At 39.3% G+C, this 57,671-nt stretch carries 55 protein-coding genes, 1 pseudogene and 1 riboswitch (2 of these 57 cut by a window edge); of the genes and pseudogenes, 47 read left to right on the top strand and 9 right to left on the bottom strand.

Translation table 11 applies throughout. The annotated features are described in order from the left end of the window. Nucleotides 1–26, bottom strand: partial view of a small acid-soluble spore protein O gene (gene sspO / locus ACQKL6_RS13645; RefSeq protein ID WP_402872644.1) — the 5' end (the start) only. The gene continues 127 nt to the left of window position 1, outside the view; the window shows 26 of its 153 coding nt (coding positions 1–26); it begins with the start codon at nucleotides 24–26; the stop codon falls past the left edge of the window. A gap of 384 nt (nucleotides 27–410) precedes the next feature. On the opposite strand from sspO, the gene acnA reads away from it, so the two are divergent. From acnA to ACQKL6_RS13615, 6 genes are all read left to right on the top strand, one after another. Continuing rightward, on the top strand, nucleotides 411–3,122 hold the full coding sequence (acnA, locus tag ACQKL6_RS13640; RefSeq protein WP_402959126.1) for an aconitate hydratase AcnA: 2,712 nt from the start codon (nucleotides 411–413) through the stop codon (nucleotides 3,120–3,122). Nucleotides 3,123–3,331: 209 nt separating this feature from the next. Next, the gene (locus ACQKL6_RS13635; protein WP_402872649.1) at nucleotides 3,332–3,865 is read left to right on the top strand and encodes a TlpA disulfide reductase family protein; all 534 of its coding nucleotides are present in this window, start codon (nucleotides 3,332–3,334) and stop codon (nucleotides 3,863–3,865) included. 265 nt (nucleotides 3,866–4,130) lie between these two features. Continuing rightward, entirely contained in the window at nucleotides 4,131–4,259 is a 129-nt protein-coding gene (locus tag ACQKL6_RS13630; RefSeq protein ID WP_402872652.1) for an FbpB family small basic protein, read from the top strand. A 163-nt stretch (nucleotides 4,260–4,422) separates the two neighbouring features. Next, nucleotides 4,423–4,566 carry an acid-soluble spore protein N gene (locus ACQKL6_RS13625; RefSeq protein WP_402872655.1) on the top strand — a complete coding sequence of 48 codons (144 nt, stop codon included), beginning with the start codon at nucleotides 4,423–4,425 and terminating at the stop codon, nucleotides 4,564–4,566. Nucleotides 4,567–4,730: 164 nt separating this feature from the next. Further along, nucleotides 4,731–5,147 carry an acyl-CoA thioesterase gene (locus ACQKL6_RS13620; RefSeq protein WP_402872658.1) on the top strand — a complete coding sequence of 139 codons (417 nt, stop codon included), beginning with the start codon at nucleotides 4,731–4,733 and terminating at the stop codon, nucleotides 5,145–5,147. A 25-nt stretch (nucleotides 5,148–5,172) separates the two neighbouring features. Next, the gene (locus ACQKL6_RS13615; protein WP_402989803.1) at nucleotides 5,173–5,466 is read left to right on the top strand and encodes a hypothetical protein; all 294 of its coding nucleotides are present in this window, start codon (nucleotides 5,173–5,175) and stop codon (nucleotides 5,464–5,466) included. Nucleotides 5,467–5,514: 48 nt separating this feature from the next. On the opposite strand, the gene ACQKL6_RS13610 is transcribed toward ACQKL6_RS13615, so the two are convergent. Continuing rightward, nucleotides 5,515–5,811, bottom strand: a complete 297-nt coding sequence (locus ACQKL6_RS13610) for a HesB/YadR/YfhF family protein (RefSeq protein ID WP_402872660.1) — start codon at nucleotides 5,809–5,811, stop codon at nucleotides 5,515–5,517. Between the two features lie 92 nt (nucleotides 5,812–5,903). Between ACQKL6_RS13610 and ACQKL6_RS13605 the strand changes: the two genes are divergently transcribed. Continuing rightward, nucleotides 5,904–6,389, top strand: coding sequence for an NUDIX hydrolase (locus ACQKL6_RS13605; protein WP_427651274.1), 486 nt, complete (start codon nucleotides 5,904–5,906; stop codon nucleotides 6,387–6,389). A 256-nt stretch (nucleotides 6,390–6,645) separates the two neighbouring features. Here the strand turns inward: ACQKL6_RS13605 and ACQKL6_RS13600 are convergent, their stop codons facing one another. Both ACQKL6_RS13600 and plsY read right to left on the bottom strand, forming a co-directional pair. Beyond that, nucleotides 6,646–6,789 carry a YycC family protein gene (locus tag ACQKL6_RS13600; protein ID WP_402872669.1) on the bottom strand — a complete coding sequence of 48 codons (144 nt, stop codon included), beginning with the start codon at nucleotides 6,787–6,789 and terminating at the stop codon, nucleotides 6,646–6,648. A gap of 84 nt (nucleotides 6,790–6,873) precedes the next feature. Beyond that, nucleotides 6,874–7,461 carry a glycerol-3-phosphate 1-O-acyltransferase PlsY gene (gene plsY, locus ACQKL6_RS13595; RefSeq protein ID WP_402989500.1) on the bottom strand — a complete coding sequence of 196 codons (588 nt, stop codon included), beginning with the start codon at nucleotides 7,459–7,461 and terminating at the stop codon, nucleotides 6,874–6,876. A 468-nt stretch (nucleotides 7,462–7,929) separates the two neighbouring features. On the opposite strand from plsY, the gene ACQKL6_RS13590 reads away from it, so the two are divergent. The 39 genes from ACQKL6_RS13590 to ACQKL6_RS13400 all read left to right on the top strand — a co-directional run bounded on the left by ACQKL6_RS13590 (nucleotide 7,930) and on the right by ACQKL6_RS13400 (nucleotide 52,513). After that, complete coding sequence (locus ACQKL6_RS13590; protein ID WP_402873203.1) at nucleotides 7,930–8,313, top strand: CoA-binding protein; 384 nt, start codon at nucleotides 7,930–7,932, stop codon at nucleotides 8,311–8,313. A gap of 404 nt (nucleotides 8,314–8,717) precedes the next feature. After that, nucleotides 8,718–10,703 (top strand): DNA topoisomerase IV subunit B, encoded by a 1,986-nt coding sequence (gene parE, locus ACQKL6_RS13585; RefSeq protein WP_402872675.1) that lies wholly within the window; start codon nucleotides 8,718–8,720, stop codon nucleotides 10,701–10,703. Then, the gene (gene parC / locus ACQKL6_RS13580) at nucleotides 10,693–13,137 is read left to right on the top strand and encodes a DNA topoisomerase IV subunit A (RefSeq protein ID WP_427651273.1); all 2,445 of its coding nucleotides are present in this window, start codon (nucleotides 10,693–10,695) and stop codon (nucleotides 13,135–13,137) included. The genes parE and parC overlap by 11 nt, the downstream gene beginning before the upstream one ends. Nucleotides 13,138–13,734: 597 nt before the next feature. Next, nucleotides 13,735–14,886: an acyl-CoA dehydrogenase family protein gene (locus ACQKL6_RS13575; protein ID WP_402872681.1), complete on the top strand. Its 1,152-nt coding sequence runs from the start codon at nucleotides 13,735–13,737 to the stop codon at nucleotides 14,884–14,886. Between the two features lie 26 nt (nucleotides 14,887–14,912). Beyond that, entirely contained in the window at nucleotides 14,913–16,088 is a 1,176-nt protein-coding gene (locus ACQKL6_RS13570) for an acyl-CoA dehydrogenase family protein (protein WP_402872684.1), read from the top strand. Between the two features lie 19 nt (nucleotides 16,089–16,107). After that, on the top strand, nucleotides 16,108–16,872 hold the full coding sequence (locus ACQKL6_RS13565) for an SDR family oxidoreductase (RefSeq protein ID WP_402872686.1): 765 nt from the start codon (nucleotides 16,108–16,110) through the stop codon (nucleotides 16,870–16,872). Nucleotides 16,873–16,891: 19 nt separating this feature from the next. Further along, complete coding sequence (locus ACQKL6_RS13560; protein ID WP_402872688.1) at nucleotides 16,892–17,344, top strand: MaoC family dehydratase N-terminal domain-containing protein; 453 nt, start codon at nucleotides 16,892–16,894, stop codon at nucleotides 17,342–17,344. Continuing rightward, on the top strand, nucleotides 17,341–17,742 hold the full coding sequence (locus ACQKL6_RS13555) for a MaoC/PaaZ C-terminal domain-containing protein (RefSeq protein ID WP_427651272.1): 402 nt from the start codon (nucleotides 17,341–17,343) through the stop codon (nucleotides 17,740–17,742). Before ACQKL6_RS13560 ends, ACQKL6_RS13555 begins: the two co-directional genes overlap by 4 nt. Before the next feature lie 122 nt (nucleotides 17,743–17,864). Then, on the top strand, nucleotides 17,865–19,559 hold the full coding sequence (locus ACQKL6_RS13550; RefSeq protein ID WP_402872693.1) for a sigma-54 interaction domain-containing protein: 1,695 nt from the start codon (nucleotides 17,865–17,867) through the stop codon (nucleotides 19,557–19,559). A gap of 601 nt (nucleotides 19,560–20,160) precedes the next feature. Then, entirely contained in the window at nucleotides 20,161–21,024 is an 864-nt protein-coding gene (locus tag ACQKL6_RS13545) for a branched-chain amino acid ABC transporter permease (protein WP_402872696.1), read from the top strand. A gap of 1 nt (nucleotide 21,025) precedes the next feature. After that, nucleotides 21,026–22,021 (top strand): branched-chain amino acid ABC transporter permease, encoded by a 996-nt coding sequence (locus ACQKL6_RS13540; protein ID WP_402872698.1) that lies wholly within the window; start codon nucleotides 21,026–21,028, stop codon nucleotides 22,019–22,021. 2 nt (nucleotides 22,022–22,023) lie between these two features. Next, nucleotides 22,024–22,788: an ABC transporter ATP-binding protein gene (locus ACQKL6_RS13535; protein ID WP_402872701.1), complete on the top strand. Its 765-nt coding sequence runs from the start codon at nucleotides 22,024–22,026 to the stop codon at nucleotides 22,786–22,788. Beyond that, nucleotides 22,781–23,488 carry an ABC transporter ATP-binding protein gene (locus ACQKL6_RS13530; protein WP_402872704.1) on the top strand — a complete coding sequence of 236 codons (708 nt, stop codon included), beginning with the start codon at nucleotides 22,781–22,783 and terminating at the stop codon, nucleotides 23,486–23,488. Before ACQKL6_RS13535 ends, ACQKL6_RS13530 begins: the two co-directional genes overlap by 8 nt. Before the next feature lie 27 nt (nucleotides 23,489–23,515). Beyond that, nucleotides 23,516–24,709: an ABC transporter substrate-binding protein gene (locus tag ACQKL6_RS13525; protein ID WP_402872707.1), complete on the top strand. Its 1,194-nt coding sequence runs from the start codon at nucleotides 23,516–23,518 to the stop codon at nucleotides 24,707–24,709. Between the two features lie 149 nt (nucleotides 24,710–24,858). Further along, nucleotides 24,859–24,963, top strand: a riboswitch (SAM riboswitch). Between the two features lie 204 nt (nucleotides 24,964–25,167). Next, complete coding sequence (locus ACQKL6_RS13520; protein WP_402872711.1) at nucleotides 25,168–26,460, top strand: Na+/H+ antiporter NhaC family protein; 1,293 nt, start codon at nucleotides 25,168–25,170, stop codon at nucleotides 26,458–26,460. 263 nt (nucleotides 26,461–26,723) lie between these two features. Further along, nucleotides 26,724–28,160 (top strand): alanine/glycine:cation symporter family protein, encoded by a 1,437-nt coding sequence (locus tag ACQKL6_RS13515; protein WP_402872716.1) that lies wholly within the window; start codon nucleotides 26,724–26,726, stop codon nucleotides 28,158–28,160. A 339-nt stretch (nucleotides 28,161–28,499) separates the two neighbouring features. After that, on the top strand, nucleotides 28,500–29,153 hold the full coding sequence (gene sigH / locus ACQKL6_RS13510; RefSeq protein ID WP_402872719.1) for an RNA polymerase sporulation sigma factor SigH: 654 nt from the start codon (nucleotides 28,500–28,502) through the stop codon (nucleotides 29,151–29,153). A 99-nt stretch (nucleotides 29,154–29,252) separates the two neighbouring features. Further along, complete coding sequence (locus tag ACQKL6_RS13505) at nucleotides 29,253–29,756, top strand: hypothetical protein (RefSeq protein WP_402872722.1); 504 nt, start codon at nucleotides 29,253–29,255, stop codon at nucleotides 29,754–29,756. Nucleotides 29,757–30,373: 617 nt separating this feature from the next. Next, nucleotides 30,374–31,735, top strand: coding sequence for a cytochrome ubiquinol oxidase subunit I (locus tag ACQKL6_RS13500; protein ID WP_402872725.1), 1,362 nt, complete (start codon nucleotides 30,374–30,376; stop codon nucleotides 31,733–31,735). A gap of 16 nt (nucleotides 31,736–31,751) precedes the next feature. Continuing rightward, nucleotides 31,752–32,798, top strand: coding sequence for a cytochrome d ubiquinol oxidase subunit II (locus ACQKL6_RS13495; protein ID WP_402872728.1), 1,047 nt, complete (start codon nucleotides 31,752–31,754; stop codon nucleotides 32,796–32,798). Nucleotides 32,799–32,826: 28 nt separating this feature from the next. Continuing rightward, on the top strand, nucleotides 32,827–33,579 hold the full coding sequence (locus ACQKL6_RS13490; protein ID WP_427651271.1) for a hypothetical protein: 753 nt from the start codon (nucleotides 32,827–32,829) through the stop codon (nucleotides 33,577–33,579). Nucleotides 33,580–33,649: 70 nt separating this feature from the next. Then, nucleotides 33,650–34,108: a staygreen family protein gene (locus ACQKL6_RS13485; RefSeq protein ID WP_427651270.1), complete on the top strand. Its 459-nt coding sequence runs from the start codon at nucleotides 33,650–33,652 to the stop codon at nucleotides 34,106–34,108. A gap of 150 nt (nucleotides 34,109–34,258) precedes the next feature. Continuing rightward, complete coding sequence (locus tag ACQKL6_RS13480; RefSeq protein WP_427651269.1) at nucleotides 34,259–34,936, top strand: TetR/AcrR family transcriptional regulator; 678 nt, start codon at nucleotides 34,259–34,261, stop codon at nucleotides 34,934–34,936. 65 nt (nucleotides 34,937–35,001) lie between these two features. Next, entirely contained in the window at nucleotides 35,002–36,144 is a 1,143-nt protein-coding gene (locus ACQKL6_RS13475; RefSeq protein WP_402872737.1) for an acyl-CoA dehydrogenase, read from the top strand. 120 nt (nucleotides 36,145–36,264) lie between these two features. Then, the gene (locus ACQKL6_RS13470; protein ID WP_427651268.1) at nucleotides 36,265–37,911 is read left to right on the top strand and encodes an AMP-binding protein; all 1,647 of its coding nucleotides are present in this window, start codon (nucleotides 36,265–36,267) and stop codon (nucleotides 37,909–37,911) included. Between the two features lie 12 nt (nucleotides 37,912–37,923). Continuing rightward, nucleotides 37,924–39,273, top strand: a complete 1,350-nt coding sequence (locus tag ACQKL6_RS13465; RefSeq protein WP_402989471.1) for an acetyl-CoA carboxylase biotin carboxylase subunit — start codon at nucleotides 37,924–37,926, stop codon at nucleotides 39,271–39,273. Nucleotides 39,274–39,330: 57 nt separating this feature from the next. Next, complete coding sequence (locus tag ACQKL6_RS13460; RefSeq protein WP_402872747.1) at nucleotides 39,331–39,543, top strand: acetyl-CoA carboxylase biotin carboxyl carrier protein subunit; 213 nt, start codon at nucleotides 39,331–39,333, stop codon at nucleotides 39,541–39,543. Nucleotides 39,544–39,560: 17 nt separating this feature from the next. Beyond that, on the top strand, nucleotides 39,561–40,460 hold the full coding sequence (locus ACQKL6_RS13455) for a hydroxymethylglutaryl-CoA lyase (protein ID WP_427651267.1): 900 nt from the start codon (nucleotides 39,561–39,563) through the stop codon (nucleotides 40,458–40,460). A gap of 19 nt (nucleotides 40,461–40,479) precedes the next feature. Then, nucleotides 40,480–41,262: an enoyl-CoA hydratase gene (locus tag ACQKL6_RS13450; RefSeq protein WP_402989464.1), complete on the top strand. Its 783-nt coding sequence runs from the start codon at nucleotides 40,480–40,482 to the stop codon at nucleotides 41,260–41,262. A 23-nt stretch (nucleotides 41,263–41,285) separates the two neighbouring features. Further along, complete coding sequence (locus ACQKL6_RS13445; protein ID WP_402989461.1) at nucleotides 41,286–42,815, top strand: acyl-CoA carboxylase subunit beta; 1,530 nt, start codon at nucleotides 41,286–41,288, stop codon at nucleotides 42,813–42,815. A 311-nt stretch (nucleotides 42,816–43,126) separates the two neighbouring features. Next, nucleotides 43,127–44,872 (top strand): methyl-accepting chemotaxis protein, encoded by a 1,746-nt coding sequence (locus ACQKL6_RS13440; RefSeq protein ID WP_427651266.1) that lies wholly within the window; start codon nucleotides 43,127–43,129, stop codon nucleotides 44,870–44,872. 238 nt (nucleotides 44,873–45,110) lie between these two features. Beyond that, the gene (locus ACQKL6_RS13435; protein WP_402989455.1) at nucleotides 45,111–45,875 is read left to right on the top strand and encodes an NUDIX domain-containing protein; all 765 of its coding nucleotides are present in this window, start codon (nucleotides 45,111–45,113) and stop codon (nucleotides 45,873–45,875) included. 13 nt (nucleotides 45,876–45,888) lie between these two features. Further along, the gene (locus tag ACQKL6_RS13430; RefSeq protein WP_402989452.1) at nucleotides 45,889–46,443 is read left to right on the top strand and encodes a cysteine hydrolase family protein; all 555 of its coding nucleotides are present in this window, start codon (nucleotides 45,889–45,891) and stop codon (nucleotides 46,441–46,443) included. Nucleotides 46,444–46,492: 49 nt separating this feature from the next. Then, on the top strand, nucleotides 46,493–47,962 hold the full coding sequence (locus tag ACQKL6_RS13425; RefSeq protein ID WP_402989449.1) for a nicotinate phosphoribosyltransferase: 1,470 nt from the start codon (nucleotides 46,493–46,495) through the stop codon (nucleotides 47,960–47,962). A 29-nt stretch (nucleotides 47,963–47,991) separates the two neighbouring features. Next, nucleotides 47,992–48,822, top strand: coding sequence for an ammonia-dependent NAD(+) synthetase (nadE, locus tag ACQKL6_RS13420; protein WP_427651264.1), 831 nt, complete (start codon nucleotides 47,992–47,994; stop codon nucleotides 48,820–48,822). Nucleotides 48,823–49,556: 734 nt separating this feature from the next. Continuing rightward, entirely contained in the window at nucleotides 49,557–49,694 is a 138-nt protein-coding gene (locus ACQKL6_RS13415) for a hypothetical protein (protein WP_402989443.1), read from the top strand. A gap of 382 nt (nucleotides 49,695–50,076) precedes the next feature. Continuing rightward, nucleotides 50,077–50,928: a methyl-accepting chemotaxis protein gene (locus tag ACQKL6_RS13410; protein WP_402989440.1), complete on the top strand. Its 852-nt coding sequence runs from the start codon at nucleotides 50,077–50,079 to the stop codon at nucleotides 50,926–50,928. A 543-nt stretch (nucleotides 50,929–51,471) separates the two neighbouring features. After that, nucleotides 51,472–52,020 carry a hypothetical protein gene (locus ACQKL6_RS13405; protein ID WP_427591901.1) on the top strand — a complete coding sequence of 183 codons (549 nt, stop codon included), beginning with the start codon at nucleotides 51,472–51,474 and terminating at the stop codon, nucleotides 52,018–52,020. A gap of 205 nt (nucleotides 52,021–52,225) precedes the next feature. Next, nucleotides 52,226–52,513 carry a hypothetical protein gene (locus ACQKL6_RS13400; RefSeq protein ID WP_402872776.1) on the top strand — a complete coding sequence of 96 codons (288 nt, stop codon included), beginning with the start codon at nucleotides 52,226–52,228 and terminating at the stop codon, nucleotides 52,511–52,513. Between the two features lie 709 nt (nucleotides 52,514–53,222). On the opposite strand, the gene ACQKL6_RS13395 is transcribed toward ACQKL6_RS13400, so the two are convergent. Continuing rightward, complete coding sequence (locus tag ACQKL6_RS13395) at nucleotides 53,223–53,633, bottom strand: hypothetical protein (RefSeq protein WP_402959076.1); 411 nt, start codon at nucleotides 53,631–53,633, stop codon at nucleotides 53,223–53,225. Between the two features lie 222 nt (nucleotides 53,634–53,855). Between ACQKL6_RS13395 and ACQKL6_RS13390 the strand changes: the two genes are divergently transcribed. Continuing rightward, complete coding sequence (locus ACQKL6_RS13390; RefSeq protein WP_402959074.1) at nucleotides 53,856–54,104, top strand: hypothetical protein; 249 nt, start codon at nucleotides 53,856–53,858, stop codon at nucleotides 54,102–54,104. A gap of 490 nt (nucleotides 54,105–54,594) precedes the next feature. On the opposite strand, the gene ACQKL6_RS13385 is transcribed toward ACQKL6_RS13390, so the two are convergent. The 4 genes and pseudogenes from ACQKL6_RS13385 to ACQKL6_RS13370 all read right to left on the bottom strand — a co-directional run. After that, nucleotides 54,595–54,840 carry a hypothetical protein gene (locus ACQKL6_RS13385; protein ID WP_427651263.1) on the bottom strand — a complete coding sequence of 82 codons (246 nt, stop codon included), beginning with the start codon at nucleotides 54,838–54,840 and terminating at the stop codon, nucleotides 54,595–54,597. 417 nt (nucleotides 54,841–55,257) lie between these two features. Next, nucleotides 55,258–55,797 (bottom strand): annotated as a pseudogene (locus ACQKL6_RS13380) (DUF3898 domain-containing protein); the annotation flags it as partial. Between the two features lie 56 nt (nucleotides 55,798–55,853). Beyond that, entirely contained in the window at nucleotides 55,854–56,987 is a 1,134-nt protein-coding gene (locus ACQKL6_RS13375; protein ID WP_427651262.1) for a tyrosine-type recombinase/integrase, read from the bottom strand. Between the two features lie 387 nt (nucleotides 56,988–57,374). Beyond that, nucleotides 57,375–57,671, bottom strand: partial view of a hypothetical protein gene (locus tag ACQKL6_RS13370; protein WP_427651261.1) — the 3' end only. It continues 789 nt past the right edge of the window; the window shows 297 of its 1,086 coding nt (coding positions 790–1,086); its start codon lies off the right edge, out of view — the gene reads right to left on this strand; its stop codon occupies nucleotides 57,375–57,377.

Below are 57,671 nucleotides of genomic sequence, written 5' to 3'. Positions count from 1 at the left end.
ACATGATTTGCTTTTTGCTTTGCCATTAGATCACCTCCATTTCATAGAGTGTCATAAGGAACGATGATTATGTATTAACTTCAAATATGTTTTGTTGGAATAATTTATCAGCTTGTTTTTGCGAAAAGCTAAGAATGATGAAGCCTTTAATGGGCGTGCTATGGGCATCTTAATAAGAAGTAAGGGATTTCACATAAGCTAAACTTATCAAAAACAATAACTTTCTTGTTATTTACTTATGCTGAATTCTATATTACTATTAGGTAGAAGGAAGAGTTAGGGTGGGAGAAGAGAGATAAATTTCATCAAACTAACTTTTTTACTTATATCCATTGTAAACATGGTTTTAATGACCAGGTTTTACTTTTATGTGCAGAATTGTTCTGACAGTTTAATAGGGGGTAATATTCATGACAAAGAATGACGTATATCAAGCGCGTAAGTCTTTTGAAGTTGAAGGACAACGCTACAACTACTACAGCTTAGATGCTATTGAAAAAGCAGGGGACGGCAAAGTATCACGCCTACCATATTCCATTAAAGTCCTACTTGAAGCGGTACTTCGCCAAGTGGACGGAAGAGTTATTACAAAAGAACATGTTGCAAACCTTGCTAAATGGGGAACAAGCGAGCAACAAGATATAGATGTTCCATTCAAGCCTTCACGCGTTATCCTACAAGATTTCACTGGTGTACCAGTAGTCGTAGATTTAGCTTCTCTACGTAATGCATTCGCTGCACTTGGTGGAGATCCTGATAAAATTAACCCGGAAATTCCGGTTGACCTTGTAATTGACCACTCAGTACAAGTTGATAAAGCAGGAACTTCTGATTCTCTTGATGCCAATATGGATCTTGAATTTGAACGTAATGCAGAGCGTTACCAGTTCCTAAGCTGGGCTCAAAAATCATTCAACAACTACCGTGCTGTTCCACCAGCAACTGGTATCGTTCACCAAGTAAACCTTGAGTTCCTTGCGAACGTAGTCCATGCTGTTGAAACACCAAACGGAGACTTTGAAGTATTCCCTGACTCTGTATTCGGTACAGATTCACATACTACAATGATTAACGGTATCGGTGTTCTTGGATGGGGTGTCGGTGGTATTGAAGCTGAAGCAGGTATGCTTGGACAACCTTCATACTTCCCAGTTCCAAAAGTAGTTGGAGTAAAACTTACTGGTCAACTTCCTAACGGAACAACTGCTACTGACCTTGCATTGAAAGTTACTCAAGTTCTTCGTGCACACGGCGTAGTTGGTAAATTCGTTGAGTTCTACGGCCCAGGAGTTGGATACCTTCCACTTGCTGACCGTGCAACAATCGCTAACATGGCACCAGAATACGGTGCTACAGTTGGGTTCTTCCCGGTTGATGCTGAAGCAATCGATTACATGCGCTTAACAGGCCGTGATGAAAAACAAATTAAAGTGGTTGAAACATACTGCAAAGAAAATGGATTGTTCTATACTCCTGAAAACGAAGACCCAGCATACAATGATGTTGTGGAAATCGACCTTTCAGCTATTGAGCCAAACCTTGCAGGACCTAAACGTCCACAAGATTTAATTCCACTTTCTCAAATGAAAAAATCTTTCCTTGAAGCAATCAATGCACCTATGGGTAACCAAGGTTTTGGCATGACTGATGCTGAATTGGATAAAGAAGTAACAGTTAAATTTGCTGATGGCAAAGAAACTACTATGAAAACAGGTGCGATCGCTATTGCTGCAATCACAAGCTGTACAAATACTTCTAACCCATACGTAATGCTTGGAGCAGGTCTTATTGCTAAAAAAGCGGTTGAAAAAGGCTTGACTGTTCCTGATTATGTTAAAACATCATTAGCACCAGGTTCTAAAGTTGTTACTGGTTACCTTCGTGATGCAGGTCTTCAACCATACTTGGATCAATTAGGATTCAACATCGTTGGTTACGGATGTACAACTTGTATCGGTAACTCAGGTCCATTAGCAGACGAAATCGAAGCAGCAGTTGCTGAAGCAGATCTTCTTGTAACATCTGTACTTTCTGGTAACCGTAACTTCGAAGGTCGTATTCACCCATTAGTGAAAGCAAACTACCTTGCTTCTCCAACATTGGTTGTTGCCTATGCACTTGCTGGTACTGTGGACTTCGATCTTAATAATGATTCTCTTGGTAAAGACAAAGACGGTAACGATGTTTACCTTGCTGATATCTGGCCATCACAAGAAGAAGTTAACGCAGCTGTTAAATCAACAGTTACACCGGAATTATTCCGTAAAGAATACGAAACTGTATTCAACGATAACAAACGTTGGAATGATATCGAAACAAGCAATGAAGCTATCTATGCTTTCGATTCTAAATCAACATATATTCAAAATCCTCCATTCTTTGAAGGATTATCACCTGAACCAGGTTCAGTTAACCCACTTACTGGATTGCGCGTAGTTGGTAAATTCGGTGATTCAGTTACAACTGACCATATCTCTCCTGCAGGTGCAATCGGTAAAGATACTCCAGCTGGTATCTACTTACGTGAAAACGGAGTGAAACCACGTGACTTTAACTCTTATGGTTCTCGTCGTGGTAACCACGAAGCGATGATGCGTGGAACATTCGCCAACATCCGTATCCGTAACCAAGTTGCTCCAGGTACAGAAGGTGGTTACACTACTTACTGGCCTACAGGCGATGTAATGGCTATCTATGATGCATGTATGAAATACAAAGCTGATGGAACAGGTCTTGCTGTCATTGCTGGTAAAGATTACGGTATGGGAAGTTCTCGTGACTGGGCTGCAAAAGGTACGAACCTTCTAGGCATTAAAACAGTTATCGCTGAAAGCTTCGAGCGTATTCACCGTTCTAACCTTGCATTGATGGGTGTTCTTCCTCTTCAATTCAAAGAAGGAGAAAACGCTGAGACTCTTGGCTTAACTGGTAAAGAAGCGATTGCTGTTAAGATCGACGAAACAGTTAAACCTCGCGATATGGTAACTGTTACAGCTACTGATGAAGCTGGCAACGTAAAAGAATTTGATGTATTGGTTCGTTTCGATTCTGAAATCGAAATCGACTACTACCGTCACGGTGGTATCCTTCAAATGGTATTACGTAACAAACTTAAAGGTTAATTAACTTTTAGAAGACGACAAACCTGCCTGTCAGGTTTGTCGTTTTTTTTGTGTCAAAGTTATGAAATATAACAAGGGACTTCGATTTTACCTTTTCTGAGCATGATTTTATTGGTAAGATGATGTAAGAGGCTGACAGATATGGAATATGTACTATTTCTTTTGGCGAATGAATATTTTTATTGTAACGGAATTAGGGGGACGGGGTCATGTTAAAGAAAATTATTGCCTCGGTTGTCTTACTATCGCTGATAGCGGTGGCAATCGTTCAAGCAATGGATGATAAACCTGATAAAAATGAAGAAGGAAATTCGATGGGGGGGCTGAAAATTGGTGCCAAAGCACCTGATTTCACCTTAGAAACTTTGAATGGGAAACAGGTGAATTTATCTGACTATAAAGGAAAAAAAGTGATGTTGAATTTCTGGGCAACTTGGTGTCCTCCTTGTAAAAAAGAAATGCCAGATATGGAGAAATACTCAAAGCAGGCTGGGGAAGATGTCGTTATATTGGCTGTTAACATTGATCCAGAAAATGATGTGCAGGCATTTATTGATGATAATGGGATAACATTTACCATTCCATTGGACAGTCAAAGCGCTAAACAACCGGTAAACGATCAATATAAGGTTATGGCCATACCTACAACATACTTTATTGACAGTGAGGGCATTATTCGAAATAAAATGGTTAAAGCGATGCAATTTAATGAAATGGAACAAAACATCAATAGTATGAAATGACGGAATCAATAAGATTCCGTTTATTTAGTAGGATTTAAAAAATGTGTCTAATTTGTCACAAGTTTTTAGAAAAATCAAAAAACATTGCAAAAAATAGATTACACTCCGCCAATTTGGGTTAAAGTATAGAAGACGCGTGAAATGAGTTTGGTACGAACTAAAATGACTGATTATTCAGACTTTATATCAGACTGTCTGTATAGTCATAATTTTACGTTAATTTGGAAAAGATGGAATATACACTATATAGTAAGAAGGTGAAAATATGAAGAAAAGAAAACGATCTTTTGAAGAACTGATTAATGAAAATAAAAAGGAATTGTTAATGGATACAAAGCTGATGGAGAGACTTGAAGAACGACTTGAACAAAAACATATGCAAAAGGCTGAATAATAGCATAAGGGTATGAAAAAGAAGGGCTAGCGATGAATATTTCATTGTTGGCTCTTTTTTACATGCAGTGGTAAAAACATTTGAATTCTCGGAAAACCACTCAAAAACTGGAACTCATGAATTTCATTTTTAAAACCATCCTAAAAATAGGAGGCGATTTATAATGAGTAACCCAAAAAAAGATTCACAACACTTTAGACCGAGCCATCTGGGTACACAACCGAGAACAGGTGGAGGAAATAAAGGAAAGCAAATGCAAGATACTTCAGGAAAGCATGCCCAAGTCATTCAAACTAAAGGTGAGTAAGTAAGAATTCATGTCTTTAAAGGCTAGGTGGAGAAGGGAGTTATTCTTTCTCTACCTTTTCTATTTCAATAACCGAATAAGAACGGAGACGCTATTCTTTAAAGGTATTCTGCAATTATGATAAGATGATGACAGTACGATTGAAAAGGAAGTGGGGAAACAAAATGTGGATAGCAGAAAATGAAATAGAGGTTCGGTATGCTGAAACGGACCAAATGGGAGTCGTGTATCATGCTAATTACTTTGTATGGATGGAACTTGGCAGGACGAAATTAATTAATGATTTAGGTTTCCGTTATGCAGATATGGAAGCGGAGAACATCCTTTCCCCCGTGATGGATATACAGGCTACTTACAAAATACCTGTACGTTACGGTGAAAAAGTACTGATCAAGACATGGATTGAAGAATATGATGGGCTCCGTGTCGTTTATGGATATGAAATCATGAACCAGGATAATAAAGTGGCGGCAACCGGCCAATCTGTGCATGTTTGCGTAAAAAAGGAAAACTTTAAACCTGTGTCCATCAGAAGGCTATTTCCAGCGTGGCATGAAGCCTATGAAAAAAATAAAAAGTGATATTTACATAACCGAGGTGAACAGTATGGCGTTCGGGATTAAGCGGGTCGACGTTATTAACTGGAAACGTCAAATCGACCAAGGAAAAATTGCGTTTTTAACTCACTATTGGCTTGATGATCGTTTTCCTGGTTGCAAGACAGTGACCAAAGTCGGCTGTAAGGACATGGATCGTTTAGCGGAGTGGGGAGATAAATATGGTTTGAGAAAAGAATGGATTCATCACAGGAAGGATGGTTATTCCCACTTTGACCTGTTGGGGGATCGGCAAAGAGACATTCTTAAAGCTGAGGATATCAAAGAAAGATTAGTCAAGTAAAAGGCGAAACAAGGGAAACTGACAGCAGCAGGGTTCCCTGCTGCATGGTCAAGCTCCTTTTTTGTATACGAATTCAGGTTCAGCAGATTTCTCATTGAAAGTGATTAATAAATCATGTCCATCGAAAAACCATGTATCTTTTTCTTCTACATAAAAGGTGATTGATCTCATTGTATCTGAAGCTGCTATGGCTTCAGGTTCTTCCTGAATGATACCCAATGAAAATCCGCTTTGGACAGTACTTACCCCTCCGTATCGTGCATGAAAGCGCAGATAAGCCCCTTCAGGCAATTCTAACTCATCGATATACCATTTGGCAGCCCGGTCGGAAATTTGTAGTTTCAAAAAGTGAACCTCCTCCCTTTAATTGAACATGTTCATTATAAGATAAATGCAGTAAAGATGCGAATAAAGTATGTTGTGGAGGAAAATCAAGAATGAATATACCCTATACGATTTGTTTTATTACCCGAGTAAGATCAGGCAGGGTCGAAATTCTTATGCTTTTGCGTAATAATGAACCTAATAAACATAAATGGAATGGCGTTGGTGGAAAAATCGAGGAAGGAGAGACCATCAATGACTCGATAGCTCGAGAAATAATCGAAGAAACAGGGCTGAAAGTGAACAATCTGTGTTTCCGTGGTATCGTAACATGGAACGAGACGAGTGGAATGTACGTTTATCGGGCCGAAGACACAGGTGGAGAACTCATTGCTTGTGATGAAGGTGAACTTGCCTGGAAGCCCTACGAGTGGGTCATGGAGACTGATGAAGCTGTGTCGAATATTAAATATTATTTAAATGAAATTTTATTTGAGCAGTCTTTATACGAATTTGCTTTGACATATGAAAATGAACGACTACTTTCCTTTGAAAAAAAATCCTTACCTGATAATTATCCGCTACTACTTACTAAATAAAAGAGCATTTTTTATTTATGAATCATGCACTAAAATGAATTTTCCTGTACATATGTAGATGAATATAAAAGTAGGGGTAATGAAGAATTCCTAACATCACACATGGGAGTTAAGGGTACGGAGAAGTGAGAGATGAAAAAACGGTGTTTTTATAGGGATGTATTTTTCGGAATCGAATTATGTAATGGATATTGATAAAGATGGCATGCTTTCCATGCAAAAAGAAAACATGCCTAAATCGTACCTGCGGATCATGCTATTTTTTGTTTTCTTTTTCTTCGGCCTCGGCTAGTTTCTTTAACAAGATGGGTGTAGGCATATGCATAATTTGCTCTAAAGGTAGGTTAAGTGTCTCAGATAGCTTTATTGCGGTATCTGATGAGATTTGTAAAGGTTTCACGGTTTCTCTCCTAATCTTCTATTCAATATTTAATGGTGAAAAAGTGATGAAAAGCCCATCTAATGGGCTTTTTCTCTTGCTGAATTATAGCCATTTCACTTTCGGTTCCGTCTTATCGATAATTCGTTTAATATTGGCACGATGACGGTAAAAAATGAAAACGGTCAGTATACCGATCACGATGATAAGAGCCCAGTCGCCGAAATGGAATACTAGGCTGTATATGAGGGCCAGTAGGCAAGCAATCATTGATGATAGTGATACATATTTGGTTATGTATAAGGATATAAAAAATATGAGAACGGCAAAAAGGAAAAATAAAGGTTCATAAGCCAGTATGACACCAGCTGATGTTGCAACTGCTTTTCCACCCCGGAAATTCGCAAAGATGGGGAACATATGACCGATTACTGCACAAATTCCAGCTAGTAATTCAGGCATATCCGCACCTAGGAAGAATGGGAGGAGCGTGGCTAATGTACCTTTAAGTATGTCCATGATCGTTACGGTCAGCCCAGCCTTGACACCAAGCGTTCTGAAGGTGTTCGTGCCACCTAAGTTTTTACTGCCATGCTCCCGAATATCAATGTTGTAAAAGGTTTTTCCGATTATCAAACCTGATGGAATCGATCCGATTAAGTAGGCAGCCAGAATAATGATGATTGTAAGCATTCGATAACCCTTTCTTAAAGAAGAATATTCATATTTTATCGTGCATGAACAGGCTGAAAGTGATAGAAGGACCAAATCAGCCTCAAATACCTGATAAGTTTATCTTATTGTAACATTTTCATGATAAAATGGCATGGCTGTCTGGAAAAATCCTTATGAATTTTTTTGATATATCTTCGAATTCTATGATTTGAATGGTTTATAAGAAGGGTTTATCGTTAATATAAGAAATGTAACATGTACTTCCATCCAAGTATCGGGATAACCATTCCTTTATGTCTGAAATGAAATTAATCGACGAAATATCTGTTCGGTAAGAATGAATTTTTGTATAATGGTTTTCTTAATAATGGTATTAAACTGCTTTTCTTTGTAAAATATTCTTAATGAGGCAAAACTATTCGTTAGTATTGTATTTTATATTAAAGGGGACTGATAAAAGTGATTGAAAATCCTAGTAGGGAAGAAATGGGCAAGATGTTAAAAAAATCGAAACGGATTGCTGTGGTAGGACTATCGAATAATCCTGATCGAACTTCATATATGGTTTCAAAAGCTATGCAGGATAATGGATATGAAATCATTCCGGTCAATCCTGCCGTATCCGAAGTGATGGGGGTTAAGGCGGTTGCATCACTAAAAGATATTGTTGGACATGTCGATATCGTCAATGTTTTTCGCCGCTCTGAATACCTACCGGAGATTGCAAAAGAATTCGCAGAAATTGATGCGGATATCTTTTGGGCACAACTAGGGGTTGAAAACGAAGAGGCATATAATTTTCTAAAAGAAAAAGGCTATACTGTTATTATGAATCGATGTATAAAAGTTGAACACGCTCTTACAAAATAAAGTAAAGAGCGGATTTTTCCGCTCTTTTTTTTATAAGTGGGGAATTAAATTTTTTGAAAAACATAGCTTGAATTGAAAACGAAACATAGTTATCGCAATTAAACTACATATAAAATTTAAGAGAAATAGTAAAACGCTATTTGCCAAATGAAAATTTACGGCTACAATTAGAACGGTGGATCAGATAGATTTTACAATAAAACGAACATGATAAATTCCGATCAAGAATATTAACGTTTAATAAAGGGACGAAAAAAATAGAACACTTGTTCTTTTTGTTCGAAACCATTATACTTTATGTAAAGATAACGAACATATAAATTATTTGGTTTAAGGTTAAGAGTCATTTCATTGCAGTATGATTTGGCCCGGAAATTGTGTTTAGTAAGGAAAGGGGAATTTCTGTGGCAAAGAAAGTAAAGACAATCGAGTACAATGATGATGCAATTCAGGTACTGGAAGGACTCGAAGCGGTCAGAAAACGTCCCGGTATGTATATCGGCAGTACGGATGCACGTGGACTTCATCATTTAGTGTATGAGATTGTGGATAACTCCGTAGATGAGGTTTTGGCCGGTTATGGAGACCACATTAGTGTGAAAATACATAAAGATAATAGTGTAAGTGTAACGGATAAGGGTCGGGGGATGCCTACAGGTATGCATAAAACGGGGAAACCTACACCTGAAGTCATTTTGACGATTCTTCATGCCGGAGGTAAGTTCGGACAAGGTGGATATAAAACAAGTGGCGGTCTGCACGGGGTTGGTGCATCAGTTGTGAATGCATTGTCTGAATGGCTTGTCGTCACGATTAAAAGAGACGGGTTCATTTATGAACAACGTTTCTTCAACGGGGGTAAACCGGAAACCACCTTGGAGAAAATCGGCAAAACCAATCAATCCGGGACAAGAATTCATTTTAAGCCGGATCCTAAAATATTTTCGGTTACCACATTTAATTATGATACGCTCTCTGAAAGACTTCGTGAGTCTGCTTTTCTTTTAAAGGGCATGAAAATAGAGTTGATAGATGAACGGAAAAATGAGCATGAAATATTCCATTATGAAACTGGGATAGAAGCTTTTGTAGAATATTTAAATGAGGAAAAAGAGACGCTCCATAATGTTGTCAGTTTAGAAGGGGAACAGAATGGAATTGAGGTCGACCTGGCTTTTCAATTTAATGATGGATATTCAGAAAACATCCTAAGCTTTGTCAATAATGTCCGCACGAAAGATGGCGGGACCCATGAAATTGGGGCTAAGACAGCGATGACACGTTCATTTAATGATTACGCCAGAAAGATGGGGTTATTAAAGGAAAAAGATAAAAATCTTGAAGGATCGGATATACGAGAAGGATTATCTTCAATTATTTCTGTCCGCATTCCGGAAGAGCTCCTGCAATTTGAAGGTCAGACTAAAAGCAAGCTGGGTACCAGTGAAGCGCGGTCTGCTGTCGATTCAATCGTTTCAGAGCATTTAGCATACTTTTTTGAAGAAGATCCGACGACTACCACACTATTAGTGAAAAAGTCCATCAAAGCTTTCCAAGCTCGTGAAGCGGCCCGAAAAGCTCGGGAAGATGCTAGAAGCGGAAAGAAACGGAAAAAATCCGATGGTAATCTTTCGGGGAAATTGACGCCAGCCCAATCGAAAAATCCCGAGCGAAATGAATTATATCTTGTTGAAGGGGACTCTGCAGGAGGATCTGCCAAGCAAGGTCGGGATCGACGTTTTCAAGCGGTGCTACCGCTAAGGGGTAAAGTCATCAATACCGAAAAGGCTAAGCTTGCCGATATTTTCAAAAATGAAGAAATAAACACGATTATTCATGCCATAGGTGCAGGAGTGGGGGCGGAATTCAATACCCCTGATACCAATTATGATAAAGTCATCATCATGACTGATGCCGATACGGATGGAGCACATATTCAAGTATTACTGCTTACATTCTTTTATCGTTATATGAAGCCATTAATAGAGGCAGGAAAGGTATTTATCGCCTTGCCGCCATTATATAAAGTGAGTAAAGGCACGGGAAAGAAAGAGATTATAGAATATGCCTGGAGCGATGATGAACTTCAGGGTGCAATTGATAAAATAGGCAGAGGCTATATGATCCAGCGCTATAAGGGTCTTGGTGAGATGAATGCCGATCAGCTATGGGATACGACCATGAATCCGGAAACAAGAACATTGATTCGCGTCAAAATCGATGACGGGGCACGTGCTGAAAGACGTGTAACAACGTTAATGGGTGACAAAGTAGAGCCGCGCCGTAAATGGATTGAAGCCAATGTTGCTTTTGGTCTCGAAGAGGAATCGAATATTTTAGATAATGAAAATATGTCGATTGAAGAGGAGGTCAATAACGATGGTATTTGAAGAGTCATTTCGTGATTTACCGCTAGAAGAGGTTATTGGAGATCGCTTCGGGCGTTATAGTAAATATATTATTCAGGATCGTGCATTACCAGATGCAAGAGATGGATTAAAACCGGTTCAGCGCCGGATTTTATATGCCATGTTTGTAGAAGGGAATACCCAGGAAAAAGGGTTTAGAAAATCTGCCAAAACGGTCGGTAATGTTATTGGTAACTATCACCCACACGGTGATTCCTCAGTTTATGAGGCCATGGTACGGATGAGTCAGGATTGGAAGTTGCGGAAGGTCATGGTTCAGATGCATGGAAACAACGGTAGTATCGATGGTGACCCACCAGCTGCAATGCGTTATACGGAAGCAAGGCTTTCAGCCATTGCCTCCGAGATGTTACGTGATATAGACAAGCGGACTGTTGATTTTGTCTCCAATTTTGACGATACATCCGAAGAACCTATCGTATTACCGGCAATGTTCCCGAACCTGCTCGTAAACGGTTCGACAGGTATATCTGCTGGTTATGCAACGGAGATTCCTCCACATCAATTAGGCGAAGTCATTGATGCAGCCATTATGAGGATCGATAACCCGAAAGCGACAGTCGCGGATTTGATGACAGTTATCAAAGGTCCCGATTTCCCAACAGGCGGTATCATTCAGGGAATCGAAGGCATTCGTAAAGCCTATGAAACCGGCAAAGGTAAAATCATCGTCCGTGGCTTGGCTGATGTGGAAACGATACGTGGAGGAAAGCAACAAATTGTCGTTACGGAAATCCCTTATGAAGTCAATAAAGCGAATCTTGTAAAGAAAATAGATGAGTTCCGGCTTGATCGTAAAGTTGAAGGAATTGCGGAGGTTCGTGATGAAACCGACCGTACGGGACTTCGAATCGTAATTGAATTGAGAAAAGAAGCAGATGCAAATGGTGTCTTGCATTATTTATATAAAAATTCCGATCTCCAGGTTTCTTATAATTTTAATATGGTGGCGATTTATAAAAAACGGCCGACATTGATGAGCCTGCCTAAAATGCTTGATGCATATATTGACCATCGTAAAGAGGTTATAATTAACCGATCTCGTTTTGAACTTCAAAAAGCACACGATAGGGCACATATTGTAGACGGCTTAATAAAGGCTCTATCCATTTTAGATGAAGTCATCGCTGTCATCCGAGGTTCTAAGGATAAAAGAGATGCTAAAGATAACCTGATTGCCAAGTTTACCTTTACCGAAGCTCAGTCCGAAGCCATTGTATCTTTACAGCTCTACCGTTTGACCAACACGGACATTACAGCTCTAAAAGCTGAAGCAGCAGAGTTAAACAGTAAGATTGAGGAATTGACTAAAATACTTGGTAGTGAGAAGGTTCTACTTCAAGTCATTAAAAAAGAATTACGATTTATTAAAAAAGGGTTTGATGACGGCCGACGTTCGAAAATCGAGAATGAGATTGAAGAAATCAAGATCAATCTTGAAGTCTTGATAGCAAGTGAGGACGTTATGGTCACTGTAACGAAAGAGGGCTATGTCAAGCGTACATCGCTACGATCTTATTCGGCATCCGGTGGGCTTGATTTTGGCATGAAGGATTCAGACCGCATGCTTCAGAAACTGGAAATGAATACGACAGACGTACTGCTGTTGTTCACTTCCAAAGGTAATTTCCTATATTGTCCAGTCCATCAGCTTCCAGATATTCGTTGGAAAGAAACGGGCCAACATATCGCGAATATCATCCCAATAGATCGGGATGAGCAAATCATTAAGGCCATTCCAATAAAAGATTTCAATCAACCAGAGTTTTTAGTGTTCATAACGAAAAATGGCATGGTCAAAAAGACCGAACTAGCTTCCTATAAAGCACAGCGTCATTCCAAAACCCTAGTAGGCATCAATTTAAAGGGTGATGATGAATTGATTGATGTTCACCACACCGATGGCAAGGCTGATCTATTCATAGTCACCCACAATGGTTATGGCTTATGGTTTGATGAAGAAGAAGTGAGTGTTGTAGGCATCCGTGCTGCTGGTGTGAAGGGAATCAATTTAAAAGAAGATGATTATGTCATTGGCGGTAAGATATTAGCCAAGGATAGTAAGGAATCCATTTTGATCGTCACACAACGCGGGGCCATGAAGAAAATGAAATTGACGGAGTTCGAAAAAACAAGCCGTGCTAAACGTGGGGTTGTCGTATTAAGGGAACTTAAATCAAATCCTCATCGTGTCATTGGATTTGATACAGTCAATAAAACCGATAGTTTGTTCATTCTTTCTGAAAAAGGCAAAATTGAAACCGTTCATGCATCATCATTGAAAAATCATGATCGCTACACAAATGGTTCCTTTATTTTTGACGAAACGGAAAGCGGAAAAGCAAAAGAATTATGGAAAATTTCATTAGAAGATGAATCTGTAAAAGATTCGTAACATCCATTCATTTTATAGTAGGGATGCTGACTTGGTCAGCATCCCTTTTCTTTATTTCTATGGTTGATCTGTGTTCAAATCTAGGCTCATTCGTCCCTTACTGTCCGTGTAGTCAAATAACACCATTTACATTTACCCCGATGCCTTCTTTACTCACTAACTACTTAATATGTTCTTAATTCAAAAGTGAATGATTAAGTCAAAATTAAATCGTTGTAGTGTCCATGAGAAAATCTCAATAATTGGATGATTAATTCAAATTTGAATTTTAATGAAACCAGATTGCTAGCCTGGTAGCGTTTTTAATTTGGCACATTACTTGCATATGATAATTGTATCTTCTTGATTTTTGTGAATTAGGAAAGGGAGCAAAAATGGATAGATCTTATAACAAGAATTCTAATCTTGAAAAAAATTGAAATGACCTTCCTACATGCTCGTCAAAAAGACATATTTTTTAATCTTCGACTCGTATTTCTATTAAACTGCGGTTCATTTAAACAAAAGCCTATACATAGTGCTTTAAGTTAAGAAACAACTCATGTGAAAAAGGTTCGATCGGCAGAAACCAATTTTAAAAAAAGGGGGGCTAACGGCATGGACTTTCGCTTTGATGCAGAGACTCTACTTTTGAAAGAAAATATCCGGCAATTTATTCAAGACGAAATCGAACCATTTGCCATGCAGATTGAAGAGGAAGACCGTATCCCTGATTCTCTCATTCAATTATCTAAAGAAATGGGCTTATTCGGTCTTAGTATCCCTGAGAGGTATGATGGACTAGGTATCGGTATGGTCGAAAAATGTGCCTTATATGAGGAAATAGGAAAAACGCATAATGGGTATACGACGTTGATAGGAGCCCATACCGGTATCGGAACAGTCGGTATTGTGGAGATGGGGAATGAAGAACAAAAGCAAAAGTATCTTTCTGACATGGCAAGTGGAAATCGAATCGGAGCATTTGCTTTAACGGAACCAGCTGCAGGATCACATGCCACAAATTTAAAAATGACCGCGGTAAAATCAGGTGATAGATATATCCTGAATGGAACAAAGCACTATATAACGAATGCGGATGTGGCAGATATTTTCACCGTCATGGCTGTTACGGATAAGGAAAAAGGAGCAAAAGGAATCACTTCATTCATCGTAGAAAAGGGATTCCCAGGATTCCAAGTAGGTAGTATGGAAAGGAAAATGGGGCTACGAGGTTCCCATTCTGCAGAACTGATTTTTGAAAATTGCGAGGTTCCTTTGGAAAATGTACTGGGGGAAGTTGGCCAAGGATACGTCAATGCCCTTAAAATCCTGGCAAACGGTCGAGCAGGACTCGCAGCACGCAATTTAGGTTCATGTCAGTACTTATTGGATTTATCCATTCATTATGCAATGGAACGGGAACAATTTGATGTACCGATTATTGAACACCAGGCTGTATCCCATATGATAGCTGAGATGGCAATGGAAATAGAGGCACTTCGTTCTTTTACCTATAGAGTGGCCTGGATGGTCGATCAGGGAGAGAAAATCATTAAGGAAGCGGCCATGCTGAAGCTTTTCGGTTCGGAAGTATATAATCGGGTGGCGGATAAAGCGGTCCAGATTCATGGAGGACTCGGATATATTAAGGATTTTCCTATCGAACGTTTCTTTCGGGATGCAAGAATTACTAGAATTTATGAAGGTACGTCGGAAATCCAGAAAAACATCATTACAGGGCAATTGAAGAAAGCGCATTCAAAATAATTTTAATGGAAGCTGGAGGGATTGTAATGGATTTACGTTTATCGGATGAACAAAGAATGGTGCAAAAAACGATTCGTAAGTTTGTCGAAAATGAACTGATTCCACTGGAAAATGAAGTGCTCCGGAATGAAATAGCCGGAAAGCCCAGTTTACCTGCAGAGACATTACAGGAATTACAGGAAAAAGCAAAAAAGGCGGGGTTTTGGGGAGTTAATACACCTGAAGAATATGGTGGGGCTGATTTAGGGCAAATGATGATGGCCATCGTGCTGATGGAAGTTTCGAAGACATTCGTTCCTTTCAGTTTCGGTGGATCAGCTGATAATATTCTGTATTATGGAAATGAAGAACAGAAGAAGAAATATCTGATTCCAACGATCAATGGGGAGAAGAAGTCTTGTTTTGCGATGACGGAACCAGGGGCTGGATCCGATACACGCAACATAAAAATGACGGCCATTAAGGATGGAGACGAGTGGGTGCTGAATGGCGAAAAAACGTTCATCACCGGTGGAAATGATGCAGATTTTGTCATGGTCATTGCGGTTACGGACAAAGAACGTCACCAGGCAACGGGGACGGAAGGCGTCACCTGTTTCATCGTGGATCGGGACATGGGATGGAAATCAGAATATATCAATACGATGGGCGAATGGGGACCTGCCGGTTTAGTGTTCGACAATGTACGGGTACCTGAGGAGAATATATTAGGGGAAATACATGGTGGCTACAAATTGGGTCTCGAGTGGATAGGTTTTGCAAGATGGATTGTTGGGGCAAGGGCAGTGGGTTCAGCTGAACGATTACTCCAAATGGCCATCGACTATGCAAAGGAGCGGGTAACTTTCGGGAAGCCTATTGCGGAACGTCAGGCCATTCAATGGCAGATTGCAGACTCTGCTGTTGAAATTGAAGCGGCAAGGTGGTTAGTCTTAAATGCAGCTTTCACACTTGATAATGGAGAAGACAATCGTCATCTAGCCTCGATGGCTAAACTTTATGGCTCGAATATGGGGAATCGAGTCGTCGATCGTGTTTTGCAAATCCATGGTGGCATGGGTTATACAAAAGAACTGCCTATTGAGCGTTGGTACCGTGAAGCAAGGCTCTGGAGAATATACGATGGTACAGATGAAATTCAGCGTATGATCATTTCAAGGAACTTAATTAAAGGACATGTTAAACTAGGACAATTTTTATAATAGATGAGGAGGAACAAACATGACAGGAAGATTTTTAGGAAAAACAGCATTAGTAACTGGTGGAAGCAGGGGGATTGGAAGGGCAATCGTTGAACTACTAGCAAGTGAAGGAGCAAAGGTAGGAATCATCGATATTAATGAAGAGGTCCTGAATGTAGCGGGAAATGAACTACGTGACCAAGGCTATACCATTTATACAAAAGTGGCAAATGTAGTCGAGGCAGAAGAGGTGGAAACTGCTGTCAAGGAAATAGCGGAAACATTCGGTTCACTTGATATCCTTGTCAATAACGCGGGGGTCATTCGCGATAACCTAATATTCAAAATGACCGATTCGGATTGGCAGACAGTCATGGATGTACATTTGAAGGGTACGTTCAATTCAGTCCGTGCTGCTCAGAAATACATGGTTGAAAGAAAATATGGAAGAATCATCAATATTTCGTCCACTTCGGCTCTCGGCAATCGAGGACAATCGAATTATGCAGCTGCAAAGGCGGGGCTGCAAGGGTTAACGAAAACGTTAGCGATTGAGCTCGGTAAATATGGAATCACAGCTAATTCGGTAGCCCCTGGATTCATTGAAACGGAGATGACGAAAGAAACTGCACGTCGTGTGGGGGTCAGTTTTGAGCAGTTCGTTGAGGGAAGTGTGAAGAAGATTCCAGTTGCTAGAAGCGGGAAGCCAAGTGATATCGCAAATGCTGTTGCTTTTTTTGCTGATGAAGCTTCTTCCTTTGTTAATGGTCAAGTTCTTTACGTTGCAGGTGGTCCAAAAAATTAACTGATTAGGTGGGGATGATATGTTTAAAGATTGTATCGAAAAACGTTCCAAACCGGTCAAAAATTCAGTCGAACGTGGGGCCGTGAAAAAATTCGCGGAAGCAATCGGTGACTTGCATCCTATTTTCATTGATGAAGAGATAGGAAAACAATCAAGGTACGGCACGAATATTGCCCCTCCTACATTCCCACGGGTCTTTGATTATGGAGTGATTGAAGGGTTGAACCTCCCTGCTAAAGGGTTAATTCACGGCGAGCAGATTTATCATTATAAGCGGCCCCTTCTGGTAGGGGAAGAAATCACGTGTTATACAGAAGTGAAGGATTATTATGAGAAGAGTGGAAAACAGGGGGATTTGGGGTTTCTAGCATTAAAAAATTATGGAACCGATGCAAATGGTGAGATAGTATTTACTGCCGATCAATTGGTCATCATCAATGATACGGTAAGAAAGTCGGTGGGGAGCCGATGAGTTTGTTAAAAGAATTGAATCCTGGAGATTCTGTACAATCGATAAAGTTGGATCCTGTTTCACGCCTAAATCTCATTAAATACGCTGGTGCTTCCGGTGACTTCAATCCCATTCATACCATTGATGAAGAAGCTAAAAAGGCCGGTCTACCTGGAATCATTGCCCATGGAATGTGGACGATGGGAAACCTTGCAAAGTTATTCAGTGATTCTTATGACATCGGATTTATTGAAGAGTATAAAATACGATTCAAGAGTATGGTTTTTCTAGATGATGTCATCACGCTTCAAGCCTATTTAAAAGAGAAAAAGGAAGATACGTACCATTTTGTTGTAGTTGCCGTCAATCAAGTAGGCAAGGAAACAATCAGTGGGGAGGTCATATTCAAAGTATATTGAATGATAGGTAGTGATGAAGTTATTTCATCACTATTTTTTATTGGAATTTCGACATTATTAAAGGGGATTCGAAAGATATCGAGAATTGAATTAGAAAGAATTCTTTTGCGGTGGTGAATGTATTGAATCAACTGAAACAGGATTCCCAGATCAAATGGATCAAAGAATGGCCATTTCCTGCCATTATCCTTGATGATGAAGGCAAGATTAAAGAATGGAGCCAATATTTTAAGGAACAGATGCAGAATAGAAATACCCTTTCAGATTTATTTGATAGATGGATATTTTTTGATAATAATAGGCTGGCAACAGCATACCATGGCACCAATCGATATGTATTTATCTCAGTGATGCAATTGGAAAAAGGCGAGCATTTATATGTAGGGGGTCAAACTTCATATGTCGATGATGTAATGGAAGAATTCGGGGAAACCAAAAAAATGAACCGCGCATTGGATGCCATCATTGAGAATTCCTATGATGGCATTTATATCACCGATCCTGATGGAGTGACAATATATACAAACCCGGCTATTGAGAGAATTACGGGGATTCCTAAAGAGTATTATATCGGCAAATCAGTAAATCAGTTGATTAAGCGTGGAATACTGAATGCCTCGGTTACACATAAAGTGGTAAAGCAGAGGAGGACTGTATCAGTCGTACAGGATAACTTCGCCGGAAAAGAGACGCTGATCACGGGAAGCCCGGTGTTTAATGGTGAAGGGGAGATTGAACAGATCGTTACGAATATACGTGATTTATCCGATTTGAATGAACTGATGCATGAATTGACGAAAGTGAATGAATTGAACAATCAGTATAAGCAGGAAATCGAAAAGCTAAGAAAGATTACAAATCAAGATGGAGTCGTTTTTGTTAGTGAAAAGATGAGGAAGATTTACGAAATTGCTGAAAGGATTTCAGACATTGACGCGACAGTCCTTATATTAGGGGAAACGGGTGTGGGAAAGGACGTATTGGCCCGCAATATCTTTAACGGGAGCATCCGTTCAAAAAAAGGGGATTTCGTTAAAATAAACTGTGGGGCGATTCCTGCCGATTTATTGGAGTCTGAACTGTTTGGCTATGAGGGGGGAGCGTTTACCGGGGCTAATCACAAGGGGAAACCGGGGATGTTCGAAATAGCTGATAACGGAATATTATTTTTGGATGAAGTCGGTGAACTCCCACTTCAGCTTCAGGTAAAATTACTTCGTGTTCTTCAGGAAAGGGAAATACAAAGAATCGGAGGAACGAAACCGAAGAAAATCGATGTTCGTATTATCGCGGCCACAAATCGAAATCTATTGGATATGGTCAAAGCGGGAGAATTTCGCGAAGATTTATATTATCGCCTGAATGTCATCCCCATTGTGATTCCACCTCTTAGGGAAAGAAGAGAAGATATCCTCGCATTGTCTGATTTATTTTTAACCAAGGCCAACAACCAATATAAATTGACCAAAAAGTTAGATTCAGCGTTAAAAGATTATTTTTTTCATTATGATTGGCCGGGAAATGTCCGAGAACTGATTAATATAGTGGAAAGACTGGTCGTGTTAACGAATGGTTCCGTCATCTCGGTAAGCGACTTGCCTGTAGAATATCAGCAAGAAAACATGAGCCAAACCAACTCTCGTGATTCTCAGTCTCTAAAGGAAGCGGTGGAGGGAGCTGAAAAAGAAATATTGACAAAAGCAGCGCAAACTTATCAGACCACATATGAAATTGCTGAAGCTCTTGATTCAAGCCAGGCTACGATTGTCAGGAAACTAAAAAAATATGGATTGAGAGTCAGTGAAAAGAATAGGTAAGCAAAGGGGGATTTCCGTAAGGGGAATACCCCTTTTCATTTCTTCCCTAGTAGTCATCTGGATAATAATATATCTATGAATCTGAAAGACAATCCATTCTAATTCAAAAGTGGTTCGTTCAGTCAAAAGTGAATGATGGTTATGCCATATGAATTCAATTATTTGAATCAAAAGTGAATCATTCTTATTTCGTAAAGTGACTTAGTATGGCTTTTTCAAGATGGCATAGTACTTGCATTGTTATTAAGGAAATGCTTTACAAATGATTTATGGGGAATGTGAGGTGACTGTGGAACGTTTCCGACGATTGCACAGCGTTATTCAGTTGACAGATATGAAGATAGTATTCATGAAATCATAAAATGGGATGCAGACAACTAAAAAAGTAGATAAAGATTACGGAAAAATGGGTCGAAACGAGGTTACAGAAGAAGCGGGTAGCCTTTCGATGGATTACGCGATGGAATAATGAAAGCGCTAACAAAAAAGGTTGGCATTAACAATTCGATAGGGTCATGGAGAAGAGTTCCTTATGGTTAGGGATGTTGTATTCAAGTAAAGCATTACCTACGAACATTCATTGGGATAAGGGAGGAAGGAAATGGAGATTTTAATTCAGCAATTGTTTAATGGTTTAACAATCGGAAGCGTATATAGCCTAGTTGCCCTTGGGTTGACATTGGTATATGGGATTCTTCATATCCCTAACTTTGCCCATGGTGCTCTCTATATGATAGGAGGGTATGTCACGTTGTCGATGATGACGTTATCTGGGCTGAATTACTGGATTGCTATGTTCGTGTCCGTCATTGTCGTGGGCCTTCTTGGGGTTTTATTGGAACGATTCGTATTCCGTTTGTTAAGGGATGCTCCACCGTTGCATGATAAAATTGCAGCCATTGGAATTTTACTTTTTCTTGAAGCCTTTGCACAATTTGTCTGGGGAGCTGATTTTCAAACCATGCAATCTCCTTATGGACAAGTAGTCAATATCATGGGCTTGACGTTCACGATGCAACGTTTGTTGATTATTGTGGCGGCAATCGTGGTCATGTCGGTTCTCTATCTGTTCTTAAAGAAGACGTATACAGGTTCCACGATCATCGCGATGTCCCAAAGTCGTGAAGGGGCTTCGCTAGTCGGGATTAACATCAATAAAGTTGCCATGCTGACCTTCATGATTTCTGGGGGGCTAGCCGCCATTGCTTCCTCCCTTGCATCTCCCATCAATCTAGTTTTTCCAGGCATGGGTCATTTAGTGATATTAAAGGCTTTCGTGATTATCATCCTAGGAGGGATGGGAAGCGTTCCAGGTGCAATCGTTGGTGGATATATTCTTGGATTCAGTGAAAGCCTTGGCGCAACCTATATATCCAATGATTATAAGGATATCATAGCCTTCTTCCTTTTAGTAGTCATCTTAACGGTCAAACCGACGGGTCTTTTCGCAAAGGGGGAGAGGTAGTTTGAATATCTTATCAAAACGAAATGTCATCTTAATTTTGATCATCCTGGCCTTTTTATTTCCAATCATCGCGCAGAATGACTATTACGTTCATATGTTAACGTTGTCTTTCATCTGGGCAATCGCGGTATATGGAATTAATCTGTTAGCGGGCTATACGGGCTATCTTTCGCTTGCCCATGCTGGATACTTTGCCATTGGGGCGTACTCATTGGGGTTATTGACGGTAAAAGCGGGAATGAACTTTTGGTTGGCACTGGTCTTGTCTTGCCTAATTTCCGGGGCGCTTGGTTTTTTGGTCGGCTTAATAGCATTGAGAACAAAAGAACACTTTTTCGCAATTTATACTTTATGCGTCGGATATATCATCTACCTGGTCATCGATAAATGGGAAGGTCTTACAGAAGGAGTTAGAGGCTTGATTGGGATTCCGGCCCCTGGAAATATCGGACCCATCACTTTCGAGACGGCCGCTTCACAATATTATTTGGTGCTCATTTTCCTACTTGGCGTCATTTTGGTCATGTATCGTATTGTTCATTCGTTGACAGGGAGAACCTATATGGCCATCAGGAATAGTGAGGAACTTGCCCAAACGATAGGCATATCCACGATGAAGAATAAGTTGACCGCATTTGTTCTTTCTACATTTTTTGCAGGCTTGGCAGGTGCCTTATATGCTTCATTCGTGCGGTTTATCGGACCGGATATCGGGTCTACGGCCATAATGTTCGACTTGTTGATGTATCTACTGGTCGGCGGAATAGGAACTCTATCGGGACCTTTGGTTGGAACTTTGCTTCTCGTCATACTATCCCAGAATCTACAATTTCTCCAAGAGTATCGAATGTTGATCTTTGGACCTTTACTTACGTTGATCATAATTTTCTATCCACGCGGTATTTCGGGTGCATTCTTTGATTGGAAAATTAAACGAAGAGATAAGAAACAACTGATTATGAGTAAGGACGTTCCGGTTAATGCGGAGGAGGGATGAAGATGTTTATCGAAACGAAGAATTTAACAAAGAGTTTCGGGGGATTGGCAGCTGTAAAAAATGTGGATTTCACCATTGAAAAAGGAAAGATCAATGCGATTATCGGGCCTAATGGAGCCGGGAAGTCTACGTTTTTCAACTTGATCAGCGGCTTCCATCGTCCAAGTTCTGGAGCAGTCCTCTTCAAAGGGAAAGACATCACGAAGCTTCCTGCCAATGAAATAGCGGGGCTTGGCATAGCAAGAACGTTCCAGACGACTAGTCTTTTTGAGCAATCCACCATCTTGGATAACGTGATTGTAGGGCATAGGCTTCGAACTAAATCGAATTTGGTAGATGCTATCCTAAGGACGAAGAGGTTAAAACGGGAGGAAAAGGCCTGTCGTGATAAAGCGATGGAAGTATTGAAAATTGTCGGCTTAATGGATTCGGCAAATAAGATGGTCTCGAGTATTTCTCAAGAGGAAAAGAAGCGGACTGCGATTGCCCTTGCCCTTGCGACGGATCCGGAAATCATCTTTCTTGATGAACCGGCCGCCGGCATAAACCCTGATGAAACAGAAGGGCTTACAGAACTGATCAAGGAGTTGAATCAATCGGGCTTCACGATTTGCTTGATCGAGCACAAGATGCATATGATCATGAACTTAGCTGACCATATCATGGTCCTGAACTACGGGGAAAAGATTGCTGAAGGCACTCCAAAAGAAATCAGGGCGAATGAGGCGGTTATTAAAGCCTATTTAGGAGGTAGTGCTAGTGCTTAAGCTAACTGATGTTACTGTATGTTATGGGAGCTTCTCTGCGATCAAGCATGTGAATATTGAAGTGAAAAAAGGGGAAATTGTCGTTCTACTGGGAGCGAATGGAGCAGGGAAAAGCACGACATTCCGTTCTATCAGCGGCATTAGTAAGCTGGCTGGGGGTGAAATTCATTTTGAGGAACGGACTATCGGAGGCAGGCCTCCGGATAAGAATGTCCAGGCTGGAATTGTTCAATGTGCAGAAGGGAGGAAACTGTTTCCTCAGATGACTGTCCAGGAAAACTTGAAGATGGGGGCTTACGTCCATCGGAAAAAAAAGAGGGAAATCAAGGCCTCATTGGAAAATGTCTATCATTTATTTCCTATTTTAAAAGAAAAACTCCATGATGAAGCCGGCAGCTTGAGTGGTGGACAGCAACAGATGCTAGCCATTGGCAGGGCCTTGATGTCTAAGCCAAAGCTTTTGATGCTAGATGAACCTTCCGTGGGCCTCGCCCCTTTGATCGTTGAACAGATGTTCCAAGTCATTGAAGAAATAAACCGGGAAGGCATAACCGTTCTACTAGCTGAACAGAATGCGAATGCGGCTCTTAGCATTGCAGATAAGGGATATGTTTTTGAAAATGGGGAAATTGTCGTCGAAGGGACTGCAAAAGAATTATTGGCTAATGATGAAGTACGGAAAGCTTATATCGGAGCATAAGAGTTTAAAAATGAATGGGGGATTTTCATGAAAAAATTGAGTGTATTCTTTGTCATGCTATTACTCGTCCTAACGGCACTAGCCGGCTGTAACAAAGGAGACAGCCCTGCCTCAAGTGGGGGAGGAAAGGCCAGTAAAGGGAAGAATGTCGTCAATATCGGTTTTAGCGGTCCTTTGAGTGGAGCAGCAGCCTTATATGGAAAACGAACGTTAAATGGTGTGGAGATGGCAGTAAATGAAATCAATGATGCTGGTGGGTTTGAAGTGGAAGGGGAAAAATATACGCTCAACCTGGTTTCGTTGGATGATAAGTACTTACCGAATGAAACGGGTTCAAATGCTAAACGTTTAATTCAGGAATACAAAACTCCGATTATTTTCACTCCTCATAGTGGAGGGATACTCGCCCTTCAGGTTTTTAACGAAAAAGAGAAATTCATCATCGGTGGCTATTCGAGTGAACCAGCCATCACGGAAAGCGGTAATTCATTAACGGTGAGGATCCCGCCAAATTATGAAGGGTATATTGAACCGTTTTCTACGTATGCAATGGAAAACTTCGGAAAGAAAATTGCGGCATTGCCACCATCTTCCCAGTACGGGAAGGACTGGGCGGAAAACCTACTTCCTCATTGGGAAAAACAGGGTGGTGAAGTCGTATATAACGCCTCCATTGATTTTTCTAAAGAAACGGATTTCTTCACGACTGTTACAAATGCCCTAAAAGAAAAGCCTGATGTCCTTTTCATCGGGGGGGCGTCAGAGCCTACGGCCAAGGTTGCAAAACAAGCAAGGGAACTAGGCTTTAAAGGCGGTTTCATTATCATGGACCAGGCGAAACTGGATCAAATGAAACCAATAGCGGGCTCGTACGAAACATTGGAAGGTTCGATCGGTGTTCTTCCGCTAATCGATTCCAAGGAAGAAGCAATACCGGCATTCATTGATAAATATAAAAAAATTTATAAGGAAGATGCTAGTTCTGAAGTGGGGTTGAATTACATTGCTATGTATGCCTTTGTGGAGGCAATGAAAGCGGCGGGAACAGTCGATGATGTGAATGCGATCCGTGACCATATGCAGGATGGGCTGACAAATACGGCACCTGAACAGAAAATTTACAATATACCATCGATTGACGAAAACGGTGGATTCGCAGCAAAAGTCGTTGTAGGAGCGGTCGAAGATGGAAAAGTGGTACCCATCAATGTAGAAGAATAAAGGTGCTTTCACACTAACTACCTTTTCGCCCCGAAAGCTAAAAACTAATGCATTCCATCAGTTTATAAAAATCTTTAATACTTTACCTTGCGAAAACTCTTAAAATGCTGTACTCTTATATTTGCTTTGAAAAAATGAATATTTCTTACTTCTTATCAAGAGAGACTGAGGGACTGGCCCGAAGATGTCTCGGCAGCAGACTTATTTAGAGTGCTGTGCCAAATCCAGCAGGCGATTGACCTGAAAGATAAGAGGAGTGTTTATAGATTAAAAGACCTCTTCTTGTAATAAAACGGAAGAGGTCTTTTTGTACTCATAGGATAGGAATCTGTTCTTGATGGTTTGTTACTATTCTATAATCAAGACCATATTAAAATGAAGGGATGCCGGAAAATTTAGAGAGTCCAAAAAGAGTATCCATTACCATTACCATGCAAAATACTAAAGAGGTGTACATCATGAGTTTAGACAATAAAGGGAATCCATGGGCTTTAACGCCGTTTATCGTTTTTTTGATATTATTTATAGGTTCAGGTGTTATTACAAAAGATTTTTACACATTTCCAGTGATTGTTGCCATAGCCATTGCATCTGCTACGGCACTGGCAATGAATCGAAAGGAATCATTCGATCAGAAAGTAGAAATCTTTTGTAAAGGTGCCGGGGATTCAAACATCATGTTGATGGTTGTCATATTCCTATTGGCTGGGGCTTTTTCGGAAGTGGCAAATGGGATGGGGGCCGTAGCGTCTACGGTGAATCTAGCACTTTCAATTGTTCCGCAAAATCTTTTAATGGTGGGGTTATTTATTATCGCCTGCTTTATCTCATTATCAATGGGGACAAGTATGGGAACGATAGTGGCTTTAGCACCTATTGGAGTAGGAATCAGTGATCAAACGGATATATCTGTTGCCCTTTCCATGGCTGCGGTCATTGGTGGTGCCATGTTCGGTGATAATCTTTCTTTCATTTCGGATACGACTATAGCAGCTGTACGCACACAGGGAACGAAAATGAAAGATAAGTTCAAAGTGAACTTTTTTATTGTGTTACCTGCTGCAATAATCACATGTTTTATCCTTGGTTTTCTGACGATGGGTGAACAAGCTACAATTTCTGGAGAAGCCTACAATTGGGTCAAAATTCTACCTTACCTTTGTGTTCTAGTGGCAGCATTGGCAGGGATCAATGTATTCTTGGTTCTCTCTATCGGCATCGTCTTTGCCGGAATCATCGGTTTAGCGGATGGTAGTTATCATGCAATGGAAGTGATTCAAAAAATGGGGGATGGAATGGCTGGGATGTATGAAATCTCCTTCCTAGCGATTTTGATTGCAGGCATGGTTTCTGTTATCAAACATAACGGCGGAATCGATTACCTACTGAACCTCGTGACGAGAAAGAGCAAATCAAGAAAAAGTGCAGAGTTCAGTATCGCGGGATTGGTGGCTTTAACGAATCTTTCAACGGCAAACAATACCATATCCATCATCATTGCTGGTCCACTCGCAAAAAACATTGCCGAAAAGTATGAAATCGATCCACGGAAATCTGCCAGTTTGCTCGATGTTTTCGCTTGTAGCATTCAGGGCTTATTGCCATACGGAGCACAACTACTTTTAGCTGCAGGTGTCGCACACATCTCTCCTATCAGTATCCTACCCTATTCGTTCTATCCAGTCTTGATCGGGGTTTCAGGAATCATAGCCATTTTAATAGGTTTCCCCCGGTTCTCGAAGAGGAAATGAAAATAGGTTGGTTGGAAGAGTATCAATAAATCACGAATGTTGCCCTGGAGCATTGTCTCCAGGGCTTTTTTAGGGTAATTGACTTCAAGTGTGTATGAAATCTTTAAAATTCACAAAACTAATCTCTGCCTTCAATAATATTAAAATAGTATAATAAAATACAATTAACGGAGATATCTTTATTCTTAAGTGTTTACTATTTTGTAAAAGCGGGAACTCTAAAGGTATTGTAATGAAATAATTAGAGGTGGGTTCGTTTAAAAATGGAGATAGTAGAAAAGTTTATTACTGAAACAAATGATTTATTATGGTCCTCTATACTGATCATTTTATTAATTGGAATGGGCATTTATTTTTCTTTTCGTACTAAATTTGTACAATTTAGAATGGTGAAAGAAATGATTAGGTTACTAGGGGAAGGTGCTACGGCAGATAAGAAAGGCGTATCTTCGTTTCAGGCCTTTTGCATCAGTACGGCTTCCCGGGTAGGAACGGGGAATCTGGCAGGTGTGGCTATAGCCATCACGACTGGTGGTCCGGGAGCTGTTTTCTGGATGTGGTTAATCGCATTGATTGGATCTGCCTCTGCTTTCATTGAAAGCACTTTAGCTCAAATTTACAAGGTCAAAGACGGAGCAGCCTTCCGTGGTGGTCCAGCTTATTATATGGAAAAAGCATTAAATGCACGCTGGATGGGTATCACGTTTGCTGTTTTGATTTCATTGACATTTGGACTTGCTTTCAATTCTGTACAGGCCAATACGATTACAAGTGCATTCCAAGCATCCTTTGGTGTAGATAAATGGATCACCGCACTAATTTTGGCAATCATAACGGCTGTTATCATTTTTGGCGGAATTAAGATGGTTGCTAAAGTGTCTGAAGTCATCGTGCCAATCATGGCAGGAGCTTATGTGTTAGTAGCTTTAGTTGTCATCCTATTGAATATAACCGAGTTACCAAGTGTTCTTGCATTAATCTTTGAAAGTGCATTCGATGGATTAAGGGAGATTGCTAGTGGGGCACTGGGTGCAGCCATGATGAACGGAATCAAGCGTGGCTTGTTCTCAAATGAGGCTGGAATGGGGAGTGCTCCTAATGCGGGTGCTACGGCAGATGTCACCCATCCGGTAAAACAAGGTCTGATCCAATCACTAGGCGTTTTTGTTGATACGCTCATCATATGTAGCTCGACGGCCTTTATCATCTTGTTTTCCGGTCTATACTCATCAAAAGAAACGGATGGAATTGTTCTCACGCAGAATGCCCTTAGCGAGAGCTTAGGATCTTGGGCTGGTATTTTTCTCGCCATTATTGTCCTGTTATTTGCGTTTAGCTCGATTGTTGGAAATTACTATTATGGAGAATCCAATATCAGTTTTATTAATGAAAAGAAAATTTGGATAAATATTTATCGTGCAGCAGTCGTTGGAATGGTCATTTTCGGATCAATGGCTTCGCTCGAGTTTGTATGGAATCTAGCAGATTTGCTGATGGGATCAATGGCCATCATAAACCTGATAGCCATAGCCTTGCTAGGGAAAATAGCTTTCGCTGCACTTGCTGATTATCAAAAGCAAAAGAAAGATGGCAAAAATCCCGTTTTTCATGTAAGTAACATTAAGGGATTGAAGAATGTTGAATGCTGGGGTGACCCAACTGAACAGGTGGAAGGATCCAGTAAAAAGGAATTCAAATAGAAACTAGATCATGAACAAAAGGGACCTCGATACTATTTCGAGGTTTTTTTTATAGATTTAGATAGCCCGGCATATCCGCACATCTCAATCCGGGTTATGTCCTTTCTAATATTCTAGTACACTGTGAATAAATACCTTATTAAATGAAAGAATTTATAAATCAATATTCCTATTTACTTATTGGTAATATATAATAATGTTGGAAAATGTCGGTATTTAAGGGTATCTTTAATGATGTAGCTGAGATACTATAATATTATAAGGTTCTACCAATATTTTGAAGCTAAAACGCAACCTTGTAGTTATTTGGTGCTCAACTAAGTGAGTGGAGGAATAAAAATGAGTATGATCCTCGATAAGGAAAAAGTGGAAAACCCTACACAAATGGAAGATGCAATATTGATAGGCAAATTTCAAGATGGTGATGATGAGGCATTGAATCAATTAATTACGAAGTATAAAGGTCTTGTCAAAACTAAAGCAATGAAGTATTTTCTAACGGGTGGAGATAAGGAAGATGTCTTTCAAGAAGGCATGATAGGACTGTATAAGGCTATCCGGGATTATCGAGATTGCAAAAATTCGGCTTCCTTTAAGTCATTTGCTGAACTATGCATTACTAGACAAATTATCACTGCTGTCAAAGCGGCCACTAGACAAAAGCATTCCCCTTTGAATACCTATGTTTCACTGTTTAGACCTATTTACCAAGGGGAATCGGAGCAAGCTCTTATTGATGTCGTCCCTGAGCAAAAGCAGATGGATCCGGTTGCCATTTTAATAGGATTAGAAGAATTCAGTGAAATTGAACTGAAATTAACGGAACTCCTCAGTGACCTCGAAAGTACAGTCGTGGACTTGTATATGGGGGGACAGACCTACTTGGAAATTTCACTAGAATTGAATGTTCAAGTAAAGACAATAGATAATGCACTCCAACGTGTGAAAAAGAAGTTGGATAAGTATCTGGAATCACGGTTGATGGTTGAATAGGTAATACAGTGAGCATCACTTTAAATAGATAGATTTTCTTTATCATCATGATAGCCGTCATTTAATTCATGGAGAATAATACTTGAAAGTGGAGTGTGTATGCGCAAGGTTAAGTCAGTAAAAATAGATGGCGAAAGTGTTTTTATGTTTAATAGTGCTATATATATATTTGAGACAGATTCAAGGTATACATTGGAATTGGATATAATAGTGAGTGAAATAGTATTAAAAAAATTCGGCAATAATGAAAATTTAATTATTGAAATAGAATTGGAAGATGGTAAAGAAATCAGTGCGATTATGCATCTGCGCGGTTTAGTGGGGGAAGGATTGCCCCAGCTTAACCTATATTGTGAGATATATGATCTAGAAGGCTATGAAGATTTTCAGATAGTACATGAGAATGAAACATCCTTCCCGAATGTTGAAGAGGGCATTACCCTGAAAGAAATAAGAAAAGTGGAAATGCCAAATGAAAGAATAAACCTTAAACTACTATTACCGATAGATCAGACGGAATGGTTAGCGAAGCAAGGAAAAAATCTAAATGGGGTATTGAAAGAAGCTATATATGACTACTGGAATAAAGAAAAGAAACGATAAGAACGAAAACTGGTTAAATGACCATTGAGATAATTGAAAATTAGGATAATATAAAATCCTATCGTTAAATATTTTTTTGTTGTCTTTTTTTATGAGTAAAAATCAGGATCATAAAAAAATATTGAGGGAAATGCATACGCTTTTAAGCCGAAAACTCACCTTGTATGGTATCTCCTTGTAACGCCATATCATTTTTATTAACTACTTATCTACTTTAAATGATAAAATTCGACAAAGTGGGGTACATGAATGATCGATATCTTCCATACTTCCTTAATGATAGTGAGGAAAGAGGAAGACTATTTTGTTCTATTTATACAATGAAATTTTCAATATTGTTCAAATGCTTACACCGTTCACTTTGAACGGTGTTTTTTTGTTTTTTTAATGGGGAACAGCGTAAACCTATGGTATACCATCCAGCAACAAACCTGCTATTTTTCGAAGTCGTTCATCTATTTTATATCTTACAATTGACCTCGATAGAATAAATGATATTTAACTAAGGAAAAACTGTTAGTAACAAAAGATAAAGAGGATTCATGGAACTTTTTTAAATATTTTCCTTTTGTGTGGAGAAGCTAACAAGAATAAATTAGGTTAGAAAGGAAATAAGTATGGATCACTTACAAATGGCAAGGGCGATGTTCGGGACTAATATGGGCGTACATATTATATTTGCCACTCTAGGTGTGGGATTACCTATGATGATGCTGGCAGCGGAATTGATGTATCAAAAGACGAAAGATCTACAATATGTGGTCATGGCTAAACGCTGGACCAAAACACTAGGGATTCTGTTGGGAGTGGGAATCCCGACAGGTACAATTGCCGGTGTGCAGCTTTCTCTTTTATGGCCTGGATTTATGGAGGTCATAGGTAGAGTTATGGCCCTTCCGTTCCAAATTGAGATTTATGCTTTTATGGTTGAGGCACTATTCATGTCCATCTATGTATATGCAGCTGAAAAAATCAGGCCATGGGCAAGAATCTTGAGTTTATCCTTTGTCGCATTTGGTGCTTTGGCTTCAGCTGTTCTTATTGCAAATGTCCATGCTTTCGAGGGGACACCTGCTGGTTTCCGGTTCGAAAATGGTGAAATCGTCGATGTGGATCCGTGGGCAGCTTTTTTCAATCCGAGTTTCTTCGTAACAGCAGGACATACGGCGCTAACTGCTTATATGACAGGAGCGTTTGCAATTGCGGCTGTTGCTGGTTATAAAATGCTTAAAAATAAGTATGGATCCACCGAATATAATTTTCACCAAAAGGCATTAAGGTTAAGTATTGTATTGGGGTTGGTCTTTTCTATCTTGACCGCACTTAATGGTCACTCGACGACCCAGCATTTATATCGGGAACAACCAGAAAAATTAGCAGCTGCGGAGGGCCTGTTCGAAACGAAGGATCATGCAGGTCTCACATTATTCGGTTGGACAGACCGAGAAGCGCGGGAAGTGAAATATGGCATAGAATTTCCTTGGGTACTGAGTATTTTGTCAGGAAATAGTTTTGATACGGTAGTTACCGGTCTGAATGATTTTCCAGAGGAATACTGGCCGCCGCTATATGTTCACACATTGTTCAATGCAATGGTGATCATTGGGGGGGGATTAATAGTACTGTCCTTGTTCGCATTAGTGTGGAATAAGGTCTTGAAGAAAGCGCGATATCCAAGGTGGCTTTTATGGTTGTTTGTGGCTTCGGGACCATTGGCCGTACTATCCATCGAATGTGGTTGGATATTCGCATGTACGGGAAGGCAACCATGGACAATTTATCGAATGCTTACCACGGCAGATTCGGTAACCACTTATGAAAATCTGGGGTACCTATTCACATTATTCATTATCGTTTACATCATATTATGTGTGTCTGTTGTATTTACACTTACCTATTATTTCAAGCGTCATTCCATAACGGATGATCTTTATAAAGCTGAACAGAAGGATGTCCAGTTATTCGATTCCAATTCATGAAAAGGAGGAATAGTGAATGAATGAAGCACTTCTAGCGATAACGCTTGTGTGGGGCTTTATTTTCTTGTATGCCATCATGGCGTCCATGGATTTTGGTGCAGGATTCTGGGCAATGATCTATATCAAGAAAGAGCATACGAATGCCACAAAGATAGCAAATAGTTATTTATCTCCGACTTGGGAAGTGACGAATACATTTGTTGTAGGTCTTGTCATTGCCATTTACAGCCTATTTCCGGGTGCTGTATTTTCTATTGGAGTTGCTTTAATTGTCCCCGCCAGTTTAATTTTACTTCTTCTTTGCATTAGAAGTGCTTTTCTCGTCTTCTCTCACAGCTTGGATAAGTATGCAAAGATGTTGACTTATATATCTGGAATAACGGGTCTCATTATACCTGGCCTATTAATCAGTGTTTTACCAATCACCCATCTTGGATTTCTCGAGAATGTAGGGGGGAACGAGGAATTAAATTTAGTTAAACTTTTCACTAGCGCAAATGAATATGCCTTTTTAGGCTTTGGTATTTTAAGTACATTGTTTCTCTCATCTTTGCTTCTGTCTGATTATTCGAAACAGGCTGATGAGCTAAAGTCGTATAAGATCTACCGCCGTGACGCAATGATTACAGGTCCATTGGTGTTAATCATGGCATTTCTCGTAATGTTCACACTGAAAAAAGAAGCATCGTGGATTTACGAAGGAATGATGGAGAACTCCACACTGCTATTGGTCTCCCTTATCTTTTTTATCATTAGCGGTGTAGCTCTTTACCTGCCCTATTTTTCCAAACAAGAGGTAAAGGGGATGCCAAGGCTCGCCGTAATATCGATTATCATCCAATATATGATAGGAAGCTATGTCTATGGGGTTGCCCATTTACCATATATCATCTATCCGAATGTCAGGATAATGGAAGCATTTACAGACCCCACTTCATTCAGGGCCGTGTTCGCTACCTATATTGTGGGATTTGCGATATTAGTTCCTGGTTTTTATTACTTCTGGTCCATTTTCATGAAAGATCAACGAAAAAAGTTCAAAAAGCGGAATATTTCGAATTAGTCAATTTGATATAAGAAAGGGAATTGCCATGAAAAAGTTAAAATTACTAAAATATTCGGTTTTAGTACTTTCAATCTTTTTAAGCTATCAAGCGGTCGAAGCACATGATAAAAATTTCCCAGAGAATGGGACCTATATCTCTTCGAAAAGGGATGTTACGGGGGATAAAAAAATTGACATAATCCAGGTCCAAGGCACACCTTTCGACAAAGGTAGCAAGTTCCTTAAAGAAATCGAGTTGCGAGTAGAAAGTAATCGCAACTCAATCAGTGTACCACTCGAAGCCGGGTATAAGCCGGAACTTTCACTGGTCGATTTGAATAAAGATGGGACACAAGATGTGCTTGTTACTGTCTTGACGGAAGGGATAGAGCGTACACTAAACTGTTATGCTTATACATTCAAAGATGGAAAGGCCAAGGATTTGGATGTTCCGCCGTCCGTTCCAATCACCGCCCAATTTCTTGATGGGTACAAAGCGGAATTTAAAATTGAAGGGAAGAAGCCTGTGATTGTAGATGTCAGTTCAAGGAAGAGAAAGTATGAAGAGTTGGGGATTTATCAGGATGGCATGTTAAATGAGTCAATGGAGTTATTGGTCCATTCATACACTTCTTTGAAACCAAAGACTATCTTTGGGAAAGGGAAGGGATTATCGGGTGTCCAATATATAATGGGAATGGATGGGAGAGATCCATTGTTAGAAATCAAATCGGTCTGGTCATATAATAAAGGGTGGAAATTGATGAAAACAGTGGTGAAACCCGTCAAGAAGAAGTAGATGTTCACCAGGGATGGGCGACTGTCATAGTATAAGGTAAACCTGTATTTTTCAAAAGGAGTATGAAGGGATGCCAGAATTTCATCCGGAAAAATTAACGGTTAAGTTTATGCCACCTACGACCCCATGTCTCCCTGTAGATGGAAGGAAATATACACTGACTCATTCTGATGAAACAGGTGATCTATACCTTACCATTGGTACGCAATATGAGTATTCTGCCTTGGATGCAAAAAAAAGAGATGAAGTGTTGGCTAATTGGGACGCATCTCTTGGTCAATATCTCTTAACGGTCAATGTGTTTGTAGATGGCTTGGAAAAAGAGTATGATCAGGCAAAAGCCCGTTATACAATCTTTCAGCAAAACCTGGATTTAGCTATTACGGCGATAATAAACGGAGATAAAGAATTTTATTGCTTTTTCCCATGGTTGATTGATTGCCCGATTCATGTTCAATTTCAATCCGTTTTCCCCGAATTCAATCAGCGTATTTTTTACGACACACCTCGATGCTATTGGGTCAATTGAATCGTTCCCCACTTATCGCTTTTCCTGAGTTAAGTGGGGGTTTCTATGTATAGATTCGAATTATCCACTAGGATTATATATTAAAAATTGACAAACTGATAATATTTGGTAAAATCTAATTAAATCCACTTCTGAACAAATCGAAAGTTTTTGTTTAATGGATTTTATGTAAGCGGATACATAAGGAGTGATGGCCTTACGGAGTTAAAAGATAAAATCATTGAAACATCACTGAACCTTTTTGAACAAAATGGATACCACGGAGTGTCTGTGAATGAAATCGTGAAAGAATGCGGAACGAGCAAGGGTGGTTTTTATCACCATTTTTCCTCTAAAGATGAGCTCTTATTTGTCATTCATGATTGCTTTATATCCTATGTTTTAACGGAAGCACAGGAAGCCACCTCAGAAAGCATACACCCTTCAGCAAAAATGCAAAAGATCATCCTATCGTTTGTTAAAGTGTTTGACCTCTATAAACCACATATTTCGGTTTTCTATCAAGAAAGCATATACCTTAAACCACCTTATGTAGAAGCAATCAAAAAAAAACGTCACCAGTATAAAGAAATTGTATTCTCGGTTATTCAAGAAGGAATTGAAAAGGGAGAATTCCGTAGCGAGTTACCGGTGGAAATTACCGGGATGTCCATCCTAGGTATGGTGAACTGGACCTACAAATGGTATAAACGGGACGGCGGAAAGACAATCGAAGAAATCGGACGAATTTATGTCGATTTAATTTTAAAGAGCCTATTAACGGAAGAATTCAAAAATGATGCAAGCATCCAACCTTATTTACTAAAGAATCAAATGGATATCGATTAAAGTTAAAGTGTTTACATTCGATACAGACCGACTAGTTGGTCTCACTATGAAAGGGGAACGAATAAATGGATTTCTCACTTACGAAAGAGCAGCAAATGATCAAGGAAATGGTAAGGGAATTCGCAGAAAAAGAGATTAAACCAATTGCTATAGAACTGGATGCGAAGTCCATGTTTGCAGAAGACGTTTTCAAAAAGATGGGGAAACTCGGGTTACTTGGTATTCCATTCCCGGAGGAATACGGGGGTTCAGGCGGTGACACGATTTCCTATGCGATTGCTGTTGAAGAAATCGGTAAAGCTTGTGGAGGGACAGGATTAAGCTATGCTGCGGCCGTTTCGCTAGGGGCGAGCCCGATTTATTACTTTGGTACCGAGGAGCAAAAGCAAAAATACCTAATCCCGATCACTACTGGTGAGACACTTGCGGCATTTGGTTTGACTGAACCGAATGCAGGTTCCGATGCGGGTGGTACGAGAACGACGGCTGTAGTGGAAGGTGATGAATATGTAATCAATGGCGAGAAGACCTGGATAACAAACGCAAGTTATTCAAGGACCATCACAGTTACAGCCGTTTCAGGAAAAGATAGCAGGGGGAAAAATATCATCTCTGCTTTCATCGTCCCAACAGATACACCGGGATTAACGATAAACAGTAATTACGAAAAAATGGGAGTGCGAGCTTCTAATACATGCGAAATCATTCTTGATAATGTACGGGTGCCAAAAAAGAATCTGTTGGGTGATCCGGAAAAGGGATTCAAACAATTCTTGTTTACCTTGGATGGAGGAAGGATTTCCATCGCTGCATTAGCAGTCGGAATAGCACAGGCGGCGTTCGACAGGGCTTTGGCGTTTTCAAAAGAACGTGTTCAGTTCGGTAAAACGATTTCCAACTTCCAAGCGATTCAGTTCAAACTGGCTGATATGGCAATGGAAATAGAATTGGCGAGAAATATGGTCTATAAAGCTGCGTGGCTAAAGGATAATAAAAAGCCATTTGCGAAAGAAGCGGCATTTGCCAAGCTTTTTGCTAGTGAAACCTCCTTCCGTACGAGCAATCAAGCGATTCAAATCCACGGAGGATCAGGTTACATGCGTGAATATGAAGTGGAGCGTTACTTAAGAGATGCGAAGCTGCTAGAGATTGGGGAAGGTACTTCCGAGATTCAAAGAATGGTAATAGCTAGACAATTGGGTTGTTGATCTTTGGAGAACTCCTGAAACTAGGGATATCCAATCTAAGAGGAGTCATGCAGATTTTATCAGATTTTATCACTTTTAAAAAAAGCGTTCATCTTACCTTTATTTGATAGGAGGAGTTTGATGTCAGATCTGCAAGATATTACGGTCGGCAAACTGCTTGAAAAGACCGCTACTGAATACGGTAGTAATGAAGCGGTGGTATATCATGAACTAGGTTTACGATATACCTATAGTGAATTCGAAAAGGTTTGTCGTCAGGCAGCGCGCGGTTTTATGTCACTTGGTATTGAGAAAGGTGAACATATGGCCATTTGGGCTACCAATAAGCCTGAATGGGTCATTTCCCAATTTTCAACCGCCAAGATGGGTGGGGTGCTCGTCACGGTCAATACGAATTACCGGACGAGTGAACTGGAATACCTCCTCCGACAATCGGATGCGACAACAATCATTTTGATGGATAAATATAGGGATCACTCCTATATAGAGACACTTTATGAGATTCTTCCTGAACTAAAGACTGCGGAGCCTGGTAAATTAAAATCTGAGAAACTACCAAAGTTGAAAAATATCATCATGCTGAGTGAAATTCGTTATCCCGGTACTTTTTCATGGGAGGATGTCCTAAGTGGAAGTAATCAGATTTCAGAGGAAATGCTCGATAATCGGATGAAGGACCTGAAGCCGGAAGATGTAATCAACATGCAATATACATCGGGTACGACGGGCTTCCCTAAAGGGGTCATGTTGACCCATTCAAATCTGGTCAATAATGGGTTGAATACTGCGTCTTGCATGAAACTCACAAATGAAGATCGGCTCTGTATCCCGGTCCCGATGTTCCACTGTTTTGGATGTTCCCTTGGGACGATGGCTTCCGTTACTGTTGGGGCTACGATGGTGCCTGTTATTGAATTCACTCCACGTACAGTACTTCAAACCGTGGAGGCAGAAAAATGTACTGCGCTTCACGGGGTACCGACGATGTTCATCGCCGAGTTGAACCTTGATGACTTCGATCAGTATGATTTGCGGTCATTGCGGACAGGAATCATGGCCGGTTCCACTTGTCCGATTGAAGTCATGAAACTTGTAGTGAATAAGATGGGGATTTCAGAAATCACGATTACGTATGGTCAAACGGAATCGTCACCAGGAATTACGATGACCCGTACAGATGATCCCATTGAACTTCGCGTTTCTTCCGTCGGTCGGGCGTTGCCAAATGTGGAAGTGAAAATCATAAATCCTGCTACCGGAGAGGAACTAGAGCGGGGCCAACAGGGAGAACTTTGTTCAAGAGGTTATCATGTCATGAAGGGGTATTATAAAAACCCAGAGGCAACGAAGGAGGCCATTGATCCGGAGGGGTGGCTTCATACAGGAGATTTAGCGGTAATGGATGAAAACGGGTATTGCAAGATAACCGGTCGCCTGAAAGATATGATAATAAGAGGTGGAGAAAACATTTACCCCAGGGAAATTGAAGAGTTTCTTTATCGGCACCCTTTAATAGTCGATGTTCAGGTCTTGGGTATACCGGATAAGAAATATGGCGAAGAGGTAACGGCATGGATCATCTTGAAAGAAGGAGAAAGCCTGACTGCAGAGGAGCTGAGGACATTCTGCAAAGGGAAAATATCTCATCATAAGATACCACGTCACATTCATTTTACGGATGTCTATCCAATGACTGCATCCGGAAAAATCCAAAAGTATAAGTTACGGGAGCAGACTCTTGATTTATTAGCGGAACGGACTAAATAAGGAGGTAATTGGATGATTAAAAAGGTTCTTATTGCAAACAGAGGTGAAATTGCTTCGCGTGTCATTCGTACTTGTAAGGAATTGGGTATAGGGACTGTTGCCGTCTATTCAGAAGCTGATTCCGAATCTCCATTTGTTTCATATGCAGATGAAGCATATCTTCTAGGAGGATCCCGCGTTCAGGAAAGTTATTTGAATGTCCCAAAAATCTTAGAAATTGCTAAAGAGGCCAAGGTTGATGCCATACATCCTGGTTATGGATTTCTTAGCGAAAATGCAGATTTTGCACGCTCATGCGAAGCAGCAGGTCTGATTTTCATCGGTCCCAATCCAGATGTCATTCAACAGATGGGCAATAAAGTAGAAGCCAGAAAAAAGATGGAACAAGCGGGGATCCCGTTAGTCCCAGGTTTTTCGCGCCCATTAATCGATAGTGCTGAGGCGGCAGCTGTTGCAGAAAAGATTGGTTATCCTATTATGCTGAAAGCGTCAGCCGGAGGCGGGGGCATCGGTATGCAGATGATTACTAACGAGGAAGAGCTCTCGAAAGCATTCGAAGGCAATCAAAAAAGGGCTCAGTTATTTTTTGGTAATGGGGATATGTTCATTGAAAAGTTAATTGAAAAACCACGTCATATCGAGATTCAAGTGCTGGCTGACAAATTTGGGAATGCCGTTTATTTATGGGAACGGGAATGTTCGGTACAAAGACGTCATCAAAAGGTCGTGGAAGAGGCCCCATCTTCTTTTCTTGATGAGGAAACAAGAAGGAAAATGGGTGAAGCGGCTATAAAAGCTGTAAAGAGCATCGGTTACCACAATGCTGGTACATTGGAATTTTTAGTTGATGCCAACAAGAAATTTTATTTCCTTGAAATGAATACACGACTTCAGGTGGAGCACCCGGTCACAGAGGAAATTACGGGTCTTGATCTTGTGGAACAGCAAATCAAAATAGCCAACGGAGAAAAACTCTCTTTTACACAAGAGGATGTTAAAAGACAGGGGCATGCCATAGAAGTGAGGATTTATGCAGAAGACCCTAAGACCTTCTATCCAGCACCAGGAACAATGACCGGTTTGTCCTTACCTGAAGGTGAAGGGATCCGTCATGAGCTCGCGGTTCAGGATAACTCGGTCGTTTCCCACTTTTATGACCCGATGATCGCCAAGTTGGTGGTTAGCGGAGCTTCTCGTGAGATTGCAATCGATAGATTAAAAGAAGCATTGAATTTATATAAAGTAGAAGGAATTAAAACGAATCTTCCCTTGCTCAAGGAAATCATTGAACATGCGGCTTTCCATAAAGGGGATACGACGACGGACTTCATCAATAAGTATATTAAAAAAATCACGGTATAAGTTGGGTGAGGCCTACTGGGTCTTATACTTTTCATTAAGAGAACAGGAGGAATTAAAATGGGAGAATTAAAAGCGAGCATGGCAGGAAGCGTTTGGAAAATCGTAGCAGGTGAGGGACAAAGTGTTGCTGACGGACAGGATATCATCATTTTGGAATCTATGAAAATGGAAATTCCCATATCAGTAGAAAAGGGGGGCACACTCAAAGAACTTAAAGTAAATGAAGGAGATTTTGTGAATGAAGGCGATGTTTTGGCCGTCATTGAATAAAGGGACGGAGGGATAGGATGAAATGGCCTGAAAGCGTAACTATTAAGGAAGTAGGCCCTCGGGATGGACTTCAGAATGAGAAGGTCATTATCCCGACGCAAAGAAAAATAGAGTGGATCGATCAGCTTTCCGAAACCGGTCTTACTTATATAGAAGCGACATCTTTTGTTCATCCTAAATGGATTCCTCAATTGGGGGATGCCTTGGAGGTAGGTAAAGGAATTAAGCGAAATCCAACTATCACATATGCGGCCCTCGTTCCGAACCGAAAGGGATTAGAGTCTGCCCTTGAAGCGAATATGGATGAAATATCGGTTTTCATGTCAGCCAGTGAAACCCATAATCTGAAGAATATTAATAAAACAATCTCTGACACATTCCCTGTTCTAAAGGAAGTCATCGATGCAGCAAAAGATTCAGGAAAGACGGTAAGAGGGTATGTTTCCACTGTGTTTGGTTGCCCTTATGAAGGACCAATTGATATCAATCAGATATTCAGGGTATGCGATCAATTATTCGAGTATGGGATCAATGAGCTATCACTAGGAGATACGATTGGTGTCGCTTCTCCTAGACAAGTGGATGTTTTCCTAGAGCAAGCGGTGAAACGGTATGACAAGGACAGTCTGGCCCTCCATTTCCATGATACTAGAGGGATGGCCCTTGCCAATGTCCTCAAATCTTTGGACTATGGAATTGACACGTTCGACTCGGCGCTAGGAGGGCTTGGGGGATGCCCATATGCACCGGGTGCGAGTGGAAATGTGGCCACAGATGATCTAGTTCACATGCTTCATAATATGGGCATTGATACGGGAATCGACTCCAAAAAACTGATCCAGTCAGCCTCTATGATGCAATCCTGTTTGGAAAAGCCTTTACCTAGCCATCAGATGGCCATTTACAACGCACAATAAACGCACGAGAGGTGAAGTAATGTTATCGAATGTAAAGGTTAGCCATGAGGAAAATGGAATAGCCATTGTGACATTGAATAGGCCGGATGCAGCCAATGCGTTATCCAGGGAACTTCTTCATAATTTATATGAAACTCTGAATGAATTGAAAATGCTGTCCAATCTTCGGACAGTGATTTTAACAGGGGCTGGAAATAAGGCTTTTTGCGCAGGCGCAGATTTAAAGGAACGGGCTGGGATGAATGAGGCGGAAGTCAAGGAAACGCTTAAACTGATCGGTGACACGATATCGGCAGTTGAAAGTCTTCCGGTTCCTGTCATCGCTGCGATTAATGGATCCGCTTTTGGTGGAGGTCTCGAGTTAGCTCTAGCGTGTGATATTCGTATTGCATCAAGCACAGCAAAGATGGGGCTAACGGAAACCTCACTTGGCATTATTCCGGGGGGCGGGGGGACCCAGCGTCTCCCTAGGATTGTTGGCATAGCGACAGCTAAAGAACTGATTTATACGGCAAGGAGACTGGACGCCGAAACAGCAAAACAGATGAGAATCATCAGCCAGGTGGTCGATTCCGAGCTCTTGCTTGAAGCAGCAAGAACACTGGCGAAGGAAATCGCTGTCAACGCCCCTTTGGCCCTGCGAGCTGCAAAAATGTCGATCAACCAGGGAGTAGAAACAGATTTAAAGACGGGGCTGCAAATCGAACAGGACTGTTATCAAACGACGCTACGAACCCATGACCGATTGGAGGGTCTGACGGCCTTCAAGGAAAAACGCAAACCGATATTTACTGGTCATTAACTTCAGTTGAAGGAGGAAGATAAATGGTAACAACCGATAAACTAAGTGAACATGTTGAAAAAATAAGTAAGGGCGGTTTGGAGAAATATCATCAAAAAAATGCAGAAAAAGGGAAGCTGTTCGTCCGTGAAAGATTAGAGCTGTTATTTGACGATGGAATAGATATTGAGGATGCCTTTTTTGCCAATTGTACGAGTGATGGCCTTCCGGCAGATGGAGTTGTCACAGGGATTGGAAAAATCAATGGCCAGACGGTATGTGTCATGGCCAATGATTCAACTGTGAAAGCCGGATCATGGGGAGCAAGAACGGTTGAAAAAATCATCCGTATTCAAGAGACGGCCGATAAGTTACAGGTACCCCTTCTGTATTTAGTGGATTCAGCAGGTGCCCGTATCACGGATCAAGTCGAAATGTTCCCAGGACGCCGTGGGGCTGGGCGGATCTTTTATAATCAAGTAAAACTGTCCGGTAAAGTACCACAGATTTGCCTCCTGTTCGGTCCTTCAGCCGCTGGTGGGGCATATATTCCAGCTTTTTGCGATATTGTTGTCATGGTTGAAGGAAATGCGTCGATGTACTTAGGTTCACCGAGAATGGCTGAAATGGTCATCGGAGAAAAAGTGACCGAGGAGGAAATGGGAGGAGCAAAAATGCATTGTTCCGTTTCAGGTTGTGGCGATGTTCTGGTACAGTCAGAACAAGAATCAATTGCCTTTGCCCGTCGGTACTTAAGTTATTTTCCAGGGAATTATCAACAAAAGCCAAAAGCGTGCCAATCAGAATTGCCTGCTGATTTTGAAAAAACGATTGAAGATTTGATTCCCAAAAATCAGAATGCACCATTCAATATGTATGACTTAATCGACAGGATCATAGACCGTGACTCATTTTGTGAAATTAAGAAGTTATTCGCACCTGAATTGATTACAGGTCTCGCCCGATTGAATGGTCAATCAATCGGGATCATCGCTAACCAGCCACGAGTCAAAGGGGGGGTATTATTCCATGATTCGGCTGATAAGGCAGCCAAGTTCATTAACTTATGTGATGCGTTCCATATCCCGCTACTGTTTCTTACGGATATTCCAGGTTTCATGATTGGTACCAAGGTGGAACAAGCGGGCATCATTCGACACGGCGCAAAAATGATTTCTGCCATGAGTGAAGCTACAGTACCAAAGATTTCTGTAGTGGTCCGAAAAGCTTATGGAGCTGGATTGTATGCAATGGCCGGTCCCGCTTTCGAACCGGATTGTGTATTAGCTTTACCGACCGCATTAATTGCCGTTATGGGTGCGGAAGCTGCTGTTAATGCAGTCTACGCGAATAAAATTAACGCATTGGAAGCAGAAGAACGGCCTGCTTTTATTCAACAAAAACGAGAAGAATATAATAAAGATATCGATATCTATCGTTTGGCTTCCGAGATGATTGTCGACGCAATCATCCAGCCTAATGATTTGCGTGATGAATTAAGTAATCGTTTTGAAGCATATAGTAGTAAACAGCTAACATTTACTGATCGGAAACACGGGGTGTATCCGGTTTAATTAATCACTATTAATAAAAGCACCTTTATTAATAGTGGTAATGCTCATTAAAATGTGATGTGAGAATACCTCCACTACTAGCTTGATAAGTGGGGGTATTCCTATGTCTTGGAAATACCTCCCTTTACTATATATTCGTTTTTAACGAATATAACATCGTACAGTACCCTTCAGCCCGGTTCCTTCGCTTCTATTATTTTCCAATCCAAAAATCTATTCAATAATCTTCATATAATTTTCACAGAGACGATAAATAGGTATAAGACGTACTCATCCTACTGTTCTTAAATCATATAATGAGGTGAAACATCTTGATTAATATATTTCAAGGTAAATCTATAAAAACATCGCTAATTAAGTTGTTATTTGTTTTAATAGCATGTTTGTTACTATTCAATCTGGCAACATTATACTATGATTCTTCCAAATCCATTGAACAAACCTTTAAGGAAACAGGTATACAAGACGCAACAAGGGTAGCTTCAAATATCGATCCAGTCCTCTACCAGAAATTTCTTGATGAGCCCCAAGTCAATGACACATACACTCAACTTTTAAAACAATTTAATGATTATAGAGATAAAACCGGAGCGCTTTATGTATATACATATGCAGCGGAAGACAACAAGGTCAAAATTATGATCAACGGTTTAGATTCTGGTGAAGTGTCACCCATTGGTGAAATTTTAAAGACGATTACTTATGAAGAGATATCACCTGTCTTGATGGGTGAAAATGTTAGCATGGATATCGTAAAAGATGAAAAATTCGGAAACTATATGTCATCTTTCGCCCCCATTAAAGACAAAGAAGGAAAGGTCATAGGCATTCTCGGTGTCGATACGGAGGCCGAAACGATTAAATCGATTAAAAATGGCGTACTATCCAGCCTTTTACCGATTGTCATTGCAATTTCGATTATTTTTACTGTACTCATACTGGGAATCGTCTACTATTATCTTGGTAAGAAGCTTAATCCTCTAAAGCGACTAGGGGATATTGCAAATGCTATTACGAAGGGGCAGCTTGAAGAGGCCTCGACATTAACGCGGGAAAATAGAATACAATCTACTGATGAAATAGGATTACTCTATACGTCTTTTGAAAAAATGACGGAGACTTTATCTGAAATGATACAAAAAATGCATGGTCTATCATCATCATTACACGAGCAGAGTAGTAAATTGAATAATTCCTCTAACGAAGTAAATGAAGGGACAACTCAAGTGTCTATCACGATGGATGAAATGGCGGTTGGTGCAGAGTCTCAAGCTAACTTAGCCTCTACACTTTCGGTGGATATGAGAGAGTTTTCCGAAATCATTGCCGCAACAAATAAGCAAGGTCAAGAAATTACACAGTCAACAGAGGTAGTAATTAATGATTCACAGACTGGCATGGAATTAATGAGCTCATCAATAGAAAAAATGCAGGAAATCTATAATATTGTCTCGAAGTCAGTGAATCAGGTAAAAACTTTGGAATCCCAAAATAAAGAAGTAACCACGCTTGTCACGCTCATTAGCAATATAGCTGATCAAACGAATTTACTTGCTTTAAATGCAGCGATTGAAGCGGCTCGAGCAGGAGAGCAGGGTAAAGGATTTGCGGTGGTAGCGGATGAAGTAAGGAAACTTGCAGAACAAGTTTCTGATTCTGTAAACGGCATTTCTACAATAGTCAGTAACGTTAATAATAACTCAAAAAACATGGTGGAAATCCTTACATCTGGCTTAGAGAAAGTGGATGAGGGAAGAGGAAACCTTCATAAGACAGGTGAAACCTTCGATGATATTTCTACGGAATTGTCCACTATGAATGTATTGGTTCATTCCATGGCAAAACAGTTAATCCTGTTGACAAATAAAGAAGAAAAAATGAAAGGGTCCATTGAAGAAGTTGCGGCCATATCTGAGGAAAATGCTGCTGGTATCGAGGAAGTATCAGCATCTGCTCAAGAAATTAACGCAATGACTGGAGAGATGAAACAGTTAGTTTCCAATTTGGCCGTTGCTTCTGAAGATTTAGAAGAAATGAGTAATCAATACTCAGTTTAAGAATTCAATAAGAGACTGTCCCTTAAATGAGACAGTCTCTTTCTTGTATGTCAACAATTTTACTACTGTAAAGCTACGAGTCAACTTTCAGAAGCAATAGAAAATAATTATCCTTAAAAATGGAAATAATTAAATGTTAAATGTTGCAAAAAAGTGAAAACGAGAGTATTATAATTAGTAATTAAGGATTTACTAATTACTCATCCATTTATTTAAAAGAAAGAAAGTGAGAGCTGCCATGGTTCAGCAAGGTAAAAAGAAATATATCACTCCAGATGGATACACTGCAGACATTGCTATCTTTACGATAACGGCTAAAAAAACCGAGAAAAAAGCACCACCTGAAATGTTCTTGAAACTATTATTAATTAAACGAGCGACTACAGATAAGGAAGGAAATCCAAATGTTGAAGGCAATAAATGGGCCTTGCCCGGTGGCTTTGTAAATGCTAATGAAACGGCCTATGAAGCCGCACAAAGGGAGTTAAATGAAGAAACTGGAGTCTCAGGACTTCAAGTGAAACATTTTGGTATGTATGACCAACCGGGCCGTGATCCGAGAGGGTGGATCATCTCAAATGCTTTTTATGCAATTGTTCAGGAGAAATTTCTCCATCAAAGGAAGGCCAACGATGATGCCGCAGAGGTCGACTTATTTACGATTAAGGAAGTCTTACAACTGGATTTGGCTTTTGATCATTATAAAATCATTAATGAAGCGATTGAACTACTGAAAAAAGAAATGATGCAAACGACCATTGCAAAAAACTTCTTGCCGGATGAATTTACGCTTTCGGAGCTACAACGAGTTCTATTGACAGTACGGGATGATGCAAAAATCAGCGCAGATTCATTGTTTTTTTCTAAAGCTCCAAAGCTCCCATTCTTGGAAAAGGTTTTGGATGAAAAGGGATTACAGAAGAAAACGAAACGTAATTCATTTCGTCCCTCACAACTTTACCGATTTAATGCTGAGATAGTCACGGACTCGATTTATTATTGAGGAGGAATGAAAAATGGGTAAAAAAGCATTGATTAATATCGATTATACGAATGACTTTGTAGCCGATCATGGTGCATTGACTTGTGGTAAGCCTGGTCAGGAGATAGAAGATGCACTTGTCAGTATTACAAAAGAGTTTATTAGACAAGGCGATTATACAGTTTTTGCGATCGATCTTCATGAAAAAGGAGACGGTTATCATCCTGAAGCGGATTTGTTTCCCCCTCATAATATTCGGGGTACAATTGGTAGAGATTTATATGGAAAGCTTAAAGATGAATATGAAATCAATAAAAATCTAATAAATGTACATTATATGGATAAGACACGCTATTCGGCCTTTGCAGGCACGGACCTGCATATCAAACTCAGGGAGCGGGATATTTCAGATGTATACCTAGTCGGAGTATGCAGTGATATATGCATTCTTCACACAGCCATGGATGCTTACAATTTAGGTTATAATATTTTCATTTATGAAAATGCAATCGCTTCATTTAATCAGACAGGACACGATTGGGCACTTACCCATTTCGAAGGGGTCTTAGGCGCAACGATCATAAAGTAACGTCACAGAAAAAAAGGGAGGTACCGCTTCTCTTTTGGGAGGAACTATCATGGAAAACAAATATAATGACGATAGCTACGCGCTACACACTGATCTATACCAAATCAATATGGCTCAAACATATTGGGAGGATAATGCCCATAACAGAAAGGCAGTATTTGAAATTTTTTTTAGAAAGCTTCCTTTCAATAGTGGGTATGCAATTTTTGCGGGACTAGAAAAGATTGTCCATTATCTTCAGAACTTTAGCTTTTCAGAAAGCGATATTGAATACCTGAAAAAAGAATTGCATTACGAAGAGGACTTTTTGAATTATTTGCAGAATATTTCATTTACTGGGACGATACGTTGCATGAAGGAAGGCGAGCTTGTATTTGCCAACGAACCGATATTACGTGTAGAGGCACCTCTTGGTGAAGCACAACTCATTGAAACGGCGTTGCTGAACATTGTGAACTATCACACACTCGTTGCTACGAAAGCTTCACGAATTAAGCAGGTTATTGGCGATGAGTCTGCACTGGAATTCGGATCACGCCGTGCACAAGAAATGGACGCAGCCATTTGGGGAGCACGTGCTGCCTATATCGCCGGGTTTGATTCCACAAGCAACGTCCGTGCAGGAAAGCTATTCGGAATACCGGTATCAGGCACACATGCACATTCTATGATCCAAGCTTATAAAGACGAATACACAGCATTTCATAAATACGCAAGCTCTCATAAAGACTGTGTGTTCTTGGTCGATACCTATGATACATTGCGTTCAGGCATACCAAATGCCATCCGCGTTGCTAAAGAATTGGGGGACAAAATCAATTTCATCGGAGTCCGTCTTGATAGCGGGGATCTAGCTTACCTTTCAAAAGAAGCACGACGCATGCTTGATTCAGCTGGTTTCCCAGATGCAAAAGTTGTAGCATCGAATGATTTGGATGAATATACGATTATCAACCTGAAGCAACAAGGAGCGCGGATTGATATTTGGGGTATCGGTACAAAATTGATCACCGCTTTTGACCAACCTGCATTGGGTGCCGTTTATAAAATGGTTTCAATAGAAGATGAAAGCGGGAATATGAGAGATACCATCAAAATTTCTTCCAACCCTGAAAAGGTAACGACACCTGGTCTTAAACGGATCTATCGGATCATTAATAAGGTCAACCACCATGCAGAAGGTGATTACTTGGCGATGGAATTTGAAAAGCCACAGGAACAGGAAAAACTAAAAATGTTTCATCCCGTGCACACTTTCTTAAGTAAATTTGTCACAGATTTCGATGCAATTGACCTGCACGAAGACATTTTTGTAAATGGTACATTAACGTACGAATTGCCATCGATTGATGAAATTAAAGCTTTTACGTTAAGAAACATTCAAGTATTGTGGCCAGAATACTTAAGGGCCTTAAATCCGGAAGAATACCCCGTCGACCTGAGCCAGGAATGTTGGGATAATAAAATGAGAAATATAGATGAAGTGAAAGCCAATGTGGATAGAAAGCTTACAAAATAACGAATCTATTTGGGAAGAGGGGTTATACAGTGCGTCCATTACAAAAAGAAATCATAGAAAAATTACTTGTTCAACCAACGATCAATCCAGAAATTGAATTCCGGAAGAGCGTCGATCTTCTAAAGAACTACTTGAAGAAGAATTCATTTCTAAAAAGTTTCGTCCTTGGAATTTCAGGTGGTCAGGACTCAACCATAGCTGGCTACATGGCCCAAGTAGCGATCAATGAATTGAATCAAGAGTTGAAGACCACCGAGTATACATTTATCGCTGTCAGCCTCCCCTACGGTATCCAGGCTGACGAAGAAGATAGGCAGCTAGCTCTGAAATTTATCAAGCCAAGCATGACCGTAACCGTCAACATTAAGGGCGCGGTTGACGCATCTGTACGTGCAGTAGAGGAAGCGACAGGAAAAAAATTGACACACTTCCTAAGAGGCAATGCAAAGGCACGCGAGAGAATGAAGGTCCAATATGATTTAGCAGGACTGTATAAAGGTGTAGTCCTCGGTACAGATCATGCAGCAGAAGCCATCACGGGATTCTTTACCAAACATGGAGATGGTGCAGCTGATATCATTCCGCTTTACCGTTTGAATAAAAGACAGGGCAAAGAAATCCTGAAATTCGTGGGAGCACCTGAACGACTATATATGAAAATTCCAACAGCCGATTTAGAAGATGATAAACCATTGATTCCTGATGAAGTTGCCCTAGGGGTAAGTTATGATGAAATTGACGACTACCTAGAAGGTAAAGATATTAGGACAGAAGCGGCCGAAATCATTGAAGGCTGGTATACAAAAACGGAACACAAACGAAATGAAGCCATTAATGTGTATGATACATGGTGGAAATGATAGTAAAAGGTAGCCATACTAGATAATGACTCAATATAGAGCCCCAAAAAAACCGTACAACTCTTTTAACTAAGAGTGTGCGGTTTTTTTGACTCAGTCGGGATTACTGAAGAGGAATACTATGAAGATAAAAACTTCACATATAAGGAAGATGATTTATTGATTATTTCATAGTACAAAATGTCCATTTATTAACTTTAAAGCCATTTATAGAATCCTTAATGGTAAGCGATTAGAACAAGGAGCGATGATAAAATGAGTATCGATGTAAGCGTTTCCCCTCTGTATGCGATTTTTGGAATATTGGACATAGTTCTTCGGTTAATAGCTATACCTGCAATTATATACGGTATATATTTATTACGTAAAATATCAAAAAGATAGTTTTAAGAGTCGATTGCTTAAAAAGCTGATCCCGATTCTTTTTAATATAATTATGAAGTTAAACAAAGAAAAGCAATATGATACAGCCTACCAATGTGATGCAGGTGGCAAATTATTACAAGATGAGCACAAAATATGAATGAAGCACAGCCCATAACAAGTGTTCAAACACCTATGTCGAAAATGGTTTGAGTTTAACCAAAAAGTGGGTGATACAACTCATGAATACTTCTATACCGATGAAGTGTTGGATATGGAAGTTGTAAAGAAAAAAGGGTTTATATTAACCATAACTCAGAGCACGGAACATTTTAGCCCTAGATCCACATCCAGGAGACGATGAGGAGCCGTTGTCACAGAATGGGTATACGTATGGGAATAATTATCCGGTTATGAATGTGAATCCGAACGGTAATGTAGCTTGGATGGTAGTAGGCGCAATTACAGGAGGTTTAGTTGCGTGGTTAACTTATAAATTAGAAGCTTAACTTGAAATATGAAGATATACACGTAGTAGTTTAATAACGAAGGCACAGATGCTCGCTTATGTGCGATAAATAGAGGATTATTAAAAAAGGCAATAAAGTATGGGTATCTAACATCAAAAGAGGCAAACAAACTTTATATAGGATAACGAAGGATTTGAAAATAGAACCTTACTCCATGAGGATAGGTTCTATTTAGGTAAGGTTTGTGTGAATATAAGTTTCTAATAGTTAGAATATTTAAACTTCTACTGCTATCATAAATACATTTTGGTTTTGGTCGATAAAAAACAAGGGTTCTTTTATACTGAGTAACAAATTTTTATTAATTTAATATTATTCAAAAAAGACTCATATTTAACTTATAATTGAAAGGTGTGCAACGATGAAAATGGGTCTTTATTCTTTACAACCGCAGTTGGAAGCTTTTGTATCAATCGCACCACTCCTTAACGAGTTAATGCCTGAAGACATTACAATTGGTGTATGCGATACGGAAAAGTTTTTGTTAAGTGTACCGGGCAAGACTTTTTCTCTTGGTATCGAGCCGGGCTATCCACTTCAAAAAAATGATGCTATTACGGAAGCCATTAGAACTGGAAGAACTGTAAGAGTTTTTGTACCAGAAGAAGTTTTCGGTGTCCCGATTATTGCAAGTGCAATCCCTCTTTTTGATGAAAAGAGACAGGTGATTGGCGGAATTGGACTTGGTGCAAGTATGGAGCAATATCATGCATTGTTTGGAATTGCTTCTAAATTATCAAAAGCAGTCGAACAAGTAACCGGGACAATTGAAGAGCTTGCTGCCAGCACTATTGTTTTATCCGAGAGCATGCAGCATATTTCCAATCAATCGAGTTCTGTTTTGCAAAGTGTTAGTGAAATCGAGAAAGTGTCTAAGATGGTAAGGGAAGTCTCTGATCTTAGCAATATTCTAGGTTTGAATGCCTCAATCGAAGCAGCCAGGGCTGGAGAGTTTGGGCGAGGGTTTTCTGTAGTTGCAAATGAAATCAGAAAATTGGCGGGTAATTCCAGAAGTCATACAGAGGTAATAAAGAAATCGGTCAACAATATTGAAGATCTGATTAAAACCCTAAGTACCTCCATTACGTCCATAAATGAAGAAACAGAAAATCAATCGGCGGTAACAGAAGAAATTTCAGCAACCATGATGGACATCAGTTCTCATGCAAGTTATTTGGCAGAAATGGCACAGGATATGTTAAAGGGAAAATGATAAAATAAAAATCACTGCATTGAACTGTATCCAATTGATAGACATCCATTTAACAATTGGCGCTGCAGTTTTTTGTCTATTTTCTGCAGAAAAAACCACAGGTTGTTGAACGATATACCTGAAGAAAGATAGAAAAAACCAAATATTAGTGGAAGGCTCTATTGAAGCGCTTCATAATGAAATTGAGTGTTTACATATGGAAACGATACATGAAAAAATTGACTGCTTTAATTCAAAATAAGGAAAAATCACCAAATAGGACAAGCACCAATAGTCTAAGAGTTAAGGTATAAATCCGTTGACTGACTCGTAAAGCTGGGAGTCCGCGTAGTACGTATTATGATTTAGTGAAGTGTATGAATTGTTCCATTCCAAATGTTGATGTAAAGGTGGAAATTAAAGCTATTTATGAGGAACATAAAATACAATTATTTAGAGGGGCAATAGGGAAAGCCACACCCAATATCCTAATTCTATAGCAGTCGCCCCCTAACGAAAAGTTCCTAACCGCTTTCTGGATGGTAAGATAAAGGAGGGAGAAAAATGCGTACATTTGATTACGAAGTGAGTGAATCCATAGAAAAGGATGAAGTATTGGATAGGATCTATAATCCTCCAATAGATCTTATATACTTTTTTAGAGATGATTCAAATAATGGTTTAACCTATACTTTTCTATTGAATACTGTGAACTTCCCTTTCTTTATTGTAATGAATGATGGCATGGGTTTTTATGAAGATTTTGAACACTTAAAACTATCCAAGCTGGTTCATTTAAATGATATAGAAAATATAAGCTTGAAAGTTTTCCAAGTACAAAGTAATAGGGATTTAAAGTTATTGATGCCTTATATACTTTTTTGTATTACCAATGGATGTTACGGGTTAGTATGTGATTGTCAACAGATGCATCTTCATAAGATTATTTCGTACAATATGGAGGATAATTATAAACTTAAAAACAATACTGATTTAGATCCAAACGCAACGATTTACTTACTCTCAGATGTCGGGATAAGGATTTATAGCAATGATATGGTTTTAGGTAATATAAGCAAAATAAATCTATTAATAAATGAAGCATTTAATTGAACGCTTATCTAACTTTACAACGAATCAACCGAAGATATCCAAATACGTTTCAAGTTATAAATAATAGTCCAAAAGATTTATGTTATTTCTTCCAAAACCGTTTTCAAATGGTATAATAGGTAACTGTAATGAGAATGATGTATTAGTAAACTGGTAGAAAAGCCATGTGTACGGGAGTAATAATATAATAGAAAAGGTGAGATAAGTGAAAGTTAATTTAAAGCATCCAGAAACGAATATGGTTAAAACAGTGAAAGTGGGTTTTAGCTGGACAGTATTTTTCTTTAGTTTTTTACCTCCTCTTTTTAGAGGAGATTGGAAATGGGGGATTATCATATTTTTAGCTGCATCTTTTACCTTCGGTTTTACTGGTCTTATATTCATGTTTATTTATAATAAAATTTATTTGAATGAGTTATTAGAAAAAGGATACGTAGCTGTGGATGATCTTTCTGAAACGATTTTAAAAGATAGAGGGTTTATTGCAAGTTAAGTAATGATATTCCTAGGATAAATTAAGTCACCATAGCGGTGGCTTTTTCTTATGCTAACAGTAATTTTCACTAGTTAGCCGGGGTTTTTCAAACTATTATTTATGATAGGTTCTACACCAGCGTGTCCCTATGAACCAAGAATAATTAGTTAATAAAATCGTATAATATCTTCCAAAATAGTCCTCGATAGAATACATAATAAAAATACAAGAGGTAATAAGATGTTTTATAGCATAGGGGATCCACACATCTAAGTTAAAATTTAGTAGATAATTAAATGTTCCATGGAGGAAACTGAATTAAAACTTACATTTCATACATATTTATCGATTCGAACGTACCCAACATTCATCCAGAATGATTACATTGGCAAGTCCAATTAACATATTTGTACAAACTATTTACTTGCATTTTACATACATAATAGTAGATAGATAATTAATAAGGTTTGGGGAGTAATAAATGAAATTCATTTTCAAACTTTTGAATAATATCGCTAAGTATCTACTAATATCATTCTTCTGGTGGCTAGTGATTATATATACATTAATAAAATAGGGGGGCGACAAGATGTTACATAGATAAGACGATGAAACGGATGTAATTTGATAGGAAGTTATTGTAGAAGAAAGGAAAAAATGAAAAAACGCGCTTTCAAGCGTGCACGTTTTCTCATTGTGGTGGAGATATATTCAGGCTTGTATCTTCTTATCTTTTTTTAGTCTGTTTCAAAATTCTTTTAATGAATAAGTATAAAAATGATAGAACAACGAAAATTAAGAAAAAGACGATGAAACCCCAGAGACCTATGGCAGCATCTTGAAATTCCATATTCCCTCTACTAGTTAACGCCTGTTGTATTTCAATTGCAAAAACCAATACCACCATGACGGTGAATGTATAAATGAAAGAAAGTATGGTAATGCCAAATCGTAGTCTTGATATGATGTTAGATAAAACTAGCACAAAGATGAATATGATAATCCCTATAATGCCCATTATCCAAAAGTGTAGATCTTTATCCGTAGCATTTAAGTTTAGTGTATCACTTACAAATATCAGGATGAAATCATGAATGTTATTGATGATCTCGGTTAAAACCAGAATAATTTCCTTCAAATAGTGCACCTCCAATTTCTAAATTATAGCAGGTTGTAATTTCATAGAGAAGGATTAAGGATATAAAAGGGTACATCAAACAGATTTTAATAGGATTACCAAATTCAATTTATTTTATCATTGCTTAAATAGAGGGAAGGTGTAATATCTTAAATATGGGTAGGACGAACCGTTTTGATATGTATATTTTACAAATAACAACCAAGCTTTGGGGGAAGAAATATGAATCGTGAAAACCAACATATTTTAAATGTAATCGATTTTATAAAAACGGGACATAACACTTGTTTCGTGAAAGTGGTAGGATATGATGCGGATGCACAAGTGGAGTTTGAAGGAGAAATCAAGTTTGTTCGGGAGAGACCATTTGGAGATTTGATCCATCCAGAAAGGTCAAAGCTAACACCTTCCAGTAGAGAATTTGTTAGGGATAATTTGATTAATCGGTATAATAAAGGTGAATTTAACTGAGCAGAAAATATTGTGACCTTCTCATATTCAAGGATTTCTCCTGCAAGGGTGATATAAAGCCCTTCTTTATTTAGGTGATTGTCTTGTACGCCTAAGAAACAGACATCAATATGTACTCTTGTCACCATTTCTCACTAATTATATAAGCAACTTGTCCACACACTCCGATAAGTACATGCATATAATTTAGTAAGGAGGAGATAGTTATGAGTACAAATTGCTGCTTTGTGAAAAAATGCTATGAGGAGAATGACCCTTATTCAGTCTGGGTTCCAAAAAGACCTTGTTCTTGTAAAAAGAATAAAAAAAGTTGTTATTACTACTAATATCATTTCATCATTAGGTGAATGAATATTTTTTAGGGCAGTTCTTGGACTGCCTTTTTACTTGGATTAAAAAAGACTATTTTGTAAGATTTTTTGCGAAGGAGCTAAAATTTTGTAGTGAAGAAAAAAGCACCTTACCTACGGGTATTGTGCTTTTATTTGTATTATTTATCCTTTAATAATTGCCTGCTTTGAAGGATAATTTCCCTATTTTTATTGATGGCTTCCACATTATTTAATTTAATATGATCGTTAAGGTTTTCATGATCTTCCATATATTCAAGTAGTAATTCCACAGACTTATCCAGCAATTTTTCCATCTGGATATCCCTTTCTTTGGCTAAACGAGTGAGTCGCATGTTTAAATGAGAAGCCAGAGTAGTATTAATTGGATCTCTACTTTCACTCATTTATATTCCCCCTTAAACTGTATTACTTCTATTATATGTTGGTAAGCATTGGATGGCAATGCAAATTATTATTGGTCTCTTCTACAATCAAAGGGGGGTAGTTAGCTTTGAATGGACAGTTAACAATCTCTGATAGTATAGTTTCCAAAGAAGGCCAATAGTCAAGTTGAAATCAAACCGTGGAGGATCCAAATGATTCGCTTAAAATGAAATTCTATAGCTAAAAACCACTCTGCTTTTTTAGCGGAGTGGCTAGAATGATATTTTATAAAATGAAATCCTTTAAAATATAAGCCCTAAATCCTTAATTTTTATTTTTTATGATCACAACTGCGGTCGCAAAAATGCGAGAAATTATAGTTATATTCATACTGTTGGCGTTAGGAAACCAAAATTTCAAACTCTATATAAAACCCCTCAATACTCTCCAATACTCTTCTTACTAATCCGCTCCACAATCTCCATCAAATCATCTGGCCTATGGAATTCAATCGGTGAAACGCCTTTATCGAACTGAATCGTGTCGGCTTCTATCATTAATACATACTTCCCATTAATCTTGCCTAAATGAATGCTTTCCCCGAAATCGGCTAGAAGTCCTTTAACGGAGGTACTGCCAAGCTTCATGCGCAGTTCGGCTTCTGGTGTATGTTCGACGATTTGGGCAGTTGCTTCGACGACCTGGTGGGTTTCTAAGCGTTCCTGGATTTCCCGTTTTTCACTTGATTCCCAGATTTCGAGGTCTTGCTCGAATTTCTGCAGTTCGTCGCTGTTTTCTTCGAATTGTGCAGATACATGTTCATGGACCATATGAATGACCTGGTTTTTCATAATTTCTGGCATGGATTCCCCATATTCTACGAACTTAAGGAAATCCTCGAAGTAGCGGGCATGTGAAGCCTGGTGGATTTTCAGTTCACCTTCTTCGACAATTCCTTCTTCGGGCATGAAGGGGTAAATATGTTTAAAGTACTGACATCAAAGGATTTGTAATGCATTGCTCACACTAATGCTCACATTTCTAAGATTTTATCAATCTCATTTGCAACACTTTTTTGCATGTTAGGGAGTACATGAGAATACGTATCAAGGGTTGTAGAGATATCGGCATGACCAAGACGTTCAGATATTAATTTAACATTCACATTTTGTTGTATGAGAAGGGTGGCGTGTGAATGTCTTGTTGCAGAATGAAATTTAGTTCTAGGTAATCCGACTTTTTCAGTTAAGTTATAAAATTCTTTTCTGAAATTACGAGGTATCATTGGTTTCCCATTCTTTGTGCAAATGATTAAATCATTGTCATGATACTGTTCACCAAATGCTAACTTTTCCTCAACAATCATTTTATGATGACGAATAAGTTCAGGCATTAACTTTTCTGGAATACTAACAGAACGAACACTTGATTTATTCTTAGCTCCTGCCTTAATTTCAGCCTTTTGAGTCAATGTTTGGCGTATATATAGGGTATTACTATCAAAGTCAATATCTTTCCACCTAAGCCCCATTATTTCACCTTCACGACAACCACAAAAAAAGCCGATAAGGAAGCCGATAAAGCAACGTGTTAACCTTTTAGTCTGCTTGGAAATTGAAATAAAGTAATTAATTTGATCAAGTGACCATATATCGATTTCTTTACGTTTGATCTTAGGTAAAGTAATACCAATTGAAGGATTAAATTTTATCAATTTCACTGTAGTAGCCTTTTTTAATGATGAACTTAGAACACGAAATATCAAATGAATTGTATATTCGGAAAAATGTCTCTCTTGAACCAAATCGTTTATAAATCTCTGAATAATCATTGGAGTTAGCTTTTGTAATTTAAAAGTACCAAGACGAGGTTTTATAACAGTTCTAAAATAAATATAATGAGTTTCATAAGTACTAGATTGAAGCTGGATTTTACGTTCTTGGAACCATTCTTCCATAAATCTTTCTATACTTAGATTAGATAAATCAGTGAATTCATCTTGTAATATTTCAGCCTTAATTATGGTCATCGTATCAATTGCTTCTTGTCTAGTCTTAAAACCACGTCTGTAAATTTGTCTTCTTTTCCCCGTTAAAGGGTCTTTTCCAACATCAAATACAAAATACCATTTATTGGTTTTGTTATCTTGTTTAATGCTTCCGTTCATATTAAGGAACCCTCCATGACGGTTCCTAAGAATGAAATAAAATTTCCCAACTCAATTATAACACATAAAATATACCTATTATACCAGTATTAACTACATTTGGTGTGGGTGTTAAACTCAAAATAGGTAGGGGGCTATTTTACAGTGTAGCCCCGCTTCTATATTTAGAGGACCATAGGAATACACCCACGCAGAAACCCAGCGCCAATATAAACCACGATACGAGATGGGTTCTACACCAATTAACTCCAATCCAATGCTCTAGTATTTAAGAAAGACTGAAATTTAGTGGATAATATTTAATATAAAAAAGATGAAACTGTCATTCATTTAGTATTAAACTTCAATCTTATCAGAATAACGGGACGGGGCTATTGCTTACTAACTTTAAAATCCAGAAGGTAGTACTAGCTCAAATTGTTTATCAGTCGACTTTTCATCTATATAAATACCATATTCTTCGTCATATTTTTCATAATCCATGATTTGACCGCGTTTAACTACCTTTTTGCTAATCTTAAGGAACTCAAAGTAGTCGTAAGTATTATAAGTATTAGGAGGTACTGCCTTTCCAGAAGGCAAATTTGTAACGAAAACATTATGAGAATTAGTTATCATATTACGCTCTTCGAGATTTTTCAACAGCTCGGTTAACTTTGTTTTACCTATCCCAGTATCTAAGCT

This window comes from Peribacillus sp. NPDC097197 (genome assembly GCF_050278025.1).
In the GTDB taxonomy this organism is placed as follows: Bacteria; Bacillota; Bacilli; order Bacillales; family DSM-1321; genus Peribacillus.
This window is presented reverse-complemented; position numbering and strand designations above follow the sequence as displayed.

Coding starts and splice junctions, on each gene's coding strand:
- acnA (WP_402959126.1), top strand. CDS start 411: ATGACAAAGAATGACGTATATCAAGCGCGTAAGTCTTTTGAAGTTGAA.
- ACQKL6_RS13635 (WP_402872649.1), top strand. CDS start 3,332: ATGTTAAAGAAAATTATTGCCTCGGTTGTCTTACTATCGCTGATAGCG.
- ACQKL6_RS13630 (WP_402872652.1), top strand. CDS start 4,131: ATGAAGAAAAGAAAACGATCTTTTGAAGAACTGATTAATGAAAATAAA.
- ACQKL6_RS13625 (WP_402872655.1), top strand. CDS start 4,423: ATGAGTAACCCAAAAAAAGATTCACAACACTTTAGACCGAGCCATCTG.
- ACQKL6_RS13620 (WP_402872658.1), top strand. CDS start 4,731: ATGTGGATAGCAGAAAATGAAATAGAGGTTCGGTATGCTGAAACGGAC.
- ACQKL6_RS13615 (WP_402989803.1), top strand. CDS start 5,173: ATGGCGTTCGGGATTAAGCGGGTCGACGTTATTAACTGGAAACGTCAA.
- ACQKL6_RS13605 (WP_427651274.1), top strand. CDS start 5,904: ATGAATATACCCTATACGATTTGTTTTATTACCCGAGTAAGATCAGGC.
- plsY (WP_402989500.1), bottom strand. CDS start 7,461: ATGCTTACAATCATCATTATTCTGGCTGCCTACTTAATCGGATCGATT.
- ACQKL6_RS13590 (WP_402873203.1), top strand. CDS start 7,930: ATGGGCAAGATGTTAAAAAAATCGAAACGGATTGCTGTGGTAGGACTA.
- parC (WP_427651273.1), top strand. CDS start 10,693: ATGGTATTTGAAGAGTCATTTCGTGATTTACCGCTAGAAGAGGTTATT.
- ACQKL6_RS13575 (WP_402872681.1), top strand. CDS start 13,735: ATGGACTTTCGCTTTGATGCAGAGACTCTACTTTTGAAAGAAAATATC.
- ACQKL6_RS13570 (WP_402872684.1), top strand. CDS start 14,913: ATGGATTTACGTTTATCGGATGAACAAAGAATGGTGCAAAAAACGATT.
- ACQKL6_RS13565 (WP_402872686.1), top strand. CDS start 16,108: ATGACAGGAAGATTTTTAGGAAAAACAGCATTAGTAACTGGTGGAAGC.
- ACQKL6_RS13560 (WP_402872688.1), top strand. CDS start 16,892: ATGTTTAAAGATTGTATCGAAAAACGTTCCAAACCGGTCAAAAATTCA.
- ACQKL6_RS13555 (WP_427651272.1), top strand. CDS start 17,341: ATGAGTTTGTTAAAAGAATTGAATCCTGGAGATTCTGTACAATCGATA.
- ACQKL6_RS13545 (WP_402872696.1), top strand. CDS start 20,161: ATGGAGATTTTAATTCAGCAATTGTTTAATGGTTTAACAATCGGAAGC.
- ACQKL6_RS13535 (WP_402872701.1), top strand. CDS start 22,024: ATGTTTATCGAAACGAAGAATTTAACAAAGAGTTTCGGGGGATTGGCA.
- ACQKL6_RS13525 (WP_402872707.1), top strand. CDS start 23,516: ATGAAAAAATTGAGTGTATTCTTTGTCATGCTATTACTCGTCCTAACG.
- ACQKL6_RS13520 (WP_402872711.1), top strand. CDS start 25,168: ATGAGTTTAGACAATAAAGGGAATCCATGGGCTTTAACGCCGTTTATC.
- ACQKL6_RS13515 (WP_402872716.1), top strand. CDS start 26,724: ATGGAGATAGTAGAAAAGTTTATTACTGAAACAAATGATTTATTATGG.
- sigH (WP_402872719.1), top strand. CDS start 28,500: ATGAGTATGATCCTCGATAAGGAAAAAGTGGAAAACCCTACACAAATG.
- ACQKL6_RS13505 (WP_402872722.1), top strand. CDS start 29,253: ATGCGCAAGGTTAAGTCAGTAAAAATAGATGGCGAAAGTGTTTTTATG.
- ACQKL6_RS13500 (WP_402872725.1), top strand. CDS start 30,374: ATGGATCACTTACAAATGGCAAGGGCGATGTTCGGGACTAATATGGGC.
- ACQKL6_RS13495 (WP_402872728.1), top strand. CDS start 31,752: ATGAATGAAGCACTTCTAGCGATAACGCTTGTGTGGGGCTTTATTTTC.
- ACQKL6_RS13490 (WP_427651271.1), top strand. CDS start 32,827: ATGAAAAAGTTAAAATTACTAAAATATTCGGTTTTAGTACTTTCAATC.
- ACQKL6_RS13485 (WP_427651270.1), top strand. CDS start 33,650: ATGCCAGAATTTCATCCGGAAAAATTAACGGTTAAGTTTATGCCACCT.
- ACQKL6_RS13475 (WP_402872737.1), top strand. CDS start 35,002: ATGGATTTCTCACTTACGAAAGAGCAGCAAATGATCAAGGAAATGGTA.
- ACQKL6_RS13470 (WP_427651268.1), top strand. CDS start 36,265: ATGTCAGATCTGCAAGATATTACGGTCGGCAAACTGCTTGAAAAGACC.
- ACQKL6_RS13465 (WP_402989471.1), top strand. CDS start 37,924: ATGATTAAAAAGGTTCTTATTGCAAACAGAGGTGAAATTGCTTCGCGT.
- ACQKL6_RS13460 (WP_402872747.1), top strand. CDS start 39,331: ATGGGAGAATTAAAAGCGAGCATGGCAGGAAGCGTTTGGAAAATCGTA.
- ACQKL6_RS13455 (WP_427651267.1), top strand. CDS start 39,561: ATGAAATGGCCTGAAAGCGTAACTATTAAGGAAGTAGGCCCTCGGGAT.
- ACQKL6_RS13450 (WP_402989464.1), top strand. CDS start 40,480: ATGTTATCGAATGTAAAGGTTAGCCATGAGGAAAATGGAATAGCCATT.
- ACQKL6_RS13445 (WP_402989461.1), top strand. CDS start 41,286: ATGGTAACAACCGATAAACTAAGTGAACATGTTGAAAAAATAAGTAAG.
- ACQKL6_RS13435 (WP_402989455.1), top strand. CDS start 45,111: ATGGTTCAGCAAGGTAAAAAGAAATATATCACTCCAGATGGATACACT.
- ACQKL6_RS13430 (WP_402989452.1), top strand. CDS start 45,889: ATGGGTAAAAAAGCATTGATTAATATCGATTATACGAATGACTTTGTA.
- ACQKL6_RS13425 (WP_402989449.1), top strand. CDS start 46,493: ATGGAAAACAAATATAATGACGATAGCTACGCGCTACACACTGATCTA.
- ACQKL6_RS13410 (WP_402989440.1), top strand. CDS start 50,077: ATGAAAATGGGTCTTTATTCTTTACAACCGCAGTTGGAAGCTTTTGTA.
- ACQKL6_RS13405 (WP_427591901.1), top strand. CDS start 51,472: ATGCGTACATTTGATTACGAAGTGAGTGAATCCATAGAAAAGGATGAA.
- ACQKL6_RS13390 (WP_402959074.1), top strand. CDS start 53,856: ATGAATCGTGAAAACCAACATATTTTAAATGTAATCGATTTTATAAAA.
- ACQKL6_RS13385 (WP_427651263.1), bottom strand. CDS start 54,840: ATGAGTGAAAGTAGAGATCCAATTAATACTACTCTGGCTTCTCATTTA.
- ACQKL6_RS13375 (WP_427651262.1), bottom strand. CDS start 56,987: ATGAACGGAAGCATTAAACAAGATAACAAAACCAATAAATGGTATTTT.